At 61.9% G+C, this 55,942-nt stretch carries 55 protein-coding genes and 1 tRNA gene (2 of these 56 cut by a window edge); 31 read left to right on the top strand and 25 right to left on the bottom strand.

Translation table 11 applies throughout. From position 1 onward, the window contains the following. A protein-coding gene (locus NKI88_RS05195; protein ID WP_023695830.1) for a succinylglutamate desuccinylase/aspartoacylase family protein crosses the window boundary here: on the top strand, positions 1–785 show its 3' portion. 271 nt of this gene lie to the left of the window's left edge; only the last 785 of its 1,056 coding nucleotides appear in the window; its start codon lies beyond the left edge, outside the window; its stop codon occupies positions 783–785. Position 786: 1 nt separating this feature from the next. Here NKI88_RS05195 and NKI88_RS05190 read toward each other — a convergent pair whose 3' ends face one another. Next, the gene (locus NKI88_RS05190) at positions 787–1,557 is read right to left on the bottom strand and encodes an isocitrate lyase/PEP mutase family protein (protein WP_352654038.1); all 771 of its coding nucleotides are present in this window, start codon (positions 1,555–1,557) and stop codon (positions 787–789) included. 321 nt (positions 1,558–1,878) lie between these two features. Here NKI88_RS05190 and NKI88_RS05185 point away from each other — a divergent pair, with 321 nt between their 5' ends. Both NKI88_RS05185 and NKI88_RS05180 read left to right on the top strand, forming a co-directional pair. After that, positions 1,879–4,068: an anthranilate synthase gene (locus NKI88_RS05185; RefSeq protein WP_352654036.1), complete on the top strand. Its 2,190-nt coding sequence runs from the start codon at positions 1,879–1,881 to the stop codon at positions 4,066–4,068. A 23-nt stretch (positions 4,069–4,091) separates the two neighbouring features. Beyond that, positions 4,092–5,021 (top strand): cation diffusion facilitator family transporter, encoded by a 930-nt coding sequence (locus NKI88_RS05180; protein WP_502909428.1) that lies wholly within the window; start codon positions 4,092–4,094, stop codon positions 5,019–5,021. Between the two features lie 6 nt (positions 5,022–5,027). Here NKI88_RS05180 and NKI88_RS05175 read toward each other — a convergent pair whose 3' ends face one another. The 3 genes from NKI88_RS05175 to NKI88_RS05165 all read right to left on the bottom strand — a co-directional run bounded on the left by NKI88_RS05175 (position 5,028) and on the right by NKI88_RS05165 (position 6,831). Beyond that, the gene (locus NKI88_RS05175) at positions 5,028–5,414 is read right to left on the bottom strand and encodes a type II toxin-antitoxin system VapC family toxin (RefSeq protein ID WP_023741041.1); all 387 of its coding nucleotides are present in this window, start codon (positions 5,412–5,414) and stop codon (positions 5,028–5,030) included. Further along, entirely contained in the window at positions 5,411–5,656 is a 246-nt protein-coding gene (locus NKI88_RS05170) for an antitoxin (RefSeq protein WP_023711113.1), read from the bottom strand. Before NKI88_RS05170 ends, NKI88_RS05175 begins: the two co-directional genes overlap by 4 nt. 65 nt (positions 5,657–5,721) lie before the next feature. Beyond that, positions 5,722–6,831 carry a hypothetical protein gene (locus NKI88_RS05165; RefSeq protein WP_502909427.1) on the bottom strand — a complete coding sequence of 370 codons (1,110 nt, stop codon included), beginning with the start codon at positions 6,829–6,831 and terminating at the stop codon, positions 5,722–5,724. A gap of 82 nt (positions 6,832–6,913) precedes the next feature. Between NKI88_RS05165 and NKI88_RS05160 the strand changes: the two genes are divergently transcribed. From NKI88_RS05160 to NKI88_RS05140, 5 genes are all read left to right on the top strand, one after another. Then, on the top strand, positions 6,914–7,342 hold the full coding sequence (locus NKI88_RS05160; RefSeq protein ID WP_352654030.1) for a DsrE family protein: 429 nt from the start codon (positions 6,914–6,916) through the stop codon (positions 7,340–7,342). Between the two features lie 74 nt (positions 7,343–7,416). Then, positions 7,417–8,196: an SDR family NAD(P)-dependent oxidoreductase gene (locus NKI88_RS05155; protein WP_352654028.1), complete on the top strand. Its 780-nt coding sequence runs from the start codon at positions 7,417–7,419 to the stop codon at positions 8,194–8,196. Positions 8,197–8,275: 79 nt separating this feature from the next. Further along, positions 8,276–8,584, top strand: coding sequence for a putative quinol monooxygenase (locus NKI88_RS05150; RefSeq protein ID WP_352654026.1), 309 nt, complete (start codon positions 8,276–8,278; stop codon positions 8,582–8,584). 80 nt (positions 8,585–8,664) lie between these two features. Further along, on the top strand, positions 8,665–9,753 hold the full coding sequence (locus NKI88_RS05145; RefSeq protein ID WP_352654024.1) for an AbrB family transcriptional regulator: 1,089 nt from the start codon (positions 8,665–8,667) through the stop codon (positions 9,751–9,753). Between the two features lie 45 nt (positions 9,754–9,798). After that, positions 9,799–10,551: an SDR family NAD(P)-dependent oxidoreductase gene (locus NKI88_RS05140; protein ID WP_023734989.1), complete on the top strand. Its 753-nt coding sequence runs from the start codon at positions 9,799–9,801 to the stop codon at positions 10,549–10,551. A 53-nt stretch (positions 10,552–10,604) separates the two neighbouring features. Here NKI88_RS05140 and NKI88_RS05135 read toward each other — a convergent pair whose 3' ends face one another. Further along, on the bottom strand, positions 10,605–11,501 hold the full coding sequence (locus NKI88_RS05135; RefSeq protein WP_023669967.1) for a LysR family transcriptional regulator: 897 nt from the start codon (positions 11,499–11,501) through the stop codon (positions 10,605–10,607). A gap of 145 nt (positions 11,502–11,646) precedes the next feature. Here NKI88_RS05135 and NKI88_RS05130 point away from each other — a divergent pair, with 145 nt between their 5' ends. Then, positions 11,647–13,182: an MFS transporter gene (locus tag NKI88_RS05130; protein WP_352654022.1), complete on the top strand. Its 1,536-nt coding sequence runs from the start codon at positions 11,647–11,649 to the stop codon at positions 13,180–13,182. A 10-nt stretch (positions 13,183–13,192) separates the two neighbouring features. Here the strand turns inward: NKI88_RS05130 and NKI88_RS05125 are convergent, their stop codons facing one another. Genes NKI88_RS05125 through NKI88_RS05110 form a run of 4 tightly spaced genes read right to left on the bottom strand, consistent with a single transcriptional unit; the run spans position 13,193 to position 15,455 of the window. Then, positions 13,193–13,507, bottom strand: coding sequence for a nuclear transport factor 2 family protein (locus tag NKI88_RS05125; RefSeq protein WP_031192978.1), 315 nt, complete (start codon positions 13,505–13,507; stop codon positions 13,193–13,195). Beyond that, complete coding sequence (locus NKI88_RS05120; protein ID WP_023705945.1) at positions 13,507–14,283, bottom strand: esterase family protein; 777 nt, start codon at positions 14,281–14,283, stop codon at positions 13,507–13,509. Before NKI88_RS05120 ends, NKI88_RS05125 begins: the two co-directional genes overlap by 1 nt. A 5-nt stretch (positions 14,284–14,288) precedes the next feature. After that, the gene (locus NKI88_RS05115) at positions 14,289–15,038 is read right to left on the bottom strand and encodes an ATP-grasp domain-containing protein (protein WP_352654020.1); all 750 of its coding nucleotides are present in this window, start codon (positions 15,036–15,038) and stop codon (positions 14,289–14,291) included. A gap of 18 nt (positions 15,039–15,056) precedes the next feature. Then, complete coding sequence (locus NKI88_RS05110) at positions 15,057–15,455, bottom strand: ATP-grasp domain-containing protein (RefSeq protein ID WP_352654018.1); 399 nt, start codon at positions 15,453–15,455, stop codon at positions 15,057–15,059. Positions 15,456–15,937: 482 nt separating this feature from the next. Here NKI88_RS05110 and leuA point away from each other — a divergent pair, with 482 nt between their 5' ends. From leuA to NKI88_RS05090, 4 genes are all read left to right on the top strand, one after another. Beyond that, the gene (gene leuA, locus NKI88_RS05105) at positions 15,938–17,614 is read left to right on the top strand and encodes a 2-isopropylmalate synthase (protein ID WP_352654082.1); all 1,677 of its coding nucleotides are present in this window, start codon (positions 15,938–15,940) and stop codon (positions 17,612–17,614) included. A gap of 193 nt (positions 17,615–17,807) precedes the next feature. Further along, positions 17,808–19,577, top strand: a complete 1,770-nt coding sequence (locus NKI88_RS05100) for a tetratricopeptide repeat protein (protein ID WP_023669961.1) — start codon at positions 17,808–17,810, stop codon at positions 19,575–19,577. A gap of 103 nt (positions 19,578–19,680) precedes the next feature. Then, complete coding sequence (locus NKI88_RS05095) at positions 19,681–20,481, top strand: alpha/beta fold hydrolase (RefSeq protein WP_352654016.1); 801 nt, start codon at positions 19,681–19,683, stop codon at positions 20,479–20,481. Between the two features lie 84 nt (positions 20,482–20,565). Next, positions 20,566–21,183 carry a hypothetical protein gene (locus tag NKI88_RS05090; protein ID WP_023733389.1) on the top strand — a complete coding sequence of 206 codons (618 nt, stop codon included), beginning with the start codon at positions 20,566–20,568 and terminating at the stop codon, positions 21,181–21,183. Here the strand turns inward: NKI88_RS05090 and NKI88_RS05085 are convergent, their stop codons facing one another. Beyond that, complete coding sequence (locus tag NKI88_RS05085) at positions 21,184–22,110, bottom strand: metallophosphoesterase family protein (RefSeq protein WP_023683636.1); 927 nt, start codon at positions 22,108–22,110, stop codon at positions 21,184–21,186. It lies immediately after the preceding gene. A 71-nt stretch (positions 22,111–22,181) separates the two neighbouring features. Between NKI88_RS05085 and NKI88_RS05080 the strand changes: the two genes are divergently transcribed. Further along, entirely contained in the window at positions 22,182–22,682 is a 501-nt protein-coding gene (locus NKI88_RS05080) for an NUDIX domain-containing protein (protein WP_031195394.1), read from the top strand. A 16-nt stretch (positions 22,683–22,698) separates the two neighbouring features. Here the strand turns inward: NKI88_RS05080 and NKI88_RS05075 are convergent, their stop codons facing one another. Continuing rightward, a complete protein-coding gene (locus tag NKI88_RS05075) occupies positions 22,699–23,685 on the bottom strand; it encodes a glutathione S-transferase family protein (RefSeq protein WP_023699707.1) in 987 nt (328 codons plus the stop codon). Positions 23,686–23,956: 271 nt separating this feature from the next. Between NKI88_RS05075 and NKI88_RS05070 the strand changes: the two genes are divergently transcribed. From NKI88_RS05070 to NKI88_RS05045, 6 genes are all read left to right on the top strand, one after another. Further along, positions 23,957–24,493, top strand: a complete 537-nt coding sequence (locus NKI88_RS05070) for a GNAT family N-acetyltransferase (protein ID WP_023686191.1) — start codon at positions 23,957–23,959, stop codon at positions 24,491–24,493. A 106-nt stretch (positions 24,494–24,599) separates the two neighbouring features. After that, complete coding sequence (locus NKI88_RS05065) at positions 24,600–25,361, top strand: 3-hydroxyacyl-CoA dehydrogenase (protein ID WP_023686192.1); 762 nt, start codon at positions 24,600–24,602, stop codon at positions 25,359–25,361. A 6-nt stretch (positions 25,362–25,367) separates the two neighbouring features. After that, positions 25,368–26,534, top strand: a complete 1,167-nt coding sequence (locus NKI88_RS05060; RefSeq protein WP_023711102.1) for a CaiB/BaiF CoA transferase family protein — start codon at positions 25,368–25,370, stop codon at positions 26,532–26,534. Between the two features lie 35 nt (positions 26,535–26,569). Next, positions 26,570–27,340 carry a HugZ family pyridoxamine 5'-phosphate oxidase gene (locus NKI88_RS05055; RefSeq protein WP_081839848.1) on the top strand — a complete coding sequence of 257 codons (771 nt, stop codon included), beginning with the start codon at positions 26,570–26,572 and terminating at the stop codon, positions 27,338–27,340. A gap of 153 nt (positions 27,341–27,493) precedes the next feature. Further along, on the top strand, positions 27,494–27,832 hold the full coding sequence (locus tag NKI88_RS05050) for an ArsR/SmtB family transcription factor (RefSeq protein ID WP_023669951.1): 339 nt from the start codon (positions 27,494–27,496) through the stop codon (positions 27,830–27,832). A 71-nt stretch (positions 27,833–27,903) separates the two neighbouring features. Further along, a complete protein-coding gene (locus NKI88_RS05045; RefSeq protein ID WP_352654013.1) occupies positions 27,904–28,698 on the top strand; it encodes a TrmH family RNA methyltransferase in 795 nt (264 codons plus the stop codon). Between the two features lie 38 nt (positions 28,699–28,736). Here NKI88_RS05045 and NKI88_RS05040 read toward each other — a convergent pair whose 3' ends face one another. Together NKI88_RS05040 and NKI88_RS05035 are read right to left on the bottom strand one after the other, a co-directional pair. Next, entirely contained in the window at positions 28,737–29,897 is a 1,161-nt protein-coding gene (locus NKI88_RS05040; RefSeq protein ID WP_352654011.1) for a coiled-coil domain-containing protein, read from the bottom strand. A 155-nt stretch (positions 29,898–30,052) separates the two neighbouring features. After that, on the bottom strand, positions 30,053–30,589 hold the full coding sequence (locus NKI88_RS05035; RefSeq protein WP_245259859.1) for a DUF1134 domain-containing protein: 537 nt from the start codon (positions 30,587–30,589) through the stop codon (positions 30,053–30,055). Positions 30,590–30,977: 388 nt separating this feature from the next. On the opposite strand from NKI88_RS05035, the gene chpT reads away from it, so the two are divergent. Together chpT and NKI88_RS05025 are read left to right on the top strand one after the other, a co-directional pair. After that, positions 30,978–31,607: a histidine phosphotransferase ChpT gene (gene chpT, locus NKI88_RS05030; RefSeq protein WP_023669947.1), complete on the top strand. Its 630-nt coding sequence runs from the start codon at positions 30,978–30,980 to the stop codon at positions 31,605–31,607. 243 nt (positions 31,608–31,850) lie between these two features. Then, positions 31,851–32,219, top strand: coding sequence for a response regulator transcription factor (locus NKI88_RS05025; protein WP_023669946.1), 369 nt, complete (start codon positions 31,851–31,853; stop codon positions 32,217–32,219). Between the two features lie 85 nt (positions 32,220–32,304). Here NKI88_RS05025 and ctrA read toward each other — a convergent pair whose 3' ends face one another. Further along, a complete protein-coding gene (ctrA, locus tag NKI88_RS05020; protein WP_006203583.1) occupies positions 32,305–33,000 on the bottom strand; it encodes a response regulator transcription factor CtrA in 696 nt (231 codons plus the stop codon). A gap of 449 nt (positions 33,001–33,449) precedes the next feature. On the opposite strand from ctrA, the gene NKI88_RS05015 reads away from it, so the two are divergent. Beyond that, positions 33,450–33,827: a flagellar export protein FliJ gene (locus NKI88_RS05015; RefSeq protein ID WP_023669945.1), complete on the top strand. Its 378-nt coding sequence runs from the start codon at positions 33,450–33,452 to the stop codon at positions 33,825–33,827. 108 nt (positions 33,828–33,935) lie between these two features. Here NKI88_RS05015 and NKI88_RS05010 read toward each other — a convergent pair whose 3' ends face one another. Then, positions 33,936–34,337 (bottom strand): winged helix-turn-helix transcriptional regulator, encoded by a 402-nt coding sequence (locus NKI88_RS05010; RefSeq protein ID WP_023669944.1) that lies wholly within the window; start codon positions 34,335–34,337, stop codon positions 33,936–33,938. A gap of 183 nt (positions 34,338–34,520) precedes the next feature. On the opposite strand from NKI88_RS05010, the gene NKI88_RS05005 reads away from it, so the two are divergent. Then, a complete protein-coding gene (locus tag NKI88_RS05005) occupies positions 34,521–35,357 on the top strand; it encodes an NADP-dependent oxidoreductase (RefSeq protein ID WP_502909426.1) in 837 nt (278 codons plus the stop codon). Positions 35,358–35,421: 64 nt separating this feature from the next. Here the strand turns inward: NKI88_RS05005 and sciP are convergent, their stop codons facing one another. Continuing rightward, positions 35,422–35,697: a CtrA inhibitor SciP gene (gene sciP / locus NKI88_RS05000; RefSeq protein WP_013529904.1), complete on the bottom strand. Its 276-nt coding sequence runs from the start codon at positions 35,695–35,697 to the stop codon at positions 35,422–35,424. A 257-nt stretch (positions 35,698–35,954) separates the two neighbouring features. On the opposite strand from sciP, the gene mnmA reads away from it, so the two are divergent. Further along, positions 35,955–37,145, top strand: coding sequence for a tRNA 2-thiouridine(34) synthase MnmA (gene mnmA / locus NKI88_RS04995; protein ID WP_023683624.1), 1,191 nt, complete (start codon positions 35,955–35,957; stop codon positions 37,143–37,145). A gap of 64 nt (positions 37,146–37,209) precedes the next feature. On the opposite strand, the gene NKI88_RS04990 is transcribed toward mnmA, so the two are convergent. Next, complete coding sequence (locus NKI88_RS04990) at positions 37,210–38,169, bottom strand: Gfo/Idh/MocA family protein (RefSeq protein WP_352654009.1); 960 nt, start codon at positions 38,167–38,169, stop codon at positions 37,210–37,212. 236 nt (positions 38,170–38,405) lie between these two features. Between NKI88_RS04990 and NKI88_RS04985 the strand changes: the two genes are divergently transcribed. Further along, a tRNA-Met gene (locus tag NKI88_RS04985) sits at positions 38,406–38,482 on the top strand. A gap of 290 nt (positions 38,483–38,772) precedes the next feature. Here NKI88_RS04985 and NKI88_RS04980 read toward each other — a convergent pair. The 3 genes from NKI88_RS04980 to NKI88_RS04970 form a co-directional block, all read right to left on the bottom strand. Then, positions 38,773–39,927: a GNAT family N-acetyltransferase gene (locus NKI88_RS04980; RefSeq protein ID WP_352654007.1), complete on the bottom strand. Its 1,155-nt coding sequence runs from the start codon at positions 39,925–39,927 to the stop codon at positions 38,773–38,775. After that, positions 39,924–40,916, bottom strand: coding sequence for a sterol desaturase family protein (locus tag NKI88_RS04975; RefSeq protein WP_352654005.1), 993 nt, complete (start codon positions 40,914–40,916; stop codon positions 39,924–39,926). Before NKI88_RS04975 ends, NKI88_RS04980 begins: the two co-directional genes overlap by 4 nt. A gap of 203 nt (positions 40,917–41,119) precedes the next feature. After that, the gene (locus tag NKI88_RS04970) at positions 41,120–43,126 is read right to left on the bottom strand and encodes a heparinase II/III family protein (protein WP_352654003.1); all 2,007 of its coding nucleotides are present in this window, start codon (positions 43,124–43,126) and stop codon (positions 41,120–41,122) included. A gap of 16 nt (positions 43,127–43,142) precedes the next feature. On the opposite strand from NKI88_RS04970, the gene NKI88_RS04965 reads away from it, so the two are divergent. Then, positions 43,143–44,384 carry a glycoside hydrolase family 5 protein gene (locus NKI88_RS04965; protein ID WP_352654001.1) on the top strand — a complete coding sequence of 414 codons (1,242 nt, stop codon included), beginning with the start codon at positions 43,143–43,145 and terminating at the stop codon, positions 44,382–44,384. 223 nt (positions 44,385–44,607) lie between these two features. After that, a complete protein-coding gene (asnB, locus tag NKI88_RS04960; protein WP_352653999.1) occupies positions 44,608–46,497 on the top strand; it encodes an asparagine synthase (glutamine-hydrolyzing) in 1,890 nt (629 codons plus the stop codon). An 18-nt stretch (positions 46,498–46,515) separates the two neighbouring features. Here asnB and NKI88_RS04955 read toward each other — a convergent pair whose 3' ends face one another. Beyond that, entirely contained in the window at positions 46,516–47,634 is a 1,119-nt protein-coding gene (locus tag NKI88_RS04955; RefSeq protein WP_023737707.1) for a glycosyltransferase family 4 protein, read from the bottom strand. 167 nt (positions 47,635–47,801) lie between these two features. On the opposite strand from NKI88_RS04955, the gene NKI88_RS04950 reads away from it, so the two are divergent. Beyond that, positions 47,802–49,241: a lipopolysaccharide biosynthesis protein gene (locus NKI88_RS04950; protein ID WP_352653997.1), complete on the top strand. Its 1,440-nt coding sequence runs from the start codon at positions 47,802–47,804 to the stop codon at positions 49,239–49,241. A gap of 40 nt (positions 49,242–49,281) precedes the next feature. Here NKI88_RS04950 and NKI88_RS04945 read toward each other — a convergent pair whose 3' ends face one another. The 3 genes from NKI88_RS04945 to wecB are packed head-to-tail and all read right to left on the bottom strand — an operon-like array spanning position 49,282 to position 52,566. Then, positions 49,282–50,085 (bottom strand): WecB/TagA/CpsF family glycosyltransferase, encoded by an 804-nt coding sequence (locus NKI88_RS04945; RefSeq protein ID WP_023725122.1) that lies wholly within the window; start codon positions 50,083–50,085, stop codon positions 49,282–49,284. Beyond that, the gene (gene wecC / locus NKI88_RS04940) at positions 50,082–51,419 is read right to left on the bottom strand and encodes a UDP-N-acetyl-D-mannosamine dehydrogenase (RefSeq protein WP_023820697.1); all 1,338 of its coding nucleotides are present in this window, start codon (positions 51,417–51,419) and stop codon (positions 50,082–50,084) included. Before wecC ends, NKI88_RS04945 begins: the two co-directional genes overlap by 4 nt. After that, positions 51,412–52,566, bottom strand: coding sequence for a non-hydrolyzing UDP-N-acetylglucosamine 2-epimerase (wecB, locus tag NKI88_RS04935; protein WP_023671798.1), 1,155 nt, complete (start codon positions 52,564–52,566; stop codon positions 51,412–51,414). Before wecB ends, wecC begins: the two co-directional genes overlap by 8 nt. A 607-nt stretch (positions 52,567–53,173) precedes the next feature. Here wecB and NKI88_RS04930 point away from each other — a divergent pair. After that, positions 53,174–54,214, top strand: coding sequence for a glucosamine inositolphosphorylceramide transferase family protein (locus tag NKI88_RS04930; RefSeq protein ID WP_352653994.1), 1,041 nt, complete (start codon positions 53,174–53,176; stop codon positions 54,212–54,214). A 43-nt stretch (positions 54,215–54,257) separates the two neighbouring features. Here NKI88_RS04930 and NKI88_RS04925 read toward each other — a convergent pair whose 3' ends face one another. Further along, positions 54,258–55,409 (bottom strand): acyltransferase family protein, encoded by a 1,152-nt coding sequence (locus NKI88_RS04925; RefSeq protein ID WP_352653992.1) that lies wholly within the window; start codon positions 55,407–55,409, stop codon positions 54,258–54,260. 331 nt (positions 55,410–55,740) lie between these two features. Between NKI88_RS04925 and NKI88_RS04920 the strand changes: the two genes are divergently transcribed. Further along, positions 55,741–55,942, top strand: partial view of a VpsF family polysaccharide biosynthesis protein gene (locus NKI88_RS04920; protein ID WP_352653990.1) — the 5' end (the start) only. The gene runs 1,061 nt beyond the window's last position; 202 of the gene's 1,263 nt are visible here — the first part of the coding sequence; its start codon is at positions 55,741–55,743; its stop codon lies off the right edge, out of view.

The following is a 55,942-nucleotide window of genomic DNA, read 5'->3' as shown; positions in this document are numbered from 1 at the left end:
AGGGCCGCTTTCATCTCGGCACCCGCAACAATTTCAACCGCGGCTTTCCGTTGCTCGCAGCACCGGACGCCAAGCTTTTGCCCGACACCACGCTTGGCACCCCCGACCAGCGATTGAAGACCCGTCTGGTGCAGCTGTCGCTCGGCCACGACATCGTGCTCGACCTGCATTGCGACGACGAGGGCCTTGCCTATCTCTACGTCCACGCCAGCCTGTGGCCCGCGATGGCCGATTGCGCCGCCGCCATGGGTATCGACGCCGTGGTGTTGTGGAGCGAGGACACCGACGGCACCTTCGAGGGCGCCACGATCATGCCCTACCAGAACGTCCCCGCCAACGTGGCGAAGCTCGACCGCCGCGTTGCCACCACGGTAGAATACCGTGGCATGCTGGATGTCGACGGCGCGCTGGCAAGTTCCGATGCCGAAGGGCTTTACCGGCTGCTGGCGGCGCGCGGCGTCATCGCCGATACCGCCCTTCCCGCACCCGGCGCGTTCAAGGGCCTCGTCGCGCCGCTGGAGAACATCGACATGATGCCGGCGCCCCGGGCCGGCGCCATCCTCTACGACGTCAAGCCCGGCGACCGCGTCGCCAAGGGCGCGCGCCTCGCCACCATCGTCCACACACCGGGCGAGGCCGGCGGCCGCACCGAAGTGCTGGCGCCGCAGGACGGCGTCATCCTGACCCGCCGCTCGCGCCGCATCATCCGCGCCGGCGAGGATCTCTTGAAGCTGGTCGGCGACAAGAAGAGCGCCGACGCGAGGTCAGGCACGCTGGAGGACTGAGCTAACCCGAAATCGCCAGCCGCGCCTTGGCCTCCAGCCATTCGGCCATCTGCCGGTACGGCACCGGCCCGTGGCTGACACGGGCGACACCAAGCTCGGCCAGGCGCTGGCGCGGCGGCACATGCGCCAGCGCGATGATGTTGACCGGCAATGCCGTCGCCTTGCACAGCGCCTCGATCAGACCCTCGTCGCCGAGCCCCGGCGCAAAGAAGCCGCTCGCTCCTGCCTTTTCATAAGCGTGCGCCCGCTCGATGGCCTGGTCGAGCAGCACGCTGTCATGCACATCCGGCTTGGCCTTGAGGAAAATGTCGGTACGGGCGTTGATAAAGGCGGGAATGCCGGAAGCCTTCACCGCCGCCGCTGCCGCCTCGATGCGCATCACCTGTATGGCGATGTCGTGCAGACCGGCGCCGCCGACGATCTGGTCCTCGAAATTGAAACCGATGGCGCCGGCCTGCAGGGCACGTGTCACCGTCTGGCCGACAGTCACCGGCTCGACGCCGTAGCCGCCTTCGAGGTCCATGGTCACCGGCAGGTCGACTGCCGCCACGATGCGCTTGATGTTGTCCAGCGCCAGCTCCAGCGGAATTTTCTCGCCATCGGCATAACCAAAAGCAGCCGCGACCGGCCAGCTTCCGGTGGCCATCGCCTTGGCGCCCGCCCTCTCGACGATCTTGGCCGAGCCCGGATCCCAGGCATTGTAGAGAACGATCGGGTTGCCCTTGACATGAAGGGCATGGAACGTGCGTGCGCGCTCGATCTGCTCGGTCATTGCTGTCTTCCCGTCTTTCCGATGTTGGACGAACAGTCTAGGCAGGACCCCAAGCCTTGGCGATGTGCCATGGGCTGCAGAAGCGGCGGCCACAAACAGGCCTTTCAAACCTGTTGCGCATCCGGCTTTTCGCCGCTATGGATTTCGCCCATGAACATGCGCTCGATCAAGACCATTTGGTGGTGGGCTCGCTGACAGCGGCCTGTTCGAACGCGTGCGCGTGAAAATAGAGGGTGGCCGCAACGGAATGTCCGGGCGGCCATTTGTTTTTTCAAAGCCATTCCCGGGTCCGTTGCCCCAACAAGCCATATGGAGACGGCAATGACGATGAAGGCTCTGGAAAACGGCGCGGAAAGCTTCGTGACCGCAGGTGGTGTCACCATCACCCGCGAACGCCACGACAAGCCTTACGCCGGTGCGATCGACGCTTATGTCGATGGTTTGAACTCGCGCCGTGGTGCGGTGTTTTCCTCGAATTACGAATATCCGGGCCGCTACACACGCTGGGATACGGCCATCATCGATCCGCCGCTGGTGATTTCCGCGCGTGGCCGCGCCATGCGCATCGAGGCGCTGAATGGCCGTGGCGAAGTGCTGCTGCCGGTGATCGGCAAGACGCTGGCCGGCATTGCGGAGGTGACGATTGCTGAAACCTCGAAAAAGCTGATCCGCCTCGATGTCGCCAAACCCGGCCGCGTCTTCACCGAGGAGGAGCGCAGCCGCGTTCCCTCAGTCTTCACCGTGCTGCGCGCCATCACCGCTCTGTTCAAGACCGAGGAAGACGCCAATCTCGGCCTCTACGGCGCTTTCGGCTATGACCTCGCCTTCCAGTTCGATCCGGTCGATTACAAGCTCGAGCGCAAACAGAGCCAGCGCGACCTGGTCCTGTTCCTGCCCGACGAGATCCTGGTCGTCGACCATTATTCGACCAAGGCCTGGACCGACCGTTACGACTATTCCGGCGACGGTTTTTCGACGGAGGGCCTGCCGCGTGACGAGATCGCCGAGCCGTTCAAGACCGCCGACCGCATCCCGCCGCGCGGCGACCATGAGCCTGGCGAATACGCCAATCTGGTGCGCAAGGCGATGGATAGTTTCAAGCGCGGCGACCTGTTCGAGGTCGTGCCCGGGCAGATGTTCTACGAACGCTGCGAGACGCAGCCTTCCGAAATCTCGCGCAAGCTGAAGTCGATCAACCCGTCGCCCTATTCCTTCTTCATCAATCTCGGCGAAAACGAGTATCTGATCGGCGCCTCGCCCGAAATGTTCGTGCGCGTCAACGGCCGCCGCGTAGAGACCTGCCCGATCTCCGGCACCATCAAGCGCGGCGACGACGCCATTTCCGACAGCGAGCAGATCCTGAAGCTGCTCAATTCCAAGAAGGATGAATCCGAGCTGACCATGTGCTCGGACGTCGACCGCAACGACAAGTCCAGGGTCTGCGATCCGGGCTCGGTGCGCGTCATCGGCCGCCGCCAGATCGAGATGTATTCACGCCTGATCCACACCGTCGATCACATCGAAGGGCGCCTGCGCGAAGGCATGGATGTCTTCGACGCCTTCCTGTCGCATGCCTGGGCGGTCACCGTCACCGGCGCGCCGAAACTGTGGGCCATGCGCTTCATCGAGCAGAACGAAAAGAGCCCGCGAGCCTGGTATGCCGGCGCCATCGGCATGGTCAATTTCAACGGCGACATGAACACCGGCCTGACGCTCCGCACCATCCGCATCAAGGACGGCATTGCCGAGGTGCGAGCAGGCGCCACGTTGCTCTTCGACAGCATCCCCGAGGAAGAAGAAGCCGAAACCGAACTGAAGGCATCCGCCATGCTCTCCGCCATTCGCGACGCCAAATTGGGCAATGCCGCAGGCGCCGAACGCACCACCGCGCGCGTCGGCGACGGCGTCAACATCCTGCTCGTCGACCACGAAGACTCCTTTGTCCACACACTGGCCAACTATTTCCGCCAGACCGGTGCCAATGTCTCGACCGTGCGTTCGCCGGTGCCGGAAGAAGTCTTCGAACGGCTGAAGCCCGATCTCGTCGTGCTGTCGCCCGGACCGGGCACGCCGAAGGATTTCGACTGCGCCGCGACCATCAAGAACGCCCGCGCCCGCGACCTGCCGATCTTCGGTGTCTGCCTTGGCCTGCAGGCGCTGGCCGAGGCCTATGGCGGCGAACTCAGGCAGTTGCACGTGCCGATGCACGGCAAGCCGTCGCGCATCCGCGTCTCCAAGCCCGGAATCATCTTCTCCGGCCTGCCCAAGGAAGTGACCGTCGGCCGCTACCACTCGATCTTTGCCGATCCGGTGCGGCTGCCCGACGATTTCATCGTCACCGCCGAGACCGAGGATGGCATCATCATGGCCTTCGAACACCGCAAGGAGCCGATCGCCGCCGTCCAGTTCCATCCGGAATCGATCATGACGCTCGGCCACAATGCCGGCATGCGCATCATCGAAAACATCGTTGCGCATCTGCCGCGCAAGGCCAAGGAAAAGGCCGCTTAGAAACGATGGCGGCAACGGACAACATGGCGGCGATCGCAGCGAAGGCAGCGGCCAGGCAAAGGATCGCCAGCCTTGCCTTCTGGTCGATTGTCATCGCCTGCGTGGTGCTCGCGCTCAAGCTTGCCGCCTGGTACGTCACCGGCTCCGTTGCGCTCTATTCGGACGCATTGGAATCGATCGTCAACGTCATAGCCTCGGCCGCCGCCTATTGGGCGGTCCTGGTCAGCTACAAACCGGCCGACCAGGACCATCCGTTCGGCCACCACAAGGCCGAGTATTTTTCGGCGGTGCTGGAAGGCGTGCTGATCGTGCTCGCCGCGCTTTTGATCCTCAACGAGGTCTGGCGCTCCTGGCAGACGCCGACCCCGCTCGAACAACCCTGGGAGGGCCTGGCGATCACCGGTGTCGCCACCGTCATCAACGCCTTCTGGGCCTGGACGCTGATCCGCGCCGGGCGCAGCGCAAAATCACCGGCGCTGGTCGCCGACGGCCGGCACATCATGACCGACGTCGTGACCTCGGTCGGCGTCTTCGGCGGCCTCGTCGGCGCTATCCTGACCGGTTGGCAGATCCTCGATCCGGCGCTTGCCGTCATCGTCGCGCTCAACATCCTGTGGCAGGGCTGGCACGTCATCGGCTCGTCGATGAACGGGCTGATGGACCGCGCAGTGGACACGACCGAACACATGCACATTCGCGACATCATCTCGGCCAATTGCAAGGGCGCGCTGGAGGTTCATGACCTCAAGACCCGCATCGCCGGCCGCGCCACCTTCATCGAGTTCCACCTGGTCGTCGACGCCGACATGACGGTCGGCGCCAGCCACGTCATTTGCGACCGCATCGAGGACGCGCTGAAGGCCGAAATCCCCTCGGTGCGCGTCACCATCCATGTCGAGCCCGACGACGAGGCGAAGCTGCCGAAAGGCACCACTGCTGTGCCGTTTGCTTGAGGCGAGTTACCACGTTTCGATAGTGAGATCTTTGATCCGCTCGAATTCCCGGATATTGCGGGTTATCAGCGTGAGGTCCCGAGCACGTGCCTGCCCGCCAATCAGCGCATCGTAGGGACCAATCGGGGTTCCCAGTGCCGCAAGCCCAGCACGAATCTCACCGGCATGTCTCGCGTCGTCTCGGTCGAATTCAAGTACCGGGAACTGCAAAGCTTCGATGCGCGCCAGATTTTGGACCTTTCGCTGGCTCTTTTCAGCGCCGTAGTACAGCTCATGCAAAACGACCGCCGAGAGAGCAAAGTCTTGTGGTGCATGCCGTTTGAGCAAAGCCAGCAGACCCTCGTCGCCCGAGATGATCGCTATGACGGCATTGGTGTCGAGCAGGTAGGTCACTTAAAGAGGTCATCCAAAGCAGGTCGATCCTGACCATCCTGACGCTCCAGCGCTCCCTGGGCGAAATCGTCGTCAACCGGTCCGATGACCTGGTCGAGCCATGCCCAATCCTGCGCAAGCGGCTCCAAGATGACAGTTTGCCCATGACGACGGATCGAAACCTCGTCTGCCTCGAACCGAAACTCCTTAGGCAAGCGCACAGCTTGTGACCGGCCTGACCAGAACACCTTTGCCTTGTCCATGTGCTATCCTCAAATGAGATATAGCAAAGATATATACCATGGTAGCGTCATAGACAAGATCGAACTCAACGAGTGCAGGCCGACTGCGGCATAGCCTCCAACCGGTAGACCTTGTCATCGGACTTGGTCTTGCCATCCGCCGAGCACAGATCGACAAGCGCCAGGCTGCTATTGGGGTTGGCCAGCATCAGGGTGCCGTTGGCGCCGCGCTTGAGGAAGATTTCCTTTTGCGCGATATCGCAGGAAAAGTTGCTCATCTTCGAACTGGCCGCGCAGCGCCATTGATCCGCTTCGCCCTGGCAGGAATAGGTCTGCGTGACCTTCGTCCCGTTCTTCCTGGTGGTCACCGAAACCGCGATGTCTGCGCCGTCGGGCCAATTTGTGACATCGCCGCCTGAGGCGAAGGAGGCAAGCTCGACCGGTCCGCGGAAGACCCGGATCGACTGCGTCAGCTGGTCGGGATGAGAGCTCAGGTGCGCGGCATCGTAATTGCGTCCGAAGCAGAAAGGCTGGTCCGGCTTCAGCCGCTCGCGCAACGGCGCACCCAGCGCCGGATCGATCGGATCGATCTTGGCGAATTCGGCCTTGCAGGTTGCCGCCGGCATCGGGTCGAGGCGGAAATTGTCGTCCTCTGAGCCCAGCGCCTGCCGATCATATTCAGCCTCGCCCAGTTCGTCTTCCGATCCGGCGTCGAGATAGAGATCGGACGAAACATCGGTGAGGATCAGGCGGCCTTTGTCATCGAGTTTCAGCGAAGCCATGGTGCGGTCGCAGTCCATGCCGCAGCGGATCGGGCCCGACTTGCCGTCCTCCGACTCGTGATTGCACCAGCCGCCGGCCCATTGCGGCGTCTTGGCGCCACGCACCGTGGTAGTGAGAAAGCCATTGTAGGAGGTGTCCGCATTCGCCGTCGGCTCCTCGTTCGGATGGCTCACCGGATCATGGCCATAGAGGAAGAAAATCCGCGCCACCTTCTGCTTCGGATGCGCCTTGAGATGGGCTGCGTCATAGACACGGCCGAAACAGGCATCGGCGCCACTCGCACTGAGTTGGGGCAATTTAAGCGCATCGTCGGCCACGGCCGAACCCGCAAGTGGGCCGAGCAGCATGGCGCCAAATCCGGCGACGGCGAAATTCTTCCACTTCCTGAATGCCACTGGACCCCCTCCTCGCATCGACAGGACGTAACGTCAATTTATGCTAGTATCATGGCCGCAGCCACGCAATTTTCTATGAGCACCAGCCGAGGAGGATGCCATGCGCCGACGCGACATTTTCCGTGCCAGCCTTGCCGGCGCCGCCGGCCTGTTCGGCCTGGGCCGGGCGGCCGCCGCCGAGGACAGACCGAAGGTGGCCTATCATCTCAGCGACCTCGACAAGGTCAATTTTGTGCTCGGCAACATCAAGAACCACTATGAAGGCACCGGCGGCAATTTCGACATCGTGCTGGTCGTGCATGGTCCCGCCCTTGCCGGTTTCAAGTCGAAAGGCATATCGGCGGCGATTTCGGGACGCTTTGCCGGCCTCGTCCAGCAGGGTCTTGAGCCGCATGCTTGCGGCAACACAATGCAAAGCATGGAGATCACCCTTGCCGACCTGCTCGATGGTTTTCACGCCGCCGACAAGGGCGGCGTCGTCAAACTCGCCGAGTTGCAGCGCCAGGGCTACGCTTATCTCAGGCCATAAGCCGCCACGGACTTGAACGTGAAGGCGGTGTAAGCTTACGAAGGGAGAGCAGACATCCCGAAGGAAAAGTGCCCATGACCGCGACCGCTCTTGTCATCCCAGATCTTGCCGGCAAGGCGGTGCTGGTCACCGGCGCCTCGACCGGCATAGGTGCGGCCCTCGCGCTCGCCTATGCCGCGCAGAAATGCCGTGTCGCGCTGCATTACAATTCGAGCCGCGAGGCGGCCGAGACGCTGGCCAAGACCATCTGCGATGACGGCGGCGAGGTGTTTCTAACCCAGGGCGACTTCTCGCAGGCCGCGGATGTCGAGCGTGTCGTCGAGGAGAGCGCAGAGCATTTCGGCCGGCTCGACGGGCTGGTCAACAATGCCGGCGGCATGCTTGGCCGCGTACCTTATGCCGAGCAAACCGAGGCGCATTACGACGCGGTGATGGACCTCAACGCCCGCTCGGTGCTGACGGCGTCACGCAAGGCGATGCCATGGCTGAAGAAGCAGGGCGGCTTCATCGTCAACACCTCGTCGATCGCCGCGCGCAATGGCGCCGCCGGCGGCGCCGGGCTCTACGGCTCGGCCAAGGCCTTTGTCTCCAATGTGACGCGCGGCATGGCCAAGGAACTGATCGGCTTCGGCATCCGCGTCAACGCGGTGGCGCCGGGCACCATCGCGACACCCTTCCATGAGCGCTATTCCACCGACGAGCAGATGAAGGGCATGGTCGCCACCATTCCTCAAGGGCGTGCCGGCACGGCCGAAGACTGCGTCGGCGCCTATCTCTTCCTGTCCTCCGATCTCCTGAGTGGTTACATCACCGGCCAGGTGATCGAGGTGAACGGTGGCCAGTTGATGCCGTGAGCCGGCAATTGCATACTGCGTCTCGCAACCATGCATGTCGTGCGCACGTTTGCTGAGGTTGGAAGAAAGGGGAGAGGCAATGTACGGATTGATCGGAAAGATGCGGACGGCGCGCGGCCAGCGCGACGCGATCATGGATGTGCTGCTAGCCTCGACCGGCGCCATGCCGGGTTGCCTGAGTTATGTCATCGCCCGCGACCCGGCCGATGCCGACGCGATCTGGGTGACCGAAGTGTGGACCGACGCCGCAAGCCACAAGGCTTCGCTGCAGCTGCCGGAGGTCCAGGCAGCGATCGCCAAGGCCCGGCCGATCATCGCCGGCTTCGAATTCCAGGTCGAGACCCATCCGGCCGGCGGTTTCGGCTTACCCGCTGTCAAGAACGAGTGACATCCCAACGCGGGGTCGGGGTCGTTAATTTCTTCCGAGACAGCGTTCGCATTTTTCTCCTCCAGGTCTAAGACCCAAACATGGACTCTTCGCCAGACCAACCGGCCGTCGAACGCATGGCGGGCATGCGTCCGGTCCGACAATGGTTGGTGCTGCTGATCGTCTCGCTGCTGTTCGCCGGCGCGCTGGAATACGCCGCACTGCCGGCGGCCCTGCTGATCGGCCCGATGCTGGCGGCGATCCTTGCCGGCACCAATGGCGCCACGGTGCGCGTGCCGCGGCTGCTGTTCGCCGCTGCCCAGGCCGTGGTCGGCTGTCTGGTCGCGGCGTCGATCTCGGTCGACATCTTTTCGGTGTTCTACAAGGAATGGCTGCTGTTCCTCGTGGTGGTGTTGGCGACCCTTGCGGCGTCCAGCCTGCTTGGCTGGCTGATCAGCCGCTGGCGCATCCTGCCCGGCACCACCGCGGTCTGGGGTTCGTCGCCGGGTGCTGCCACTGCCATGGTGCTGATGGCCGGTGCCTTTGGCGCCGATCAGCGCCTCGTCGCCTTCATGCAGTATCTGCGCGTCATCTTCGTCTCGATGACGGCAGCACTCGTCGCCAAGATGTGGGTCGACACTTCGGGCATCGAGGTACCAGCCATCGTCTGGTTCCCGCCGATCGAACCGGCAGCCTTTGCCGCCACGCTCGGCGTGGCGCTGTTCGGCGGCCTGCTCGGCCGGTTGTGCCGGCTGCCGTCACCCTTCTTCCTCGGCACTTTCATCTTTGGCACCATCGTCCATCTCGGCTTCGGCGTGGCGATGCAATTGCCGCCATGGCTGCTGGCGCTCTCCTATGCGATGGTCGGCTGGTCGATAGGGCTGAATTTTACCCGGGCGATCCTGCGTCATGCCACACGGGCGCTGCCGCAGATCGTCGGTTCTATCGTCGTGCTGATCGCCTTTTGCGGCGGGCTAGCCTGGCTGATCAGCCACGTCCTTGGTATCGATCCGCTGACCGCCTATCTCGCGACCAGCCCCGGCGGCATGGACAGCGTCGCCATCATTGCCGCCGCCGCCCAGAACGTCGACATATCCTTCGTCATGGCCTTGCAGTCGGCCCGCTTCCTGGTCGTGCTCATCGCCGGGCCGAGCATAGCGCGGCTGGTGGCGAGAGCCGTCAGGGACTGAGATTCAAATATGCAGGGAAGAGGAAAAGTGCCCATGAACCGTCGTGTGAATGCCGTCGATCTCTCAGGCCGGGTCGCCGTGGTGACCGGCGGCGCGCAAGGCATCGGCCTTGCCGTCGCCCGGCGACTGCTGTCATCGGGTGCCAGCGTCGCCATCTGGGATGTGGACGAGACCGCCATGGCGAAGGCCGTTTCCGAACTCGCCCCGCTCGGCCGGGTCGAGGGTTTGCTGTGCGATCAATCGCTGATGGAGGCCGTCGACAGCGCCGCGACCGAAACCGAGCGCTCGCTTGGTCCGGTCGATCTGCTGGTAAACAATGCCGGCATCGCCGGACCGGCAGCGGCGGTGGCGGATTATGATCCTGCCGCCTGGCGCCAGATAATCGACATCGACCTCAACGGCGTCTTCTACTGCTGCAAGCGCCTGGTGCCCGGCATGATCGCGCGCAGCTACGGCCGCATCGTCAACATCGCCTCGGTCGCAGGCAAGGAAGGCAATCCGAATGCCGCCGCCTATTCCGCCGCCAAGGCCGGCGTGCTCGCGCTGACAAAATCGCTCGGTAAGGAACTGGCCGGCCACGACATCGCCGTCAATGCGCTGACCCCATCGCCGGCCCGCACCCGCATCCTCGAACAGCTCACTGAGGCCCAGGTCGCCTACATGCTGGGCAAGGTGCCGCGAGGCCGGTTCGTCGAAGTCGAAGAGGCGGCTGCGATGATCGCCTTCATGCTATCGGACGAAAATTCCTTCACCACCGGCGCAACGTTCGATCTCTCCGGCGGCCGCGCCACCTACTGAGAAGCGCCGCTGTTCCTTGCTGTCGCCGTCGCTGTCGGCCGCGAAGGACTAATTCAAGAGCCGCTCAGCGTCGCGGCAAGCCGGTCGGGAAGAAAGTCGACGAAGGCGCGAACCTTTGGCGACAAATGGCGATTGGACGGCCAAAGCAACCGGAACTGGCCGCGGCCGTCGACATGGTCGTCCAGCACCGTGCGCAGCAGGCCGTCACGCAGCGCCTCGCGGACCAAGAAATCGGGCATCGAGCTGATGCCGAGCCCGGCCATCGTGGCGCCCTTCAGCGCCTCCGTGTTGTTGCAGGTCAGCATCGAGCGGACCTGCGGCTCGGCGCTGCCGCCGATGAACGGCCAGCCTTGCAGCTTGCCGCTGTTGGGAAAGCGGAAGCGGATGCCGTAATGGTTCACGAGATCGTCCGGGCGGCTCGGGTTGCCGTGCTGCTCGATATAGGAGGGTGCCGCACACAACAGCAGCCGGAAGGGTGCAAGCGGCCGCGCCACCAGGCGCGAATCCGGCAGGTCGCCGCTGCGGATCGCGATGTCGACGCCTTCGTCGATGAGGTCGACGATGCGGTCGTTAAAGTCGATGTCGAGTTCGATTTCGGGATAGCGCGCCATGAACTCGGACAGCACCGGGAACAGCAAATGATAGGTCACGATCGGCGTCGAAACGCGCAGCCGCCCATGCGGTGTTTCGCGGCTCCGCGACAGCATCGCCTCGGCATCGTCGATGTCGTCGAGGATGCGCCGCACCCGCTCGTTGAACAGCTTGCCCTCTTCGGTCAGGCCGATGCGGCGCGTGCTGCGCTGAAGCAACCTTACGCCGAGATCCTGCTCGAGCCTGGCGACGCTCTTGCCGACGGCCGATGCCGAGATGCCGAGCGTGCGGCCCGCAGCGATGAAGCTGCCGAACTCAGCCGTGCGGGCAAAGGCCAGGAGCCCATTGAGGCGTTCCATCGCATCTCTCCATTCGAGCGTTTCAGTCCGGTATATCTGGAGATTTAAACTATTTTTCTCGAAGTGTCGCGAGCCTATCTTCCCGTTACGACCGGCGCAGCAAGCTTGCGGCAGGCCGGCGGATCCTGGTTCAGATAGGAAATCCATGACCTCGAAGACCACAAACGGCGCGGTCGCGCCATGGCTTGTCCTGTTGTCGGTATGCCTTGCCGCCATGACAATGCCCTTGACCTTCACCGGCCCGGCCGTCGCGCTTTCCCGCATTGCGGCCGACCTCGGCGGCAGCCCGATCGCGCTCAACTGGGTGACCAACGCCTTCATGCTGACCTTCGCCGCCACCTTGATGACATCAGGCGCGCTGGCCGACAATCATGGCCGCAAGCGGCTCTTCCTTGTTGGCCTCGCCACCTATGTGCTGGCATCGCTGGGATCGATGTTTGCCCCTGATATCGTCTGGTTCGATGTGCTCAGGGCTGCGCAAGGGCTCGGCAGTGCCGCCGCCTTTGCCGGCGGCGCCTCCGCTCTTGCCCAGGAATTCGATGGGCCATTGCGGCTGCGCGCCTTCTCCTTCCTCGGCACCAGTTTCGGCATCGGCCTCGCTTTTGGGCCGATCGCGTCGGGCCTGCTCATAGATGCTTTCGGCTGGCGATCGATCTTCGTCTTGGTGGCAGTGCTCGCGATTGCAGCCGCTTTGCTCGGCCTGCGCACCATCAGGGAATCGCGCGATCCGGATGCGACCGGCCTCGACTGGGCGGGAGCCGGCACCTTTACGATCGCGCTGGCATCGCTGACCTACGGCGTGCTGCAAGCGCCGCAGAGCGGCTGGACCGATCCCCTGGTGATCGGGCTTCTCGTGGCGGCCGCCCTTTGCTTTGCCGCTTTCGTCGTCGTCGAGCGGCGCGTGCGCCGGCCGATGCTCGATCTCTCGCTGTTCCGCTTTCCCCGCTTCGTCGGCGTCCAGTTCCTGGCGGCCGCTCCCGCCTATGGCTTCGTCGTCCTGCTGGTGCTGTTGCCGATCCGCTTCATCGGCATCGAGGGGATGAGCGAGATCAAGGCGGGGCAATTGATGATCTGCCTGTCGGGACCGCTGTTGATCCTGCCACTGCTCGCCGGCCAGGTAGCGCGCTGGATCGCTCCGGCAACGATCTGCGGTGTCGGCCTGCTTGTGGCCGCCGGCGGCCTTGTCTGGCTGAGCCTGATACCGCCTGTCGTCGCAGCGCTGGTGGCGCCGCTGATCCTCATCGGCGTCGGCATCGCCTTGCCCTGGGGGCTGATGGACGGACTTGCCGTCGGCGTCGTGCCGAAAGAGCGTGCCGGCATGGCGGTCGGCATCTTCAACACCACCCGCGTCGCTTGCGAAGGCGTGGCGCTGGCGATCGTCATGGCAGTCCTGTCGGGTTTCACGGCAGCCCAACTGGCGGCTCAGGGAACGGCGTCTTCCCTGGATGCAACCGCCGCCGCGCAGCTGCTGGTGACCGGCAACATCGGCGAAGCGGCAGCCCGCTTGCCGGGTGCCGGAGCCACGGTCCTGGTCCAGGCCTATGAGATCGCGTTCGACAGGCTGCTGATCGTGCTGGCGGCAATCACCATCGTCACCGCCCTTGTCGTCTTTCTCGGCTTGCGCCGTGGATCGGCGGTGGAACACGAGACCATTGCTCTGCCGGTTTGCCAGGAAGGGTAGCTGAGCCGCGTCAGGAGATGACGAGGCTCGCTATGCGGTGGCCGTCCAGCACGAAGGTCATGTCACCCTCGCCGTTGAAGCCATTGCCTTTCACGGCAATGCGGACGCGGTAGCTGCCCTCGACCTCGGCGATGCGGACAATGCGAAGATTGGACTTCACGCCGATATTGTCCGACTGGTTCCAGCGCGCGATCTGCTGGCGGCCTTGGAAGGACCGCCCCCAGTCGGTCAGGGACGCGTCGGCTGTGAACGTGTGGAGAACGGCTTCGCTATCACCCGCATTGGTGGCCTCGATAAAGCGGCGGATAGGTTCGGGTGTGGTCATCAATCGAGCCGGTGCATCAGATCATCATCCAGCCAGCGGCCGAAGAAATAGACCAGCTGCTTGTGCCACCATGGCCAGTCATGACTGACATCGCCGCCCCAATAGTCGACCCAGGCGGGAATGGATTTGTCGCGCAGGATCTGTTCCAGCCTGCGGGTCTCGACCAGCATCCGCTCTTCCCAGGCGCCCTGCCCGCAGCAGAAGATCATCCTCAGCGACTTCAGCCGGGCAAGCAGTTTTGGGTCTACGATGCCGGGCAGATAGTCGAGCGGCGAATTGTAGAAAATGTCGCCTTCCAGCACCTTGCCGAAGAAGTCGCCCGCCGAATAGACGCCCGACAGCGCGATGACGCCGCTGGCGAGTTCGGGAAAGCGAAAGACGAAGTTCGAGGAATGATAACCGCCCATCGAACAGCCGGTGAACAGCGGCTTTAATTTGCGCCCGCCATTGGCTTGCTCGGCGGTCGCCAGAAACTCCGGCAGCGCCTCCTCGCGCACATATCGGAAATAAGCCTCGTGGCGACCGATACGGTGGGCGGCGCCGGCATGCTTGTTGAAGAACGATTCCGAATCGACGCCGTCGACCGCGAACAGCTGGATGCGGCCGGTATCGATGAATTCGGCCAGCGCTCCAACCCCTCCGGAATCCTCGAATTGGTAGAACCGCCCCTGCGACGTCGGGAACACCACCACCGGCCGGCCGGCATGGCCGTAGCGCTTGTATTCCATGTCGCGGCCGAGATTGCCGGAGAAATGCTTGTGATAGGAGATGTCCATCGCGTCTAAGCCTTTTCCGCGTGGATGTAGGCGACGGCCGCGCGCAGTGCTGCTTCGTCCTTCGAGCGCATCTGGTAGGCGTAATTTCCCATAGCGCGGCTGAAAACCTTTTCTATCGGCTGATGATGGACGATCTTGTCGCGATGCGCGGCTAGCACGTCCTCATGGCTGTGCAAATAGTGGAGGTGCTGCTTGCGGCTGGCATAAGCGGTGAAATACTTGCCCTCATAAGGACCACCGGCGGCATCCTTCACCACCATGTCCGCCCAGGCCGCGTAGACGTCGATGTCGAACGTGTAGTTGATCGCATCGGTCATCCAGGCGCCGGGCGGCCGCATGTTGACCTCAAGCGCGATGACGCGGTCGTCCTTGGTTTCGAACAGCTCGATGTGGAAGAAGCGCTCGCGCACGTCGAACGCCTTGAGGATCTTGCGGCCGGCCTCTTCGATCGCCGGTCGGACCTTGGGAAAGCAGGTGTAGCTCATGTGGCGGTCCTTGTTGACCACTTCCATGATGCTCTGGTCGTACCGGTGGCTGGCCGCCAGCACCACCTCGCCGTCACGGTTGACCAGCCCATCGAACGTCACCACCAGCCCCTCGATGAACTGCTCCATGACGAAGGTCACATCCTCGGGCTTGTCGTTGAAGAACTTGTCAAGTTCCTTGGCGTTGGAAATCTTGAAGGTGTTCGAGGCGCCGGACCCGGAATCGGGCTTCACCACCACGGGATAGCCGACGCGGCGGATGAAGGTCATGGCACCGGCCCGGTCGGATCATTTGCGCTGGGCGATGGTGTCGACGCCGCTCTTGCGAAAGAATGCACGCATGCGGCTCTTGCGCTTCAAATTCTTCACGAAATCGAGCTTGGTTCCGTAGATGTTGAAGTCGGTGCGGATGTTGGCTTGCAGCTCCAGCCAATGCTCGTTGAGGGACTCGAAGCGCTCGATGCGGCCCCATTTGTGGATGAAATGACCCATCGCCCGGAACACCGGATCGTAGTCCTCCATGTCGGCGATGCGGTAATATTCCGACAGGGCCACCTTCAGCTTGCCGTCCAGCGCCTCATAAGGCGCATCGCCAATGCCCAGCACCGTGGCGCCGGCCTTCTTCAGCCGGTCGCAGAAATCGGCGCCGTTGGCGGGAAAATGCGGCGAGAAGAAAACGAAATTCACGGATGACCCCTCAGACGGCGAAGCATTGCGGCCCCGGCTACACGCAAGTCTGGCGCATTTGCCGCGCATGGGGAAGAGTGCTCGCGAGTGGTGGAATGGCAGCCCACTTGCCTGTACATGGCGGCTCCTGTATGAAACCCGCCATGAACACGCGCGTCTCCTCCGTCGCTTCCCGTCCGACCGGCTTTGCCGGCGAGACCGTGCGCGCGCTGGCATCGACCCTGCTTCTTCTCGGCCTTATCGGCGATCGCCGGGTTCGCTGAAGGAGCGCCCGGCGGTCGAACCGCCGCTTACGCGCACGCTCCTTGGCCAGTTCAGAAATTGGCAATTCACATCAAGCGAACGAAAATCTGATAAGGCGCTGCTCGCCCTGGAATCCGTCCGAAGACCGATCCGCGAGCCGCCGGGAGAACAAGACGATGAACGCACGAGAAGACATCCGCGCCGGCGAAGCCGAAAGCGTAAAACGCGCGGCCGGCCACATGCCGGGCGCGGCCCGAAAATACCAGCCCTACCCGACGGTCGGTCTCACCGACCGCACCTGGCCCAACAAGGTCATCGACAAGGCACCGGTCTGGTGCTCGGTCGATTTGCGCGACGGCAACCAGGCGCTGATCGATCCGATGGGTCATGAGCGCAAGGCGCGCATGCTCGCCCTGCTGCTCGACATGGGTTTCAAGGAGATCGAGATCGGTTTCCCCTCGGCCTCGCAGACCGATTTCGATTTCGCCCGCTGGTGCATCGAGGAAGGCAATGTGCCGGCTGATGTTTCGCTACAGGTGCTGGTGCAGTGCCGTCCCGAACTCATCACCCGCACCTTCGAATCTCTGAAGGGCGCCACCAACCCGATCGTGCATTTCTACAATTCGACCAGCGAGTTGCAGCGTCGCGTCGTCTTCGAGAAGGATGTAGGCGGTATCAAGCGCATCGCCACCGACGCGGCCAAGATGATCACCGACATGGCGGCCAAGGCCGGCGGCGGTTATCGCTTCGAATATTCGCCCGAAAGCTTTACCGGCACCGAGCTCGAAGTCGCGCTGGAGATATGCAACGCCGTCACCGAGATCGTGAAGCCGACAGCCGACAACAGACTGATCATCAACCTGCCGTCGACGGTCGAGATGTCGACGCCCAACATCTATGCCGACCGGATCGAATGGATGTGCCGCAACCTGGACGGCCGCGAGAACCTGCTGATCTCGCTGCACCCCCACAACGATCGCGGCACCGGCATCGCCACCACCGAGCTCGGCCTGATGGCGGGTGCGGACCGCGTGGAAGGCACGCTGTTCGGCAATGGCGAGCGCACCGGAAATGTCGACATCGTGACGCTGGCGCTCAACATGTACACGCAAGGCGTCGATCCCCATCTGGATTGCTCCGACATCAACCGGATGAAGGACGTCTACGAATATTCCAACCAGCTGAAGATCTCCGAGCGCCATCCCTATGTCGGCGAACTCGTCTACACCGCCTTTTCCGGCTCGCACCAGGACGCCATCAACAAGGGCATGAAGGCCTTGAAGAAGGCCAACACGCCGGTCTGGGAAGTGCCCTATCTGCCGATCGATCCGGCCGATGTCGGACGCAGCTACGAGGCGATCATCCGCATCAACTCGCAGTCGGGCAAAGGCGGCATCGCCTATGTACTGCAGGCCGATTACGGCCTCAATCTGCCGCGCAACCTGCAGATCGAGTTCAGCCAGGAGATCCAGGCGATCACCGACGCCGAAGGCAAGGAAGTGCCGGCAAAACGCATCCATGACCGCTTTATTGAAACCTATGTCGACCAGCCCGGCGCACGACTGAAGTTCCTCGACCATCACACCTACCCCGATACCGAGAAAAAGGGCCGGCGCGTGGTCGAGGCGGTGATCCTCGACAACGGCAAGGAGACGACAATCGCCGGCTCCGGCACCGGCCCGATCGACGGCTTCGTCGATGCGCTGTCGCGTCATGTTGGCGTCGACATGTCGGTGCTTGATTATTCCGAACATTCGCTCCAGCGCGGCTCGAACGCCTCGGCGATTTCCTATGTCGAGATGGAATATCCCGGCGGCAAGCTGTTCGGCGCCGGCATCAACACCAACATCGTCGCCGCCTCGCTGGAAGCCGTTGTTTCGGCCGCCAACCGGATAATCGGCCGCAAGGCCGGCTGATATTTTCCCGGGCGCCGAATGTCCGCGGCGCCCGGAAATCCCCCATTTGCCGAGGGAAATTCCGGTCTTTTGTGTCAACCACCGGCAACTATCCGGTGTGTTACGCGATCGCATAACATAAGCATGCTTGTATGGAAGTGCAGGCTCTATATGATTGCGCCTCAACCTGTGCCGACTTCGAGAGGATCGACACTTGCAGCATGCCACGCCTGCCGCCCCCGCAGTGCGCGAGACACTGGAGCGACTGCTCGCCAGCGAAACGTTCGGACGTTCCGAGCGCGCGCGCAAGTTGCTGCGCTATCTTGTTGAGCGCGAGCAGGCCGGCGAAGCCGACAGGCTCAAGGGTTTCTCCATCGCCATGGACGTCTTCGGCAAGGACGGCGATTTCGATTCGTCGACCGACGCCGTTGTCCGGGTGCAGGCAGGCCGGCTGCGCGAACTTCTCCAGCATTATTTCGCCAATGAAGGCATAGCCGAACCGGTTCGCATTGCCATTCCGCGCGGCGGCTACGTGCCGTCCTATGAGCTCAACGCCATACGCCTGCCGGTTGGGCAGGAGCCGCTTGCGGCGGCGGTAGCCGCCTTGCCCGGATCGCCCGACCAGGCGGCTCTTGACGCCGTTCCCGCTGCCGCGACAGCTTCGGGGGTTACAGAACCTGGGCCTTCGCTGGCGCGCCATCTCCAGTTCTTCTGGGTCGCCATGACGCTGGTCATTCTCATGCTGGGCGTGCTCATCCTGCGCCAGGGCAGCGGCGCATTGCTTGCCAGCAGCGATCCTACCGCGGTGGTCGAGACCGCGGGCGTAACGAGCAGCATCGCATCGCCGTCGATGGAGGCCCTGCCCCTCGTCTACATCGCGGTGAAGGCCACCGGCCCCGAGGCCGGCCGCGTCGCCGCTTCGCTGCGCGCCGGCCTTGCCGGTTTCGACACGATCGACTTCATCGGCCGCGACGCCGACAGCAAGCGCGATCCGAGCACCGACCCGACCAGCTTCGTTTTCGATGTCCTGCCGGGACCAATGGCAGGTGACGTGACGCTCGAACTGCAGAGCGTGGCGACCGGCCGCGTGCTTTTGTCCCGCAGTCTGACGGCCGCCGACAGCGCACCTGGCACCGTCGAGGATCGTATCGCCGCCATCCTCAGCTCGACCGTTCCCGCCTCCGGCCCGCTCTACAGCTACATCGAACAGAACGGCATTCAGACCGGGCTGACGAGCTGCCTGATCCTCAACGACAGATACTATCTCGACCAGAGCACCAGGACGCACGAGGCCGCCTATCGCTGCCTGGACAACCTCGCCGGCCAGGGTGCGAAATCGTCGTTGGTCTATTCGGAACTGGCCTCCCTGACCCTTGAGGCCGCCACCGATCATTACGCCTATCCGCCTGGCGCGACGGTCGAACAGGCAATGTCTTTCGCCCATCGCGCCATCCAGATGGGACCGACCAGCCCCTATGCGCACCGCGCCTATGGCTACCTCAATTCGCGCCTCGGCAACACCGAGGAATCGATCCGCTGGATGCGCAAGGCCTATGAGCTCAACCCCTACGACCTCGGCATGGCTGCCGCTTACGGCTATGGCCTGATCTTTGCCGGCAAATATGCCGAGGGAACACCCATCCTGACCCATGCCGTCGAGACGTTCAGCGGTCATCCGACATGGTGGGATTTTGGGCTTTTCGCCGGGCAATTCATGCTGGGCGACATGAACAAGGCCGCGATAGCCAGCGAGTCGCTGCGCACGACGGCGATGAAATCGCATTATCTGGCGGCGCGGCTCATTGGCGCCAAGGCTGCCGGCCGCGAACAGCTGGCAGCCAAGCTTCTGGATGAGCTGACCACCAAATTCCCGAAATTCGCCGCCGATCCGCGCGCGGCCTTCGCCGAGCGCAAATATCCCGCCGATCTGACCGACCGGCTGGTTGAGGCGCTGCGCGCCGCGGGCCTCGGCAACGCCAGCTAGTCTTTCCGGATCGCGAAAACTTTACTGGCCATCGGTCTGGACTGGGAGCAATCCAGCCTCGATTCGAATTTCCTCTCCAGTCTTGCAATAATCGCACATTTTCATGGTCTCATCCCTCTATGTTGCCGAGCGGGGCGCCGGGCCGAAGACGGTCGTCCTGCTGCATGGCTTCGGTGGTTGCCATGATATCTGGCGCGAGGTGACCGCGTCGCTAGGGCCCGATGTCAGGACCTTGGCCTACGATCTTCCGGGACACGGACTGTCTCTCGAATTTCCTGGCAGCGGCCCGGCCAAAACAGCGGCGAGAGCGGTTCTCGCCGATATCGCCGCACGCGGGATAGCAAGGGTGCATGTCGCCGGTCATTCGATGGGCGGCGCGGTCGCCTCCCTGATGGCGCTTGCCGAGCCTGAAAGGATAGGCTCGCTGACGCTTCTGGCGCCGGGCGGTGTTGGCCCCGAGATCAACGGACCGCTGTTGCGCCGCTACGCCGCGGCCGACAGACGGGAAATCCGCGCCTGCCTTGCCGCCATGTCGGGACCGCGAAGCCCGCCGCCCGAACGCATCGTTGGCGTCCTGGCGGACCTACGCCGTCGCCCCGGCCAGTTGCGCAAGCTGATTGAGATATCGGCCGTCATGACCAGGAACGAGCGGCAGGGGGTCATACCCCGCGAACAGCTGGACACCCTCGACATGCCGGTGATGGTGGTTTGGGGAACGGACGATCCGGTGCTGCCCTTTACCCAGGCTGATTGTCTGCCGGCGCATTTTCATATTCATCACGTGCTCGATGCCGGCCATATCCTGGTCGAGGAAGTGCCTGATGTGGTCGCCCAGGCCGTGCGCCGAAACATGGCACGCCGCGGCAGGCGCCTGCGTCCGACATTCGAGGCCGCGGCGAGCTAACTTACTTGCGCCCCGCATCTCGCCAGTGCATTTTGCCGCCGCCTGTGTTAACTCGCAATTAACCATATCAGCGAGGCGACGCCGATGAAGGACACTGGCGAAAACATCACCCCCATCGACACCTCCCGCAAACTGTCCGACGCCGTTCGCGATGTGAAAAATGCCTTCGCCGATCGCGACGATGTCGTGGTCGACATGCGCGAGGCGCACCGGATGCGGCTTGATCTGCTCGCCGCCGAGCTCGCCCCGGTCTTTGCCGACGTGCCCGCCGACATGGACAATTTCGACTTCGTCGTCTCCTCCGGCCTGCAGCCCCGCCTGTGGATCGACGCCGTCAGCCATGTCGCCATGGGGCGCGACCGCCGCACCTACCGCTTTCTCAGGGATACCCGCATCGGCCGCGTCGTGCTCGCCGAATCGACCGATATGAAACCGGTCGCCGATCAGGTCACGCGCTATGTGGCGGAGCGTATCGTCGAGCGTCAGCGCATGATGGAGGGCGGTGTCGAGCCGGCCGTCGCCGACCTGAAACGCGCCGCCGTGCCGGAAGCTGAGCCGCCCTTGCAAGCAGCCGTGCCCCGCAGGGGCTGGTCGACGTTCCTTTCCGGTCTCGGCTTGGTCGCCGCCGGCGCGCTTGTTGGCCTGGCGGTGGCGGCCGCGCTGTTTTGGGATCGCCTGATGGCGATGAAGATCAGCTTCTGATCAACGATCTGGAGGCCTCGGTGTCTGCGCGCCGAGTTCAATGACCTGCAGGTCCGATGGCGGCAAGGCCGGCCCGGTCAGGCCGCGCCGCGTCAGGCGAATCAGCCAATTGCCCTTCTCCCCGTCAATATCGAGCAGATTGTACTGTGCCGCCGGGTTCTTGCTGCCTGGCGACTGCCCGGCGGCGGCGACGCCGACGACCGGAATCCTGGCGCCGCGCCCGCCGATGAAGAACAGCGACGGCAGATGCGAATGGCCGTGCAGCACGAGTTCGGCGCCATGCCTATGAACGGTCTTGTGGAAGCGGGAGATGCCGAACAGGCGCTTTTGCTGGGCGACGGCGCCGCGCACCGGCGGATGATGGATCATGATCACCCGCAACAGGCCGCGTTTGTTCGTTGCGTCGAGCACTGTCGCCAGCCTTTGCGCCTGACCTTCGAGGAAGAAGCCGTTGGCCATGAACGGCGCCGTGGCGCGCGCCGTCGAAACGCCGATCAGCGCGACATTGCCGCGTACGCGCAGATAGGGAAAAGCGTTGCGGTCGATCGGCGCAGTCACGCCGTCGCCGCTCATCCACGCCGCCCAGGAGCGGCAGACCTTGTCGAAGGCGCCCGGCACATAGGCGTCGTGGTTGCCCGGCACCACCGAGACATCCTCCGGCGAACCCAGCGTCTCAAGCCAGTGCTTGGCCATCTCGATCTCGCCGTCGAGCGCCAGATTGACCAGATCGCCGGTAACGGTGAGGTGGTCGGGTGTGCTCGCCTTCATGTCGGCGACGATGGTGTCGATGACGGCATCGTGCATATGGCGGCGGCGGTTGCGCTGCCAGTTGACGTAGCCGACGACGCGCTTGGACGCGAGTTCGCGATAGGTTACACCGGGAAGCGGCCCCAGATGGACATCGGAAATATGCGCGAGCCTGAACATCCTTCCTTCATAGGCGACGCGCTCCCCGCTTTCCACTCACTGTTTCCTGCCCATCCACGGTTTCGCTAGTCATGGCTATATCGGACCCGGAGCAGGCGTTTCGCCAGACCGGCTGGGCAGGCCTCAGGGCAAGGCTGTTCCATCTCTATTTCCTGCTGCGGCGGCCGATGACGCTGGGCGTGCGCGGCCTGATCCACGATCGAGCCTCGAACACTGTCTTCCTCATCCGCCACACCTACGTTCCCGGCTGGCAATTGCCGGGCGGGGGCGTCGAAGTCGGCGAGACGCTCGGTGAGGCGCTGGTGCGCGAACTGGCCGAGGAAGGCAACATCGCGCTGACAGCCCAGCCGGTGCTGAAATCGATGCATTTCAACCGCCGCTCCAGCCGCCGCGACCATGTCGGCCTCTATCTCATCGAAACCTTCAACCAGACCGCGCCGAAACTGCCGGACCACGAGATCGCCGAAGCAGGCTTCTTTCCGCTCGACCGCTTGCCGCATGGCACGACGCCGGCGACGCTGCGGCGGCTTGCCGAGGTTTTTGAAGGCGAGCCGGTATCGCCGTACTGGTAGGCTGTCAATCCGATGCTCACGCCGCCTGCCTGAACCGCGCCCGGTCGTGCGGCGCGCCATAGTCGAGCCCAGGCCCGACCGGCACGATGCGCGTCGGGTTGATGCTCTCGTGGCTGCCGTAATAGTGCATTTTGATGTGGTGCAGGTTCACCGTGCCGGCGATACCGGGCACCTGGTAGAGGTCGCGCAGATAGTTCGAAAGGTTCGGATAGTCGGCGATGCGGCGCAGATTGCATTTGAAATGGCCGACATAGACCGGGTCGAAACGCACCAGCGTGGTGAACAGCCGCCAATCGGCCTCGGTGACACGCTCGCCAGTGAGATAGCGCTGTTTTGACAGTCGGCCCTCCAGCGTGTCGAGCGCCGCGAACAGCTCGCCGAACGCCTCTTCATAGGCCGCTTGCGTGGTGGCAAAGCCGGCGCGGTAGACGCCGTTGTTTACGGCGGGAAAGACCAGCGCATTGACCTTGTCGATCTCGCCGCGCAGGCCTGGCGGATAGGAATCGAGAGCGGCATCGCCCCACTCGTCGAAGGCCGAATTGAGCATGCGGATGATTTCGGCGGATTCGTTGGAGACGATGGTCTCTTCCTTCTTGTCCCACAGCACCGGCACCGAAACCCGGCCCGAATAGGCTGGATCGGCCTTGGTGTAGATTTGGTGCAGGAAGTCGAGGCCGTAGAGCGTGTCGCCGGTGGCGCCATCCTCGGCCAAAAACGTCCAGCCCTCAGCACCGAGGAAATGATGCACGACTGAAACCGGGATGATGTCTTCTAGCTTCTTCAGCGCGCGAAAGATCAGCGTGCGGTGCGCCCACGGACAGGCGAGCGAGACATAAAGATGGTAGCGTCCGGGCTCGGCCTTGAAGCCGCGCGTACGACCTTGCGCCGGCGCGCCGTCGCGCGTGATCCAGTCACGCCACTGCGTCTCGGCGCGGATGAACCTGCCGCTGCTATCGACATTGGCCGGACGGTCCTGCCATTTGCCTTCGACCAGCAATCCCATACGAAATCTCCTTGCGTGCCTTGGCCAATGTAGTCGCAAGGCGGCAATGCCGAAGCCGTCATCTGCTGAACAGAGCGTCACTCGTATGAAACGCCGGATGAAAACAGCCGATTGCAGCCGCCGGAAATTGATGCTAGCGGACACTCCGCATGTTCGATCTTGGCTTGATCCGGTTTGACCGACGACGAAAGGGCGCCCGCGCTTAGAAAGCGCTGACTGGCGAACGCTGCCGCTTGCAGCAACCTTTCCTCTTTATCGGACCGCGAAGACCATGAGCCTTGCCGACGTGAAATACCTGCCGGAAACTCCGGCGCATGATCCCGAAATCGAAGCCATCAACGACGAAGCCTTTGGCCCCGGCCGTTTCGTGCTGGCCGCCTACAAGATTCGCGAGACCGGCGGCCACGAGCGCTCGCTATCCTTTGTCGCCATGGATGGCGACATCGTCGTTGCTTCGGTGCGCATGACCCGCATCGCCGCCGGCGCCGGACGCGCGCTGATGCTCGGGCCGCTCGCCGTGCGGCCCGCCTTCAAGAATCTCGGTATCGGCCGCCGGCTCGTGGCGATCGCGCTGGAGGCGGCCGCCAAGGCCGGCGCGCCGGCGGTGATCCTTGTCGGCGACGAGCCTTATTACGGCCCGCTCGGCTTCAGAAAGATCCCCCGCGGCCAGATCTCCATGCCGCGCCCGGTCGACCTCGACCGGCTGCTGTCGCACGAGATCGTGCCCGGTGCCGTGGCGCGGCTCTCCGGCGAGGTCGGCCATGCCAGCCTTGCCAGGATCGCGGAGCAGGCACCAGTGATGGCCTGAGCTCCAGGATCGGTTGCGGCACCGGTCGCGATGGATCCCCATTGGTCAGGTTGCACCATGGCGGCGACCTCCGTAGCATGACCCGGAGCAGCACGGAGCATGCAGCATGAACCCGAACGGCCAGATTGCGATCGTAACCGGCGGCGGCTCCGGCCTCGGCGAGGCAACCGCCCGCGCGCTGGCCGACAAGGGCGCGCGCGTCGCCATTTTCGATATCGGCATCGACCGGGCATCGAAGGTGGCGGGCGACATTGGCGGCGCCGCCATCCAGTGCGATGTGAGCAGCGCCGACAGCGGTGCGGCCGCGGTCGCCGAGGTGGAAAAGAGACTTGGGCCAGCGCGCATCCTGGTCAATTGCGCGGGCATTGCCATCGGCGTGAAGACGATCGGCAAGGATGGTCCACATCCGCTCGACCAGTACCGCAAGGTGATCGAGATCAATTTGATCGGCACCTTCAACATGATCCGCCTCGTCGCCGACCGTGCCGCCCAACTCGAACCGCTGCAGGGCGGCGAGCGCGGCGTCATCGTCAACACCGCGTCGGTGGCCGCTTATGATGGCCAGATCGGCCAGGCCGCCTATGCCGCATCCAAGGGCGGCGTCGTCGGCATGACGCTGCCGGTTGCCCGCGACCTGGCGCGCTCCGGCATTCGCGTCTGCACCATCGCGCCCGGCATCTTCAAGACGCCAATGATGGCCGGCATGCCGCAGGAGGTGCAGGATTCGCTCGGCGCGGCCGTGCCCTTCCCGTCCCGCCTCGGCGAGCCGTCCGAATATGCCGCGCTCGCCCTGCATATCGTCGAAAACCAGATGCTGAACGGCGAAACCATCCGCCTCGATGGGGCAATCCGCATGGCGCCGAAATAGACGGCCATGGCGGCCGGCGCAGTGAAGACCGGTCCGCTGGCCGGCCTGAAAGTCATCGAGATGGCTGGGCTCGGCCCGGTGCCTCTGGCCGGGCTGATGCTGTCGGAGATGGGCGCCGAGGTGCTGCGCATCGAGCGCACCGGTTCGGACCAACCCCTGCTGCCGCTCTCCGATGCGTACAATCTCGACCGTCACGGCCGCTCCATCCTGCGCGTCGACCTCAAGCAGGCCAAAGGAACGGAACTGCTGCTGCGCCTTGCCGAAAAGGCCGATCTGTTTGTCGAAGGCTTTCGCCCCGGTGTGATGGAGCGGCTTGGTCTCGGCCCGGATGCTGCATTGGCGCGCAATCCGGCGCTGATTTACGGCCGCATGACCGGCTTCGGCCAGGACGGGCCGCTCGCAGGTCGTGCCGGCCACGACATCACCTACCTCGCCTATTCGGGTGTGTTGCATGCCATCGGCCGGGAGGAAGGTCGGCCGGTGCCGCCGCTGAATCTGATCGCCGACAATGGCGGCGGCGCCATGATGCTGATCGCCGGGGTGCTTGCAGCGCTGTTCGAGCGCTCGCGCTCCGGCAAAGGCCAGGTGATCGACGCGGCGATGGTCGAGGGCGCTTCGATGCTGGCGGCCCCCATACACGCCTTCATGTCGGCAGGTCTGTGGAGCGACCGGCGCGGCGCCAACCTGCTCGATTCCGGTGCGCCCTTCTACGACACCTATGAGACGGCGGACGCACGCCACGTTGCGGTCGGCTGCCTTGAGCCGTGCTTCTTCGCCGCATTCGCAAGGCTGCTGCCGCTCGGCGAGGATTTTGTCCGCGGCCAATACGACAAGGCGTTGTGGCCGGACATGCGCGCGGCCATTGCCGACCGGTTCCGGCAGAAGACACGCGACGACTGGGACGCGCTGTTTGCCGCAAGCGATGCCTGCGTGGCGCCGGTTCTGTCGCTGGCCGAAGCCAGGGATCATCCGCACAACCGGGCGCGTCACGCATTTGTGAAGGCCGGTGCGCTCGAGCGCCCCGCGCCCGCGCCACGCTTCTCGGCCTCGCAGCCGGCGCTTGCCGGCATGTCTGAAGATGACGATCAGCTGCCCCAGACTGTGCTGGCGCGCTTCGGCTTTTCGACAGCCGAGATCAAAGCGCTTGTCAAAGCCGGCATGATTGGGCAGTAACTGGATTTAGAAAATCAACTTACCTGGTGAGCATTTTGGACCAGCCGAAGAAGGACGTCATTCGCGCGACGGACGCCGAGGCGATCAGGCTGGCCGCAACGCTGATCCGCAGCGCCCGTTTCGGCGCCCTCGCGGTGATCGAGCCGTCGACCGGCGCACCGCTGGCCTCCAGGGTCGGAGTCGCCACCGACATCGATGGCACGCCTCTGATCCTTGTCTCGGCGCTGTCAGCCCATACCGGCGCCATCCTTGCCGAGCCGCGCTGCTCGCTGCTTGTCGGCGAACCCGGCAAGGGCGATCCGCTGGCGCATCCCAGGATAACGCTGGTCTGCCGGGCGCAGCCGCTGGAACGCGGGTCGAGCGCGCATGCCCGCGCCGAGCGGCGCTATCTCAACCGCAATCCCAAGGCAAAGCTCTATGCCGAGCTCGGCGATTTCTCGATCTTTCGCCTCGAGCCGGAGCGCGCCAGCCTGAATGGCGGCTTCGGCAAGGCCTACCTGCTCGACCGTGCCGATCTCATCACCGAGGGGTTGATCGTCGACGAGCTGGCCGCCAGCGAACAATCCGCTCTCGACCACATGAATGCCGACCATCTCGACGCCATCGCCGTCTATGCCCATCATTTCGCCAGGGTTGAAGGTGATGGTTGGACCATGACCGGCTTCGATGCCGAGGGCATGGACCTGGCGTCGGGCGACACCGTTTGCAGGGTCTATTTTCCGCAGCCATTGAAGACCGCGCGCGACCTGCGGCCGGTTCTGGTCGACATGGCCAAAGCCGGTCGTGCGCCAGCTACGCAAGGATAATCGTCATGAATCAAAAGCACGTCTTGAGATTTGGGCGAAATGATCTACGATTCAGGCGACGCTGAATCAGCAGCGTGATCCATAGCTGAATTATAGCAGCCAACGCTATTTGCCCCCATAGCGTTTGGATGAGCAGGAAAACATGGGGCATCGATGGTCTCGACCAAACTAATCGCCAATGCCGAATCGGCGGCGACATTTCTGACCCTTATGGGCAACGAAAAGCGGCTCTTGATCATGAGCTATCTGGCCGACGGTGAAATGTCGGTCGGCGCCATCGCCGAAAAGGTGATGCTCAGCCAGTCCGCTTTGTCGCAACATCTGGCCAAGCTCAGGGCGCTCGATCTTGTCGAGACCCGCCGCGACCGGCAGATGATCTACTATTCCTGCAAGTCCGAAGCGGTGCGCGAACTGTTGCGCATGCTGGACGGCATTTTCGGGATAGGCGACTTGTCCCAGATGGCAACGCGTCTGCGCCGCGCCGGGACTTGACCTGCAGGGCTTGACTGGCGGCTCCGATCGCTCCTTACCTCGCTGACGATTTTTCGCCGGCCGAGGTATTGATGGATCCGATCCAGATCGACGACGCGCGCGATCCGCGGGTCGCCGCCTATCTCGACATCCGCGAGCGCGATCTCACCGGCCGCCATGGCCGGTTCGTTGCCGAAGGCAAGGTGGTGCTGGACGTCCTGCTGTCAGCCGGACGCTTTGCTGCGGAGTCGGTCTTGGTCCTCGAAAACCGGCTGGCCGGGCTCGACGACATCCTGCGCAAGGCCCCTGCCGACCTGCCGGTCTACGTTGCGGCAAGCGCCGTCATGGACAGGATCGCCGGCTTCCACATGCATCGCGGTATATTGGCGATCGGCAGCAAGGGCACGCCGGAGCCCGCCGAGGCCTTGCTCGACACCTTGCCTGCCGAAGCGTTGATCGTCGTTCTCATCGGCATCGCCAACCATGACAATATCGGATCGATCTTCCGCAATGCCGCCGCCTTCGGCGCCGATGCCGTCTTCGTCGACGCCACCTGTTGCGACCCACTGTATCGCAAGGCGATCCGCGTCTCCGTCGGCGCCGCGTTGAAGGTGCCCTTTGCGTCCTTCGGCGACACTGAAGCTTTCATCGCGAAGCTCGGCGAGTTGGGCTTCGGCCAGGTCGCTTTGTCGCCGCGTGGTGAGGCTGACATTCGCGATGCCGCGCGACCGAAACGACTGGCGCTCTATCTCGGTACCGAAGGCGAGGGCCTCCCGGAGAGCCTGCTTGCCCGCCTGCGGACGGTGCGGATCGCGATGTCGGAAGGGTTCGACAGCCTGAATGTTGCTGCCGCGTCAGCCATTGCGCTGCACCATTTTTCGCCCTGATAGGCGTAGTCAGGCAATTCCAAGCCGGGGCTTGAAACTCAGCTCGGCAAATCTGCCTTCTGCAACGCCCGCACGCGATCGGCCAGGCTGGTGGTTCCTGACCGCGTTTCCTGCGGCGCCGCCAGCGCCTTGGCGATCGGTGAATCGGGTCCTTCGAGCTTGGCCGTCAAATGGACGACCTCAGCCGCCAGATTGTTCATCTGTTCGCGCAAGGCAGAACCGGCATCATTGCCATTGCCGGGGCCATTCCCGGGCTTCGCGGATCCAGAACCGCCAAGCTCCGCCTTCATCCGCTTGTTTTCGCGGGCCAGCGTCGTCAGCCTGGCTTCCAGCCGCTCTCGGTCGCCTTCGAGCTTGGCGAGGGTCTTGTCGATGTCCTCGTTCCTGGCGCGGGCACTGTCTTGCGCACCAACCTGGCCAGCAGCCGCGGCGGCTCCCGTAGCGTCGCCCTTCAGCCGTTCGCGAAGGCGGGCCAGTTCTTTTTCGCGACGATCGAGCTTGTCCTCGCGATCGGCAAGCGTGGCGAGCAGGCGCTCGAGCTTTCTGTCGAGGTCGGCGGTTCTTTTCTTTTCGACCTTCAAGGCATCGCGCGTGGCCTTGGCTTCGGTGACGACTTCCTGATGGCGCTTGTCGGCCTCCTTGCGCTGGCCGCGCAGCACTGAAATGTCGTTGGCGAGTTTTTCCAGCTCGGATTCGCGTGCCACGAGTTCAATCTGACGATTGCTGGAGGAGAAGGACGCGTCGTCGTACATATGTTCGAGCTTTTCCAGCTCGAGCGCGCGCTTCTCCATCATGCGCTCTGTTTGTGCAAGCCTGTCCGACAGCTGTCGTATCTGCTGCTCGCGATGCAGCAGCAATTCGTTTTTTTCCCCGAGCTCCGAAAGCGCCTGCTTCTTGTCCTTGCGCTCGACCGCCAGGCCTTTCAGCGCCTCGCGGCCCCGATTGATTTCGACGAGTTGCTCATTCGCCTGCTCACGCAGCGTCTTGATGCTGATTTCGAGCCGGCGCGTCGTCATGGCGAACTCGGCCCGCAAGCTGTCCTTGTCGGCCTGGATCTCGGCCAGCGTTCGCGGCACCGACGCCTCGACACGCTTGCGTGTCAGCGCGACCGCCCGCCGCCAGATGGCCGGCGCGACCAGCAGCGCCAGAAAGCCTGCGCACAGAAAGCCGAGGGCGAAGAACAGGATCGACTGAACCAAGGTGACTACCCGTTACGGGCGGGCCGCTATCCGGCAACCGCCAAGTCTGGACTTTGCCATGTTCGCATGACGCAAATCCAGCGCTGCGGCAAGGGTTTGCCGCAGCTGCACCGGGTCAGAATCTGTTGATCGGGTCGAAGTGTGGTCGGAATCGCTCAGAAAGGATTCCAGGTCGGCCTCTGCGTCAGCTTCAGATAGCCGAGATTGACGCCAAGCCGCGCGCCGACGCCGGTGCGGATCGGCACCAGCAGCACCCTGTTGTTCTGCAGCACGTTGAAGCCGACGCCGGCCACGACATAGGCCGAACCGGCAACGCCGCCGAACCGATTGTAGAGATTGCTGACGTCGTCGAGGTTATAGACGAGCATCATCACCCGCGATCCCTCGCCGCCGAAATCCCAACCGAGCGAAGGCCCTTGCCAGAACACCTTATGGTCGCCGGCATTCTTGGTGTAGAGCGTACCTTCGCCATAGGTCAGGCCCCCGATCAGCGCGCCGGATCCCTCTTCGCCGAGCAGATAGCCATTGGGCAGGCCGTAGGAGGCAAAAATCTTCTCGACGACGGTTGCGAGACCGCCCGACGTCGCGCCGAAGAACTTGTGACCGGAATCGACGATCTCCTGAGCGGTGTATTCCTGTGCCCGCGACGCAGAGGTTGAGAAAGCGAGAGCGCCCATGAGGGCAATCGCCATGAAGAAGACGCGGACAAACGTCCGGTCGTAGAATCGGGAAACCATGCTTCCAATCTCCGTCAGGGAGCACTTTCGCCGACGCCTCGCACCCGTCCGGCTCTTTAGGCGGCCGTTAAGGATGACTGTTACGGGCAAACTATGCCGTAATCCTTTTTCAACCATTAACCTCCCACATGAACATGGCGGTTCGAAGGCTGTTTCTGACTGTCTGCACGGGCTCCCATCCTGTGCAAAGATGCCGTTTTTCTCACAAGAATTGTGGATTGTTGCTGCACGGTCGGGCGCTGTGTATTCAGAATGCCTGGGGAGAGAGCGTGATTCGGGTGGTGAGCGTGGCTGTCGGCCGCGCGGCCACCAGGATGTGAATTTTAGCAGGGATTTTTCGCCGATGGCTGAGCTTTTCTCTCTCTCCGCACCCGATCTCGCAGCCTTGTTGTGCAGCCGAGTCTGCCACGACATCATTTCGCCGGTCGGCGCCATCAACAACGGCCTTGAACTCCTGGACGAGGGCGGCGCCGACGAAGACGCCATGAAACTGATCCGGCAGAGCGCCAGAAACGCTTCGGCCCGCCTGCAATTCGCTCGCATCGCCTTCGGCGCCGCCGGTTCGGCCGGCATGATGATCGACACCGGCGATGCCGAGTCCGTCGCCATCGCCTTCCTGAAGAACGAGAAGCCGGAATTGATCTGGAACGGGGTTCGCGCCCTGCTGCCCAAGAACAAGGTAAAGTTGCTGCTCAATTTGCTGCTCGTCGCCAATGCTGCCATCCCGCGCGGTGGCAGATTGGTGGTCACGCTGGAAAACCTCGACACCGAGCCGCGCTTTGCGCTTGCCGCAAGCGGCCCGATGCTGCGCGTGCCGCCGAAATTCCTCGAGCTCCATTCCGGCAACAAGCCCGAGGAGCCTATCGACGCCCATACCGTCCAGCCCTACTACACGCTGCTGCTGGCGCGTGAGGCCAACATGACGATCTCGATTCATGCGACCGCCGAAGAGATCGTGCTGTCCGCGGCTTGAGCGAAGCCGTTCGGCAGGACGCCGAGCATCAAGAACAATCAAGTATCTTTTCCCGCTGATATTTGCGGCAATTCAGAACAGGCAAGTTTCAGCGCCGGCAACGCCCCTGCCGAATGGGGCTGCAAACGACATGTTTGTAAAAACTTTACCTAACGGCTTTTCTGCTTCTTTACCAGATCGGCCTAGTGTGCATCCCGATACCCGGATGCCGCCGGTTCGCCCCATGGCAAAGAGGACCCGGAAATGAAGCGCTGCATGTTTGTCGACGATTCGAGCGTCATCAGAAAGGTTGCAAAACGGATTCTTGGCGGCTCCGACATGGTGGTGATCGAAGCGGCAACTGGACTTGATGCTGTCGAGATGTGCGCTGCCGAGATGCCTGATGTGATTGTCGTCGACGGCGCCCTGCCGGACATGCAAGCGGTCGACGTCATTCGCCAGGTTCGCGCCATGGAGAGCACGATCAAACCGCAGATTCTGATCTCACTGGTCGAGGTCGATGTTGCCTCGATCATGAAGGCAAAGCGCGCCGGCGCCCAGGGTTATCTGTTGAAGCCGTTCAACCGGCCGCAACTGCTCGAACGTTTTCGTACCTTGAAGGTTGCCGCCTGACTCGGCACGTCCTCGGCCAAGAAGGACAGCAAAAAACCCGGCCTGAGCCGGGTTTTTTGCGTTGATTCAATTGGATGATGTTCGCTCAGGCGCTGACGCGGATGTCTTCCGGCTCGCGCAGCACATAGCCGCGACCCCAGACCGTCTCGATGTAGTTCTGGCCACCGGATGCTGCGTCGAGCTTCTTGCGCAGCTTGCAAATGAAGACGTCGATGATCTTCAGTTCCGGTTCGTCCATGCCGCCATAAAGGTGGTTGAGGAACATTTCCTTGGTCAGCGTGGTGCCCTTGCGCAGCGAGAGCAACTCCAGCATCTGGTATTCCTTGCCGGTCAGATGCACGCGCTGGCCGCCGACTTCGACGGTCTTGGCGTCGAGATTGACCACCAGATCGCCGGTGGTGATGACCGACTGGGCATGGCCCTTGGAACGGCGCACGATGGCATGAATGCGGGCGACCAGCTCGTCCTTGTGGAACGGCTTGGTCATATAGTCGTCGGCGCCGAAGCCCAGGCCGCGCACCTTGTCCTCTATGCCGGCCATGCCGGACAGGATCAGGATCGGCGTCTTCACCTTGGACAGGCGAAGTGTCCGCAAGACTTCGTAGCCGGACATATCGGGAAGGTTGAGGTCGAGAAGAATGATATCGTAATCATAAAGTTTACCGAGATCGACACCTTCTTCGCCGAGGTCGGTCGTGTAAACATTAAAACTTTCAGATTTGAGCATCAGCTCGATGCTCTGAGCGGTTGCACTGTCGTCTTCTATCAGCAGAACGCGCATTTCATTCCCCTTTTCTGCCGCCGGACCATGTCACGACCCATCCGGGACCGGAGCAGTGATTGCCTGAACAGAGGCTGCCATCGAATGGTTAACAAAACCTAATTCCGCACCAAGGACGGTACCAGATTTTTTAACCCCTTTCTACACCCTCTTGAATCTAATGATGAATCACAGAACCAAATCGCTAATGCTACACATTAATAAGTCGGACTAAGTGACTCTAGGGACTCGCTGGCCGGCTTCCGTATCGGGAGCCGGAATTTTTACCCGGCCTTAAGTCCTCGCCCTTATGATTAACAATGCGCGTAAACGAATGGTTACCGCCGGCAAAAAACTTTAGGGATTTGTTTCCCATAGTTCGGGGAATGCCGGTGGATACGGGCGGCGCCAGGCCCTGGCGGGCGGATTGGACGATATGTGCAGGTGTGCGTTTCCGGGAGTACCGAATCATGAAGTCACGTGAAAACCTCGTTCGGCTGAAGCAATTTCAGGTGAATGAGAAGCGGCGGCAGCTGCTGCAGCTCGACATGATGATCGCCGAGTTCGAGCGCATGGCCGTTGAACTGGAGCTTCAGATCACCGCCGAGGAGAAGAAGGCCGGCATCACCGACATCAATCATTTTGCCTATCCGACCTTCGCCAAGGCGGCGCGTCTGCGCCGTGATAACCTCAGAAACTCTCAAAGCGACCTCGCCCAGCAGCGAAGCGCTGCCGAATCATTACTCGGCGAAGCTGAAGCGGAGCTTTCCAAGGCCGAGATGCTGGAATCGCGCGACACCAAGATCCGCGACGCGGAACTCGGCGGTCGCAGCGCCATGATCGGCTGACGGCAGGGTTTTAACCCGACCGGCGCCGCCTGACGCCGCGCTTTGCTTTGCGTGTAGCGCGCCAAAAGGCTCCGGCGCTGCTGATCCGGCCGTAAGGCGGCCGCAGCTTCAGGCCCGTGTCAAATCCCCGTCCTGGTTCGCCGCCGCCCTCGCCCGCGCTTGCTTGATGTCAGGCACATGCTCTTCCGACCAGGAGCGTATCTGGGTGAGCAGCCCCGCCAGGTTCTGGCCAAGTTCGGTCAATTCATATTCGACCCGCGGCGGGATCACCGGAAAGATTTCGCGCCGCACAAGCCCGTCGCGCTCGAGGACGCGCAGCGTCTGCGTCAGCATTTTAGGCGTGATGCCTTCGAGCTTACGCGCCAGTTCGCCGTTGCGCATCCGGCCACGGCGCAGCGCACAAACCGTCAGATAGACCCATTTGCTGGCCAGCATCTCGAGCACGGCGTGCGAAGGACACGTCCGCTGGAAGGCGTCATAGCCGGAGCCGCAATCATTATCACTATCCATTAGGTGCCTATATATGGAAAAGGTACATACTGGACAAGGGAATATTACTATCCAAATGATAGTGGCACGGAAACCCCAGCAGGAGCCTCCCATGCGTGCCGTGTCCAGAATTCAGTCGGCGGACCCGACGTCCTCGTCATCGCCGATCGCCCCGCGCCCTCGCCCAAGTCAGGCGAAGTGCTCGTGCGCGTGCATGCCGCCGGCATCAATCCGGTCGATGGCTCGGTGCGCGCCGGTTACTATCCTTTGCTGGGCGAACCGCCCTTCACTTTGGGCTGGGATATTTCAGGCACGGTCGAGGCGGTGGGCCCAGGCGTCGATGGCGGCCTCAAGGTCGGTGACGCCGTGTTCGGCATGCCGCATTTTCCCAAGCAGGCCGCAGCCTATGCGGAACTCGCTGTCACCCCGGCTGATGAAATCGCACCGAAGCCGCAAGGCATCGATCACTTTCATGCAGGCGCGCTGCCGCTGGCCGGCCTGACCGCCTGGCAAGGCCTTGTCCGCCATGGCGGCCTGAAGCGCGGCCAGCGCGTGCTGATCCATGCCGCGGCCGGCGGCGTCGGGCATCTGGCGGTGCAGATCGCCAAGGCGCACGGCGCTTATGTCATCGCCACCGCCAGCCCGAAGAAACTCGATTTCGTCCGCTCGCTCGGCGCCGATGAAGTGGTCGACTACACCAAGCGAGATTTCACCGCCGAGGTCAGCGACGTCGACCTGGTGCTGGAGCCGATGGGCGGCGACCATGCCGACCAATCGCTGACAGTCCTGAAGGACGGTGGCGCCCTGGTGTCGCTGCTCAATGTCCACGACACCACCCGAGCCAAGGCTGCTGCGCGTGGGATCCGCGTCGAGCGCATGTCCGTCGTGCCCGACCGTGAAGGCCTCGTCGAACTTGGCAAACTGGTCGATGCGGGAAAGCTTGCGGTCCATGTGGCAAAGGCGTTTCCGCTCGAACAGGCGGGCGCCGCGCACGCTTTTCTCGCCACTAGGCCGATCGGCAAGGTGGTGCTGACGGTCTGAAGCAGGCATTACCGACAGGCAAAAGGGCGCGGTTACCGCGCCCTTTTCTGTTGTGGTCCTGGCTCTAGTGCCGGTATTGCTGGATGCGCGTCGTACGCAGCCCGGCAAGGCCGTATTCGTCGATCGACGCTTGCCAGGACAGGAATTCCTCGGTGGTCAGCTTGTAGCGCTGGCATGCCTCGTCGAGGCTCAAAAGCCCGCCGCGCACCGCAGCAACCACTTCCGCCTTGCGCCGGATAACCCAGCGACGTGTATTCGTCGGCGGAAGATCGGCAATCGTAAGAGGGCTGCCGTCAGGCCCAATAACATATTTGACTCGCGGTCTAACAAGATCGGTCATCGTACTCTCTACTAAAAACTCAAAGACCCAATCCCCACCACATTACCGCCACAGCTTTAAAAATTGCCTAAGCGAACCCTAATGAGTAGGTAAGGATCATGAACGCCGCGTTAGTCTTTTTATCGGCATTTGAGGCAACGGCGGGCAGGCGCGCAATTTTCCCGCAAAATCGGCACCGCCGCAAAGCTAGCGCCGCTGGTGTGGTTGACCTATATTCGCGCCACTGCCATTGAAGCGCCGCGCAGAACGAAAGAACCATGAACAGCCTCGACCTTCCCGCCAGCCCGCAAAACACCCGCATCGTCGTCGCCATGTCGGGCGGTGTGGATTCGTCTGTCGTTGCCGGCCTTTTGAAGCGCGAAGGCTATGATGTCGTCGGCGTCACGCTGCAGCTCTACGACCATGGCGCCGCAACGCACCGGGCCGGGTCGTGCTGCGCCGGCCAGGACATTGACGATGCCCGCCGCGTTTCCGAGACACTGGGCATTCCGCATTACGTGCTCGACTATGAGGAGCGCTTCCGTAAGGCGGTCATCGACCCGTTTGCCGAAAGCTACGTCGCCGGCGAAACGCCCATTCCGTGCGTCTCTTGCAATCAGACGGTGAAGTTCGCCGACCTTTTGGCCACCGCCAAGGACCTTGGCGCCGATGCGCTCGCCACCGGCCACTATATCCGCTCCGGGGCCAATGGCGCCCACCGCGCGCTATTCCGGCCCGTCGATGCCGACCGCGACCAGAGCTATTTCCTGTTTGCCACCACGCAGGCGCAGATCGACTATCTGCGCTTTCCGCTGGGTGGGCTGTCCAAGCCTGCGGTGCGGGCCATCGCCGAAGAAATGGGGCTGACCGTTGCCGCCAAGCAGGACAGTCAGGACATCTGCTTCGTGCCCCAGGGCAAATATTCCGACATCATCGCCAAGCTGAAGCCAGCTGCCGCCAACCCAGGCGACATCGTCCATATCGACGGCCGCGTGCTCGGTCGCCATGACGGCATCCTGCGCTATACGATCGGCCAGCGCCGCGGCATCGGCATCGCCTCGGGCGAGCCGCTTTACGTCGTCCATCTCGACGCCGACCGGGCCCGTGTCATCGTCGGCCCGCGCGAGGCGCTGGAGACCCACAAGATCTATCTGCGCAACATGAACTGGCTGGGCGATCGCGCGCTGTCCGACATTCCGGCCGCCGGCATGGAGCTGTTCGCCAAGGTCCGCTCGACGCGGCCGCCGCGCCCGGCCGTGCTGCATCACCGCGCCGGCAGCACCTTTGTCGAACTGGTCGACGGCGAGTCCGGCATCGCGCCCGGACAGGCCTGCGTGCTCTATTCCGACGACGGCAACGAAGCCCGCGTCTTCGGCGGCGGCTTCATCGAGCGCTCCGAGCGCGGCGCCGAGGCCGAAGCCATGCTCAGCCGGCTCGCAGCCAGGCCGGCGCAGATTCCCGCAGAGTAAACACTACCCTCTCGGAGACAGTTTTAGTTTCGATCTGCCTTAAAAGCAGAGTTTCGAAACGGTCTCAGGACTTTGTGTGCGTGACTGTACCCGCCGTCAGGATGCGCAGCACCCTGATGGCTTCCTCGCCGCTGGTGCGCGGCTCGGCCCGCGTCTCGATACACTGGATAAAGTGCTTGAGCTCGCGCGTCAGCGGCATCCCCTGGCCGACCGCGACATAGGACGGCTCGTTGGTGGTGAAGGCCCACTGGCCGCTGTCCTGCCACACCGCGTGGCGGTAGACGGCCAGCTTGCGCTCCCAGGGCTCGACATCGTCGAACACCGCCATTGCCTTGGTGCCGACCACGGTCAGCCGCCGCTCGCGATAGGGATTGAGCCGCGAGGTGAAGAGATGGCTGCGCAGCCCGTTGGGAAAACGCATGTGCAGATGCGCGAAATCGCTGAGATTGTCGAGGAGTGCCGCCCCCTCGCCCCTGACCTCGATCGGCTCGGTGCCGGTGATGGCCAGGATCATCGACAGATCGTGCGGCGCCAGATCCCACAGTGCGTCGTTCTCGGTGTGGAATTTGCCGAGGCCGAGCCGGTGCGAGTGGATGTAGCGGACCTCGCCGAGCTCGCCATTGTCGATCAGCGCCTTCAGCGTCTCGAAGGCGGGATGGAAGCGCAAGACATGGCCGACCATGAACACGCGGCCATTGTCCTTGGCCGCCTGCACGGCGCGCTCGGCGTCGGGCACGGTCAACGCAATCGGCTTTTCCACCAGCACGTCCTTGCCGGCCTCAGCGGCGCGCACGGCAAGATCGGCATGGAATTGCGGCGGCAGCGCCATGACGATGGCGTCGATATCGTCACGCACGAACAGCTGGTCGGGCTCGATCGCCAGGCAGTCCTGCTCGCTGGCAAAGCCTTCGGCCCGCGCCCGATTGGCATCGGAAACCGCATGCAGCGCGCCGAGCGCCTTGAGGGTGCGGATGTGGTTGCTGCCCCAGTATCCGCAACCGAGGACTGCAATGCGCGGCTTCATCAGCTTCAAACTCTAATTTCTTGGCCGAGACATAGCGGCGTGCCCCGTCGAACTCAACCCCGGTGGCTTACCGGAGATGCCAGCCCGGCAAAGCTTTTACCGGCGACAATATGCCGGCGCCCCTCGCGCATCGATGCTTGACAGGCTCGCCCTCCCAACCTTATATCCGCGCGACCTTGGCGAACGCTTCGAAATGCCTTTTGATTTAAGGCGGATTTCGGGCCTTTCGCCGCCCTGGCGGGGTAGCTCAGTTGGTTAGAGCACGGGAATCATAATCCTGGGGTCGGGGGTTCAAGTCCCTCTCCCGCTACCAGCCTACCTAAGGTGTTGAATCACAGTAAAACGCGGACCTATGGTAGGCGCCCTGTCCGAAAAAATCTTCAATGATTTTCAGGACCTAGCCTGCTGCCATTGTGACGCCAACGAACGTGTTGCGACGCTTCGCAGACAACAAACTGCGCCTCGAGAGACTTGATTGCGAGAATTGGCTGAAATCTCGACCTGCGGACCCATTCGGTCTCGATTCCGAGGCGCAATCGACGCGGATTTTCGAATGGCGCGCCCGTGTCGCTCGGCGGCTTGTGCCCGAGTTATCCAGCTAAATTAAGCAGTCTCATCGGGCGGGCGCTCTGGATTCGCCGACGCCAATCCGCGTGAGCGTACGCGGATCGTCTGACAGATACGATCAGCGAGAGAAGCGAGCGCGCCCTGCACAGTGCGTGCCCCAAGAACGGATTGGAGGGTAACGGCCTGTGTTGCAAACCTATGTTTGAAGGCCTCTCCGCCACAGAGGAAATCGACCAATCCCAAGCCGTGATCAAACGACCACTGTATATACTCCGTAATCAGGACCGCACCCGGCGACGCTCGGCTAAAATCAGGGTCGTAGGTGGTAACGAATGCCATCATGACGTTGTGTTGGACGATGTTGATGGAAACCGCGACCATCGCACCATTGCATTCAAGTACGAAAATGCGCAGCACACCGGCGCGTGACAGCGCGTCGACCAGAGCGGCAAGAACCGGCTCGCCCTCTTCGAAAAGGTCGGATTCACGCGTGTGCTTTTCCAGCCATCTGCGCTTCAGCGCCGATAGTCGCTCCAGCAATGGCTGCAGCGGCTCGTCGGCCGACAGGAGGCGGAATTTCACTTCGCCTGTTTCTTCCAGTATCTTGATGCCGCGCCGATAGTTCTGGCGCATCTTTTTCGGCTGGTCCGCCAGCCACGCTGCTCCGCTGGCCCACTGTCCAGCGACGCGATAACTGACTTCCTCCCGGTGATTGGCGCGAAGCTTGACGCCGCTGGAAGAGGCCGGTGTAAAAATCCTGCGGGCTGCCGCATCCGGAGACAGACGATTGATAAAAGCAAGATCGAAGCCACCTGCCGAACAGATCCGGTTCCAGAGGTTCTGGAGGGCCGATAGGGAGCATTCCGGCGCGACAAGAATATCACCATAGTCCGTATAGCTATTGGCGGCCCATTCGAGGAGCCGAAGTCCTTTTCGTCTGCCGATCGCCAGGGGAATGACAGCGACCAGCCTGTCATCGCTCCATGCCAGGCCGATCCGCAGCGAGCGCCGGTCGCGGTCACGCACGGTGCTCCACCATGCCGAAACCCAGGCATGGCTCTGAAAGATCAGTGCATGGGTACGATGCCATAGGTCTACCCATTCGGCTTCGATGGCGGCCAGGCGATCCGTCGAACTGACGATTTCCAGTCGCTCCGCACCAACAGCGTCAATCGAAGCCATTTTGTTCATGGTTGGAGACGGTCCTGCGGCTGCGCGACATCGATGCGCTTTTGAAAAAGTCGCATGATATGGTTTGCCATTTTCTTGAGCGGCAGCACGTAAAGTCCGAAAAGCGACTGATAGTCGCGTACGTCGCGATCTATCAGTCCAAACTTGAGGTCTTCGTCCGGATCCGGGATGAACTGCGTTCCGAATATGCGATCCCAGAATGAAAAAAGCAGCCCGAAATTCTTGTCGTAGTGGCGAGGGTCGACGCTGTGATGCACCTGGTGCCAGTGCGGACACAAGATGACGCCGTTCAATCGGCCGAAGGAAATCTTCAGATGCGTGTGGCGAACAAAGTCCATCATGAGAATGTTGCGAATGACATAGACGTTGATGCCAAATATGGCGATCTCGGCCGGATTAAGCGCAATCAGGCTCCACAAGCCGAAACTGATCCCCGGTATGACGCCGTCCCAGATCCGGTTCATCAAATCGTCCAGGGGGTGAACCCGGTCCTTGGTGATCCCAACCATCACTTCGGCCGAATGATGCACCTTGTGCAATTCCCACAGGAACGGAAAACGGTGCTGGGCAACGTGATAGAGGTAGTAGGAGATATCGTAAGCAACGAGCATGGTTACGGTGAAGAGGATGATCGTCACTGGACCGGCGGGGCCGGGTATCAGCGGTTGCGAGATGCTGAAGAGCCAGCCGACTGCCTGGTTTGTTGCATATCCCGTGGCGGCAACGAAGGTGACACCGGCGGGAATGAGCAGGAAGGGCATCACCAGCCTTTTCGTGATCCAGAACAATGCGTCCGCTCGCGCGGATGGGTGCATGATGACTTCCGCGGGAAAGGCGAAGTCGAAAAAGTCCCGGAAGGATTTCTGTTCGACCGTTCGCCAGTAGGCGACCACCGCGCTCCCCAGCGCCGTGAGCAACAGGAGACCGAGTGTCAGCAGATTGATGTGTGAGAGTTTTTCCACGATCACTCTGGCGAATTCCGAAAACATCGATGCAGTGGCTCCTAGGTGGTGAAATGGCGATCCGGCTCGTCGCGAAGCACATATTGCCAGGCCCATCATATGCTGCCCGCAACTGTGTATCGGGATGCGACTGGCAGAACAATCATGGCCAAATTAGCAGATCAACGGTGTCAAAACCGCTAAATATCTGAACGTAATTAATGTCGAACGCTGCGCCTGCAACCTGCCCGTTATCGGGTCTGCGGCGGACTTGGCGCGAGCCGGATGACTACTCCCTTTTCGCCTACTTGGCCACGCCATGCGAGGCGTTCGGCTGGCTGCCTTGCACCAAAACGCGGCGAAACCCAGCCGCCCTGGCCCGGTGTGTCGCCGCCGGAACGGATGTGGATCGCTGCGTCTGGAAAGTGGATAGTCATCAAAGGTTCAGCGCCGCGCAATACCGTGACAATGTTTCCATCCCTGTTGGCGTGGAGGTCGGCGGCGAGTTGGAAGACGATCTCAGCGACGCGGCTGCCGCCGAGCAGTTGGTCGGTCACGAGGATGCCGTCGCCATCGCGTGTCACGGCGCGTTGATGCACAACGCCGAAGCGGCCTTTGTACCCGTCATGTCGGGCACACAGCCTCCAGTGCGGCCCCGGCTCGCTCTCCACCAATGTCGCAACCGCCTTGTGCGACCAGTTGAACGCCCCGGAGATGATGCTTTGGCTTTTACCCTCTAGGTTCAGAGTGTTGTGCGCCGGCGTCGAGCGGAACCAGTCGCGCCAGCCTCCCCCCGAACCATAGAGCCATGTGCCGGGGTCGACCAGCACCGGATCGCCGTCAATGCACAGGGTGAGCGACAGCGCGTCGGCATGACCGTGCGCCGCTATCGAAAGGTAGCCCAGCGGGCCGTGGTCGTATGTCAGATGGACGTTGCGACCATTCATCTCGCCGCGCCAGACGGAGAGCCCGCCTTGCGTGAACGTATGCAATCCATCCGGCACCGGCGCCGGCCGCGGTGGCGCGCCGAAGAAAAGCGCGCGAAAATCGCCGGGCTCCGGTGCCCTGCCCGGCATCCGTAGAAAACCATGGATGGCGGCCGCGACCGATCCGACATAATCGGTTTCGCCCCCCAGCGTGATCACGCGGCCTTCATCATTGTCGCCGAAGCCGCTGGCTTTCGGCGGGAGCCAGCGTGCGAAATTGGCGAAAGCGGCCAAACGCGCTTCGACGGGCTGGGGAAAAGGCAGTCCGGCCTGGCGCGCCGCCGCAGCGCACAGCAGGAAAAGCTCGGCACTGAAGGCGGCGTAGGTCGGGGTCTGCTCGGCCCCGGCGCCATCGGCCAGGATCTGTTTGAGCACCTCAGCCAGGAGCGACTCGCGAGCCACCTCGGCCCCGAAAGCCAGACCGATCAGATATTCGCCAGCCAGTTCCGCGACGAGATGGTTGTTGGCGGACGAAAAACGGGAGGGAAACCGCGGCAGCCAATAGGCGCTTGCCGCCAGTATTTCACCGACTTTTTCTCGCGTCGCCGCGCCAAGCCGGTCGCCGACGAGGTCGAGCGTGACAATCAGGCTGATGGCTCGTAGCGCGACCTCGATGCCCGAGGCCCAGCCAACGCCCCGAAATGGTGGGTTGGCGAAATGCCAGCTCTCGATCGCCGCCTCGATGGCCGCACGGGATTGATCATCGCCGGTGAGAAGCAGATGGGCAGCCAGTGGCGGCAGTTGCTGCAGCCGGTTGATTTCCCAAACATATTTTACATCGCCACGGCCGGTGGCATGGCGAAAATCGATATCGAAAGTATGGGTCTTGGGGCCCGGCCAAAGCCGGCCGGTCACCGGATCAAGGCGCCAGAGCTCGGGTGGAAAGAGAGTATAGGGGTCTCGCTGTGGCCAGGTCTGCCCAAGTGCTGAAAACTGGCCTCGAAAAGTGTTTTGCGCAGCCGCCTCGATAGCTTGCCGCTGGGCTGGTGTCGCAGCGGCCGGCACAGCATTCCGCAATCCGTGCAGCACCGGGTGCAACTGCGGCGACGCATAGCGCTGCCAGCCGTTGTCGCGGCGGCGCGAAACGGTCCTCCGGCGCTGCTCGTCCAACCGATGCAATATCTCGGCCAACTCCATGCTGCGCAATCGGTTGAAATACCACCCGACCCTCATCCGCGCTCCGCCAAGATTTTGATCCTCATACACCATCCCGTCGAAAAAGCGTGTGGCGGCATCCTCTTTTCCGTTCCCGCGGTTAATATCTTCGGCCATGACGCGGAGTTTTGCGATGAGAAAAGTTGTCTACGTCATAGCGTGCGCGCTTGGCATGGCTATGTCAGCCGAGGCGGCGCCGATCCCGCTTGAGCGCGGCGTCGGCGTCCATGAATGGCTCAACTGGTCGCCGGTGGAGAAAGATGGTTCCTACAAATGGCCGCCCTATCGCAGCGAGAAGGAATGGCTTGCGGGCGGCAGGCCGCTCACCGATTGGCCGGACGGCGACCAGTTTGATCGCATTCGATCTATGGGCTTCGACTTTGTCCGGCTGAGTGTCGACCCTGGCCCTCTGCTTGCCAGCGGGGGCGCCAAACGACAACAGGCGCTGGACATGCTTGCCGCTGCGGTGCAGCGGGTCGTTTCAAGCGGGCTCAAGGTGGTTTTCGATCTGCATGGCGTCAGCCAGGTTCCGGCTTACAGCATGGAAATGATCTATGGCGGGGCCGACAGCGAGGGTGTTGCCCGCTATCGCAAAATGGTAGTGGCGGTGGCTGCCATGCTGATCAAAATTGGCGCCGACAAGGTCGCCCTCGAGCCCTATAACGAGCCCGCCTACTACCCTTGCGATTCAAGCGGCAGCGATGACTGGCAGCGGATCATGGCAGGCACGGTTCGCGATATTCGCGCCGTCAGCAGCGAACTCACCATCGTCGCGACCGGCGCCTGCGGCGGGAGCATCGCCGGACTGGTCAACCTGGACCCCAACTTCGACGACCCCAACGTCTATTACAGCTTCCACATGTATGATCCGCACAGCTTCACGCACCAGCGGGCCGATGACAAGAACGCTTTCTCCTCCGGCCTTCCCTGGCCTGCCGACGCCAGCACGCCCGAAGTGGTCGCCGAAACCCTCAAGGCGCAGATGGACGCCGCCGGCTTGAGCCAGATCGAAGAGGTGATGAACATGGCCTCGGCGCGTGAAACGATCGCCCGATACTTTGAGCAGAATTGGGGGCAGAGCCAGCTCGAAGCGGGTTTCCGTCAGGCGGTCGACTGGGCTGAAGCCCATGGCATAGCGAGCCGACGCCTGTTCGTGGGCGAATTCGGCGTTATCCTGATGTCTGCGGATGGCCGCATGGGAGCTTTCGATGCTGATCGCCTGCGCTATCTCATCGCAGTGCGCAGAGAGGCGGAACGCTTCGCGATGCCGTGGTCGGCCTGGGAATTCTCCAATCCTTACGGAATGAGTGTTATCCAACCCAAGGGGCCTGCGATCCCGGACCGGGAGATGTTGCGGGCACTGGGCCTGCCATAACTCGTCATCGGGTCAGGATCGGTTCGAGCGGTCTGCCTGGTTGCTGGCGATCAATCGCGTGGAAACCCAAGGACTGTCGTCTCCAGTTGCAGCCGAGAGGGCCTGATCGAACCAAATCAGGCTCAGTTTTAAAATCACTCCACCGAGCAGCTATTTAATATATTCGCTGTAGATTGGTGTCCTCGATCATACGCAAACAAGGGAAAGAGGGCCAAGGGAAAGAATGTGCGGAATTGCCGGCTGGATTGGGCGCAGGGTCGAGAAGCCACAAGATCGGGCCGTCGGGATGTCGAATGCCTTGCAGCATCGTGGTCCCGATGCCGAAGGCATCGAACTCCTGGACCTGAATACAGGCGAGGACCAGTTGGCATTGGTGCATCGCCGCCTGGCGATTATTGACTTAAACGCCGATTCAAATCAGCCGATGCAGACCGAGGACGGACGGCTCCGGATTATTTTCAACGGCGAAATATACAACTACATCGAGCTGCGTGAGGAGTTGATCGGTCTCGGTCACCGTTTTCGCACACGCTCCGACACGGAAGTGCTGCTCAGGGCTTATGACCAGTGGCGCCTGGCCATGTTCGACCGATTGAGCGGGATGTTCGCTTTTGCGCTGTGGGACGCTCAACGGCGCGAATTGATCCTCGCTCGCGACCCCTTTGGAAAAAAACCCCTTTACCTCATGCAAGGCAGAAATTTGCTGTCGTTTGCCTCGGAGATCAGCGCGTTGTTGTCTGCGCAGCCAGATGGCCAGCAGCTCGATCTGGATGGAGTGCGCGAGTATCTGACCTGGCGGTACGTGCCTGGACCGCGGACGCTTTTCAAACAGATCCGCAAGCTCAACCCGGGAAGCTACGCTGTGTGGTCGCAAGGGGAAGTAACGGAAACGCGCTATTATGCGCCCCCGGATCAGACCGATCTGACAGCGGATATCGATCCAGGAAGCGCCAAGCGACGATTTCTGGAATTGCTCGACCGTTCTGTCGAGATCAGGATGCGCAGTGATGCGCCGTTTGGCGCCTTTCTGTCCGGGGGGCTCGACTCGTCGGCAATCGTTGCCCTGATGACCAGGCACAGCGACAACCCCATTCGTACGTTTTCGGTCGGTTTCAGCGAACAGGCTTACAGCGAGCTTCCATTCGCCCGGCGCGTCGCCGATCATTTCAAGACCGATCATTGCGAAATCGTCATCCAGGCGGATGACCTGATGAATCATCTGCCTAAGATGGTCCGCCATCGGGGGGCACCTGTTTCACAAAGTACGGACATTCCAATTTACCTGATGTCGGTTCGAGCCTCGCGGGACGTCAAGATGGTGCTTACGGGCGAAGGGGCGGACGAGATTCTCGGCGGCTACCCCAAACATCGCGCAGAGTCTCTGGCGGGTGTCTACCGGTCACTTGTTCCAGCGTCGCTTCACAACAATCTCCTCGCCCCTTTGATGCGCGCATTGCCCGGCGCATCGGCCAAGTTCGACATATTTGCCCGAAGCGCGGGTGAACGGGACTTTGCCACCCGGATGATCTCCTGGTTTGGAGCCATGACGGCGCGGGAACGCGATTCGCTCCTCGGTGGATTGGCCACTTGCGGCCATGACCGCAATGATTTCCCGTTCTCTTCGAGTGTGACGGAATCTCATCTGCGCCGTGTGTTGTTTTTTGATCAGACATCGTGGTTGCCCGACAACCTCTTGGAACGGGGCGACCGAGTGATGATGGCCGGTTCAATCGAGGGGCGAATGCCATTCCTCGATCGCGATCTGGTTTCCTTCGTCAGCCAACTGCCCGATCGTTACAGGCTGGGCCTCCTGCACAGCAAACAGATCCTGCGCGACTGCATGGCCGGCATGGTTCCCGACGAGGTCCTCAACCGCCCAAAGATCGGCTTCAAGGTGCCCGTCGCCGAATGGTTCCGCGGGCCGATGAGCGATTATGTACGGGACCATCTGTGTTCGTCCCATTCGGTCATCCGTAGCTATTTGAGCGCCAAGAAGCTGGACCAGATTGTCAGGGAGCACGCCGAGCGCGCCGCGGACCACGAAAAACTGATATGGGCGCTTTTGAACCTGGAGATATTCCACCGCGAATTCGCGCTTGGCCCGCCGCAGTGACGACAATGAAGGACAGCGTCAGCGCTTGACCGATCGCGCCTCGGACGCGACCGATCTCCAGACATCGCAGATCGCGTCGACAAACGGTGCAAGCTCAAGCCTTTCCCGGTGCACCGCCATGGCGGCGGCGCCAAGCCGCGCGCGCAGCGCCGTATCCTCGACCAGCCGAGTTAACGCCTCGGTCAACGCCGCCACATCGCCGGGCGGCACCAACAGACCGGATTGTTCATGGGTGATGATGTCCTCGACCGCGCCCACCGGGGTGGCCACGACAGCCAGGCCGGCCGCCATGCCTTCGATCACCGACATTGGCAGATTTTCGGCGAACGAGGGGAGCACCAGAATATCGGCCGAAGCGATCAGTGATGCGACCTCGTCAGGTCCCACCCAGCCCGGAAAAGCAACACGGTCGGCAATCCCTAGAGCGACCGACCTCGCTCGTGCCGGCTCGACCTCACCATCGCCGGCGATCGTGGCACGCCAACCCCTGAGATGTTTCATCCGCTCCAGCGCCTCGCCCAACTGCGGCACGCCCTTTCGCTCGCCGATGCGGCCGAGGAACAGGATGTGCACGTGATCGCCTCCGCCGACATGCGCCAGGGAAGGAACTGCCGTGGCGTTGGGAACGATGACAATATTGCCGCCACTCGCCGGTGCCCGGCTGGCGACGAAATCGCGCCAAAGCCCCCCCAGGACAATCACCCGGCCGGCATGCTCGAACAGAGCCCTGATACGGCGGCTCATGAAACTATGATCATCTTTCCAGAATGTCTGATACTGCGCCCCATGCAGATGAAGGACATACGGTATCGACAACAGCCTGGCGCAGGCGGCGATAATCATCTTGCGATAGGTGCTGCCGGAGACCGATATATTGATGTGAATGACGTCGGCGCGTCTGTCGAGGCGGGCCGCAACCATCCGCGCGCAAAAACCAAGCATGTAGAAGATCGAAAGCCCGACATGTCCCGGGCCACGGCTGGAAAGAAAGCGCAGATCGATGTCGGCGATCTCTTGCCGTTCGAACTCCTGCTTCAGCGCCCCCATGATCCGGTCGATGCCGCCTTGTCCCGAAACGCCCGAGGGCGTTGCGACCAGGACATGTATTTTTCTATTGTGGGCGAGACGCTGCAACATGACACCGTTTGGATTGCGGATGCCGGGTGACCGTAAAGCAAAGGTTCCAAAAAAGGTTTACGACAAATCTTTTGGTTCAAACTGTATCCGTTCACCCTTTGCCGTCATCATGCTGGAATTCCTGTCGGTCAACGGTTAATCGACGGCAAATTTTCCGGGACAACCCTTTGCTGCTCCGTTCCACGCTCATCTATGGCCCAGCTATTCTGCTGACGCGGGTTTCCGCTCTGCTCCTGCTGGTCGTCATGACGCGGTTGATCGACCAGACCGAGTATGGCCTGCTGACCCTGGTGGTCACCGTGGGCGAAATGACGGATGTTGCCGTTACCAACTGGCTGCGCATTGCCTTGCTGCGGCTTGGTGGAAAAGGCGACGTCAGCCGTGGCAGCCTGATGCTTGCCGGACAGGTATTGCTTGCCACCACGGTGCTGGCCCTGATCATATCCGTGATCGCCTCGGCGGTGATCGTGCCGGAGCGCTGGATCGAATTTGCAATCGCCGTCTGCAGCTATCTGATTGCCGGCTCCATCAGCCGGTTCGCGTTGACGGTGCTGCAAATGCAGCAGCGTCATTCCCTCTATTCGATGCTTGAATATCTGCGCGGCCTGCTGCAACTCGCCTTGCCGATCGCCGCCATCCTTATCTTCCAACGCTCTTTTCTGACGGTATCGCTCGGCTCGAGCCTCGCCGTGCTGATTGCCGGCATCGTGGCGTGCGTGGTGGCATCCGGGCGCGTTATTGGCGGCCCGCCGCGCTTCACCCACAAGGAGTTTTTTGCCCTCGGCGTGCCCCTGGTCATCATGGCGCTGGTCGGTTTCGGTCTCAACAGCGCTGAACGCGTCTTCCTCAAGCTCTACTACGATGCCGGCGCGGTGGCCGTCTTCGCAGCCGCCTACGCATTGGCTCGGCAGCCGATCGATATGGTCGCCAACGCAATCAACATGGGCGCATTTCCAGAAGTGGTCAGCCGCTTCGACGAAGAGGGATCCGAGGCGTCCGGGCGGTTGTTGTCGCAACTCATGGCCTTGATGATACGCCTTTGCCTGCCGGTCGCAGCAATGCTTATCGCGCTCAGCGGCGACATCACGCGACTCCTGCTGCCCGCGGAATATCATGGTCGCTTCGACCTGCTGTTCCCGATCATCGCCTTCAGCGTTCTTTGTGCCAATCTCACAAGCTTCGTTTATGGCGTCGTGGTGCACGCACATAAGCGGCCGTGGTTGCTGATCATCGCCAATTCCTTCGGCTCGGTGGCAACGATTTCACTGTCTTTTCTGTTGATTCCCACCATGGCGGAGGTTGGCGCGGCGTTGGCGTTGGCGGGCGGATCGCTGGCAGGTCTTGCAGCCTGCATCGTCATCGCCGAGAGGCTCACGCCGGTGCCGGTGCCCTGGCGCGACATCGCTGTCTCAATCATAATTTCTATCTGCACCGGATTGGCCGCCAGCCTCGCCAGCACTGCGCTGGGCTATATGCCGGCGATCTTTCCGCTCGCGGCGGGCGGCGTCGCCGGCGCTGCGGCTTTCCTGGGACTGACCTGGTTGTTTCACCCCGCGGCCGTGACGCAGTTCATCGGCAAGCTAAGGGCACGGGTCCGGATCGCATAAATCCCGCGCTATGAGGCATGCTTGTCTGAAAGTCGCGAGCTTACGGATTGACGTTTCGGCGTCCCCGGCGAGACCAGAACTCACGCCACAGCAGCAGTGCATAGGCGGTGTTGGTATCGTAGTAGCGGCGCCACAAGCGTCGCGGCTCCTGCGCCACGCGGAACAGCCACTCCAGGCCGGCCGCCTGAACCAGTTTCGGTGCCCGGGCGACCTTTCCACCATAGACGTCGAAGCTGCCGCCCACGCCCATGACGAAACTCGGAGCGAGTACGTCGCGATAGCGCTTGAGAAAGCGCTCCTTGCTCGGCGTCGGCATCGCCACAAACAGGCAGTCGGCACCTGAAGCGTTGATGGCCTCGACGATCGCGGCCTCTTCCTCCGCCTTGAAATACCCATTGCGCCGGCCGGCAATGGCCAGGCTCGGATGATCTCTGGCAAGTCGGCTTTCAACTGCGTCGAGAATGTGCTGTTCAGCGCCCAAAAGGTAGGGGCGATAGCCACGCTTGGCGCACAGCGCAAGCAGGTTGATCATGACGTCGACGCCGGTCACACGCTCCGGCAACTCGACGCCGCAGAGCCGCGCGCCCCAAAGCACGCCTTTGCCGTCGACATTGACCATATCCGCCCCGACGACATCCTCGCGCAGTTCGGCATTCTTGCGCATGTTCACAAGCTTGGCGACGTTCACGACAACATGGTGAAGCGGTCGCCGCGTCGCCATCGCCTCGTCTGCGATGGCCAGCGTCTCGGCCATGGTCAGCGCATGGATGGTCGCACCGAGAAACTCGCGGCGGCGTGATGCCAATAGAGAGTGTTGCGCCCATGCCGGGTCATGCGAGTTCATGCCGCTTCTCCGGTGCGAGCGAGAGACTGCGAGCGTTCCATTTCGGATTTCTTGCCTTCGATGCGGGCGTCGGGCTTGCGCGCCTTGCGCCAGGTCCACAGGCCCCGTGTGTCGACGAGCTTCTTGTCCTTGAGCGCTTCGGGATCGATCAGATTGAATTGTCTATGGTCGACCAGCAGGACGACGATATCGGATTGGTCAATAGCGGAAAGTGCATCGGTGAACATGACGCCGCTGCCCTCGAGCTCGTGTGGCAACTGACGCGCATTGGGCTCGGCAGCGACGATCTTGATATTGGGAATCTTGGACAGAAGCTTAACAACCTCGACAGCCGGGCTCTCGCGCATATCGTCGATATTGGGTTTGAAGCTGAGGCCAAGACAGGCGATCGTCTGCTTGCGGGTCGGGTCGAGCAATGCCTCGATGTCCCTGACCACCGACAAGGGTCGCTCGGAATTGATGCGCCGTGCCGAACTGATCAGCCGCGTATTGTTCGGTGCGGCGTCGATGATAAAATACGGATCGATCGCAATGCAGTGGCCGCCCACGCCCGGGCTCGGCTGCAGGATGTTCACGCGAGGATGCCGGTTGGCGAGATCGATTACCTCCCAGACGTTGAGCGATAGATCCTGGCACACCGCCGCAAGCTCATTGGCGAAGGCGATATTGACATCGCGGAACGCATTTTCGGTCAGCTTAACCAGTTCCGCGCTTTCGGCCTGGGTTATGAACAGGTCGCCGGCGACGAAGCTTGAATAGAGTGCCGCTGTCCGCTCCGAAGACTTTCGGGACAGTCCGCCGATCGAGCGATCATTGTTGATCAGCTCGGTCAGCACCTTTCCCGGCAGCACGCGCTCGGGAGAGTAGGCGACCAGGACGTCAGCTTCCTCGCCATGCGCAACGGGAAATTTGAGATCGGGTCGCAGTTCCGCGAGCAGCGCTGTCATGACGCGCGTCGTGCCGACCGGCGATGTTGATTCCAGCACCACCAGGTCGTCCCGTTTTAGCACCGGAGCGATGCTTCGCGCTGCCGCAAGCACGTAGCTGACATCCGGCTTGCGGTCCGGGGTGATCGGAGTTGGAACGGCAATAATATAGGCATCGGCCGGCTGAGGCGTGCTGAATGCCTTGAGCTTGCCATTGGCGACGACTTTCTGGATCAAACCATCCAGGTCCGGTTCGATGATGTGGATTTCGCCGCGGTTGACCTTCGCGACCACCGCCTCATTGATATCGACACCGATGACTTCGAGTCCGCGGCTGGCAAAAATGGCGCAGGTCGGCAGGCCGATATAGCCCATGCCGATAACGGAAACGGTTTTGATTTCAGCCATGATTCAGCAATTCCTCAACGATCCGGGTCGCAGCTTGGCCATCGCCGTATGGGTTGTGCCTCTCCGCCATGCCGCGATAGACGCTCTCATCATCGAGCAGGCTATTGGCATTGGCCAGAATTTTTTCGATATCGGTACCGACCAGCCGGGCAGTACCAGCGGCGATCCCTTCGGGTCGCTCCGTGTTTTCCCGCATCACCAGCACCGGCTTGCCGAGTGAAGGCGCCTCTTCCTGCACGCCGCCGCTGTCGGTCAACACCAGGTAGCTCTGTTTCTGCAGGTACAGGAACGGCAAATAGTCCTGCGGGTCGATCAGGTGGATGTTCGGCACCGTCCCGATTTCGGCGTCGACCACGGAGCGCACATTCGGGTTGGGATGGACCGGGTAGATGATCTGCACATCCCTGCGCGCCGACAATGCCTTCAGCGCGGTGCAGATCCTCTGGATGCCGCCATCGAAATTCTCACGGCGATGACCGGTGACGAGGATCATTTTCTTGGTCGGATCGATGAAGGGGAAACGAGCGGCGAGCTTGGCGTTCATCAGCTTGTCGGCATCGATCTCGCTGGAGAAATGCAGCAGCGTGTCGATCACGGTATTGCCGGTTACGAAGATGGTGTTCGCAGCCTTTCCTTCGGCGATGAGATTGTCGCGCGCCTCGGTGGTCGGCGCAAAATGCCAGGTGGCGATGTTGCCGGCAATCTTGCGGTTCAGTTCCTCCGGAAAGGGAGAGTTGATGTTGTGGCTGCGCAATCCCGCCTCGATATGGGCAACCGGAATCCGCTTGTAGAAGGCAGCTAGAGCCGCGGTCATCGCGGTGGTTGTGTCGCCCTGGACGATGACGATGTCCGGCTTCGCCTTCTCCAGCACCCCCGCCATTCCGAGGAGCACGCGCGAGGTCACGTCGAACAACGTCTGACCTGGCTGCATGATGTTGAGATCGTAGTGCACCGGCAGGCCCGTCAATTCAATGACCTGATCGACCATCTCGCGATGCTGGCCCGTCACACATATTTCCGTGGTAAAGCCTGGATGGGCGAGCGCGGCGCGCGCCACCGGAAAACATTTGAGCGCCTCCGGCCTCGTGCCGAACACGATCAGCAGTTTTCGCCTTGAGGGCAATCTCGGATGTGAAACGGCGTTCATGGTTGACCCTGGTCACCGAAAGCGTGGGCGCCCGGCTGACATTGCTTTCAGCCTAACAATAGCGCCCTGAACCGCCTTCGTATTCAAAAAAATTAACGTATGATTAACGCTAGAGTCCGCAGCCCCCCTTGGGCAACCCTTGCCAGGAACTGTGGGGAAAGATACCAGAGCAAGCCATTTTTTGCTTTAACGAGAATAACTTGGGTTGACTAATATTTTAATCATCGGCCACACCGTCGGATCCCGGCGCTGGGAAAATGAGCTTTTTATGCGGTTGGATGCGGCAGGTTACGTGGTCTCGAGTTGCCACGCGCCGGCGGCGGCGCCAACCGCTCGGGGGCTGGACACTGTCTTGGCGATCGAGAGCCGGCGTTTCGGTCCCTCGCTGGCGGGCCGGTCCGAGCCGTTGCCGCCCATCGATCGCGGCCCTCCGGACCTCGTCATAGATCTCACTGCCAGCGCAACGGGGCAAGACGCGCCAGTCCTGAGGCTCGAATTTTGCGGTCGCAACAGCTTTCCAGCCGGCGTTGCCGCAATGTTGGCGAGCGGACAATTGCCTGAACTTGGCGCTCGCCTCGATGGCGTTGTCGTGGCCCAGGCTAGACCGATGCTGGCAGACAGGCTCTGGCTATCTCGAAGCTGCAACGACCTGCTCGCCGGCGCCATGTCGCTGATCATGCAAACCGTCGCCCGCTTCTTTGCGGGCAAGCTTGTGCCGGTAAGCGACAACCCGGTGCCGATCCTGAAGAACGACAGTTTTGTTCGACACTATGTGCCCTTTTTTGGCAGGGCTTTGATCGATCGCGCCGTGCAAAAAATCAGGCGGGGACGACGCCCCTTCTATTGGCAGGTTGCCTATCGGGTGATCGACGGACCAGGCATCGCCGAAACCGGGCAACTCGACGGCAAACCGTTCACAGTCCTGCCGGACGATGGCCAACGCTTCTATGCCGACCCGTTCGTCTTCGAGGCCGACCGCCGCCATCATCTGTTTGTCGAGGAATTCCCCTACGCGACGAGTCGCGGCGTGATTTCCGTCGCCGAGCTCGGTGACGATGGCACTTTCGGTGTTCCAAGGGTTGTATTGGAGGAAGCGCACCACCTGTCGTATCCGCAGGTGTTCGCACACGATGGCGAGATTTTCATGATCCCCGAAAGTGGTTCGGCTCGCGAACTTGTGCTCTATCGCGCCGCGCAGTTTCCCGACCGCTGGGTCCGCGACACGGTGCTGATGGCGGACAGGGATTTCAACGACGCGACGCTGCTCGAATCCGACGGTCGCTTCTGGCTGGTTGGAACGGAGCGGTTCGGCTACGGCAGCGCGTCGGACACGATGGCGGTCTATTGCGCACCCTCGCTGCGCGGGCCATGGGTCGCCCATCCGCTCAATCCCATTGCCATCGATCATTCGGCCACCCGGCCGGGCGGCGCCTTTATCCGCCACGACGATGCCCTGGTGCTGCCGGTGCAGAACGGATCGAGGGCCTATGGCGGTGGTCTGGGGCTGATGCGGCTTGAGCGACTCGACGCGTCCGATGTCCGTTTTGCCTCGCCCCGGCCGATCGGCGCGGGTCCGGCATGGGCACGCACGGGCATTCATACGCTTAACCGCGCCGGCAATGTCGAGGTCGTGGACAGCGCGGGCTGACTGAAGCGCTGAAAGCCGTGAGCGTCCCGTTTGCGTGGCCTGCTTATTTGTTCTCCGTGGCAATATGAGGAAGCGGTGTGTTTCTCGTCTTCCTTCTGCCGTTCAGGGTCTGAAGAATCGGCTTCTCGATCATCTCGTAAATCACCAGACTGACGAGGCAGGCTGCCACGATGCTGACCACCGACACCAACAATACCGTTGTCGGATGCTCGAATCCGACGGTGCGTCTGGCCAGGTACGCCACAGCGCCGATCACGAAGATATGCGACAGATAAAGCGCGTAGGAAGCGTCGCCCAACTGCTCAAGAAGGCTCCAGTGCTTGAGTTTCGGCTCCAGAATGAGGCTGAGATGAAGCAGGCCCGCCGCCCACATTGCTTGTCCCGCGAAGCTGATCTGACCCAAGAGCGGCGTACCGTCATCGACGAATGAAAGCACCACGCCTGCAGCGGTCATTACGCCGAATATCCAGGCATGGCGTATGTCGGAAGTGAAATCACCGTCCAAATAGCGCCGCCCTATCCACATGCCGATTACGAATGCCACCGGAGAAGGGTTGAGATAGAACTGGATAACAGGGTTGGTGGGAGCCAGCCACAGCCCGGCTATCCACATCGCAATGAAAAAGACCGTCAGCACAAATACGCGCGAGGTCACGGACAGGAATGCGAACACTGCAAAAGCGATATAGAAAAATACCTCGTAATTGAGCGTCCAGCCGAGTGAGAGGATTGGACTGGCGCTATCCCGTCCAGGCGCTTCGTGAACAATGAAGAGGAGCGACTGAAGATAGTGGGGCCATGTAAAGACGGTCTTCTGGAAGAGACTTGGCGCGAGCGCCGCCAGAACCGCGGCGAGGCTGGTGAAAAGCCAGTAAAGGGGGATGATCCGGATTGCTCGGCGTTTCAGGAAGGTGGCAGCGGAAAACGGACCATCTCCCGTAATATGGACCATTATGAAACCGCTGATGACAAAGAACAGAACGACGCCCAGGCGGCCCGCCGTCACAATAATCAGATTGTCCACGCCAATCTGATAGGAAAAGGCGTGTGCGAACAGAACCAGCAAGGCGGCGCAGGCGCGAAGATACTGAATCGAATAGAATTTCTTCACCTTGATCTCCTGCGCTTTGCCGGCGCCTGATGGCATTGTGCCGTCCACGGGCAGCGCGTCGGGCGCCGTGCAAAGCATCGCCATCAATACGACCGGCCAATTAAGTGCGGGTTACCGAGTTCACGAAATAGCGTAAATCCGGCTGCCGATGCATGTCGCGCAAGTGCATTGCGTGCATTCGTTCCCACGCGGCGCACTTTGGTGAGATTTCAATGAGCGGTGTCCGGCTTTTCGGCAAAGCTGACATGTGGCGACCCATGCCCGGCATCGCCACTGTTAAGATCGGGTTATCCATATTCCTTTACGTTCGTGCAGGAAAATGTACCCGGGGGCGCGTTCGTCCCCTGCCATCTCAATCGCAAGCCGCAACGCTGGTCGGATAATCGTGAGTGTCACCCCCACAGAGCAACAGTTCGTGACCGCGCAGGCCAGCCGCCAAGACGCCCTCACACTCCTGTTCTTTCTCCTCGCGGCCTTCGCTTTCCTGCTCCGCTCGACCATCTCTCCGCAGTTGATGAATATGGTGATGTCCTATTCGACGGAGGGGGGGTCCTTTCCCGAAAAGCTGCATGTCGGGACCTATGCGATCTTTCTGCTGCTTGTCGTCATCGCCACGA

It is taken from the genome of Mesorhizobium sp. M0317, from assembly GCF_040321555.1.
Lineage (GTDB): Bacteria > Pseudomonadota > Alphaproteobacteria > Rhizobiales > Rhizobiaceae > Mesorhizobium.
Note: the sequence above shows the minus strand (reverse complement) of the source record. Positions and strands in the feature narration are given on the sequence as shown.

Excerpts from the sequence above, each read along its gene's own strand:
- NKI88_RS04955 (WP_023737707.1), bottom strand. The coding sequence starts at position 47,634 with ATGTTGCAGCGTCTCGCCCACAATAGAAAAATACATGTCCTGGTCGCA.
- NKI88_RS05065 (WP_023686192.1), top strand. The coding sequence starts at position 24,600 with ATGAACCCGAACGGCCAGATTGCGATCGTAACCGGCGGCGGCTCCGGC.
- NKI88_RS04930 (WP_352653994.1), top strand. The coding sequence starts at position 53,174 with ATGCTGGCAGACAGGCTCTGGCTATCTCGAAGCTGCAACGACCTGCTC.
- NKI88_RS05170 (WP_023711113.1), bottom strand. The coding sequence starts at position 5,656 with ATGGACAAGGCAAAGGTGTTCTGGTCAGGCCGGTCACAAGCTGTGCGC.
- NKI88_RS04925 (WP_352653992.1), bottom strand. The coding sequence starts at position 55,409 with ATGGCGATGCTTTGCACGGCGCCCGACGCGCTGCCCGTGGACGGCACA.
- NKI88_RS05075 (WP_023699707.1), bottom strand. The coding sequence starts at position 23,685 with ATGGGATTGCTGGTCGAAGGCAAATGGCAGGACCGTCCGGCCAATGTC.
- NKI88_RS05095 (WP_352654016.1), top strand. The coding sequence starts at position 19,681 with ATGGTCTCATCCCTCTATGTTGCCGAGCGGGGCGCCGGGCCGAAGACG.
- NKI88_RS05150 (WP_352654026.1), top strand. The coding sequence starts at position 8,276 with ATGTACGGATTGATCGGAAAGATGCGGACGGCGCGCGGCCAGCGCGAC.
- NKI88_RS04945 (WP_023725122.1), bottom strand. The coding sequence starts at position 50,085 with ATGAACTCGCATGACCCGGCATGGGCGCAACACTCTCTATTGGCATCA.
- sciP (WP_013529904.1), bottom strand. The coding sequence starts at position 35,697 with ATGACCGATCTTGTTAGACCGCGAGTCAAATATGTTATTGGGCCTGAC.
- wecC (WP_023820697.1), bottom strand. The coding sequence starts at position 51,419 with ATGGCTGAAATCAAAACCGTTTCCGTTATCGGCATGGGCTATATCGGC.
- leuA (WP_352654082.1), top strand. The coding sequence starts at position 15,938 with ATGCCGGGCGCGGCCCGAAAATACCAGCCCTACCCGACGGTCGGTCTC.
- NKI88_RS05155 (WP_352654028.1), top strand. The coding sequence starts at position 7,417 with ATGACCGCGACCGCTCTTGTCATCCCAGATCTTGCCGGCAAGGCGGTG.
- NKI88_RS05120 (WP_023705945.1), bottom strand. The coding sequence starts at position 14,283 with ATGGACATCTCCTATCACAAGCATTTCTCCGGCAATCTCGGCCGCGAC.
- NKI88_RS05010 (WP_023669944.1), bottom strand. The coding sequence starts at position 34,337 with ATGGATAGTGATAATGATTGCGGCTCCGGCTATGACGCCTTCCAGCGG.
- ctrA (WP_006203583.1), bottom strand. The coding sequence starts at position 33,000 with ATGCGCGTTCTGCTGATAGAAGACGACAGTGCAACCGCTCAGAGCATC.
- NKI88_RS05180 (WP_502909428.1), top strand. The coding sequence starts at position 4,092 with ATGGCGGCGATCGCAGCGAAGGCAGCGGCCAGGCAAAGGATCGCCAGC.
- NKI88_RS04965 (WP_352654001.1), top strand. The coding sequence starts at position 43,143 with ATGAGAAAAGTTGTCTACGTCATAGCGTGCGCGCTTGGCATGGCTATG.
- NKI88_RS05115 (WP_352654020.1), bottom strand. The coding sequence starts at position 15,038 with ATGACCTTCATCCGCCGCGTCGGCTATCCCGTGGTGGTGAAGCCCGAT.
- NKI88_RS05185 (WP_352654036.1), top strand. The coding sequence starts at position 1,879 with ATGACGATGAAGGCTCTGGAAAACGGCGCGGAAAGCTTCGTGACCGCA.
- NKI88_RS05025 (WP_023669946.1), top strand. The coding sequence starts at position 31,851 with ATGAAGCGCTGCATGTTTGTCGACGATTCGAGCGTCATCAGAAAGGTT.
- NKI88_RS05015 (WP_023669945.1), top strand. The coding sequence starts at position 33,450 with ATGAAGTCACGTGAAAACCTCGTTCGGCTGAAGCAATTTCAGGTGAAT.
- NKI88_RS05165 (WP_502909427.1), bottom strand. The coding sequence starts at position 6,831 with ATGCGAGGAGGGGGTCCAGTGGCATTCAGGAAGTGGAAGAATTTCGCC.
- NKI88_RS05125 (WP_031192978.1), bottom strand. The coding sequence starts at position 13,507 with ATGACCACACCCGAACCTATCCGCCGCTTTATCGAGGCCACCAATGCG.
- NKI88_RS05070 (WP_023686191.1), top strand. The coding sequence starts at position 23,957 with ATGAGCCTTGCCGACGTGAAATACCTGCCGGAAACTCCGGCGCATGAT.
- NKI88_RS05045 (WP_352654013.1), top strand. The coding sequence starts at position 27,904 with ATGGATCCGATCCAGATCGACGACGCGCGCGATCCGCGGGTCGCCGCC.
- NKI88_RS05130 (WP_352654022.1), top strand. The coding sequence starts at position 11,647 with ATGACCTCGAAGACCACAAACGGCGCGGTCGCGCCATGGCTTGTCCTG.
- NKI88_RS04970 (WP_352654003.1), bottom strand. The coding sequence starts at position 43,126 with ATGGCCGAAGATATTAACCGCGGGAACGGAAAAGAGGATGCCGCCACA.
- NKI88_RS04975 (WP_352654005.1), bottom strand. The coding sequence starts at position 40,916 with ATGTTTTCGGAATTCGCCAGAGTGATCGTGGAAAAACTCTCACACATC.
- NKI88_RS05085 (WP_023683636.1), bottom strand. The coding sequence starts at position 22,110 with ATGTTCAGGCTCGCGCATATTTCCGATGTCCATCTGGGGCCGCTTCCC.
- NKI88_RS05080 (WP_031195394.1), top strand. The coding sequence starts at position 22,182 with ATGGCTATATCGGACCCGGAGCAGGCGTTTCGCCAGACCGGCTGGGCA.
- NKI88_RS05090 (WP_023733389.1), top strand. The coding sequence starts at position 20,566 with ATGAAGGACACTGGCGAAAACATCACCCCCATCGACACCTCCCGCAAA.
- wecB (WP_023671798.1), bottom strand. The coding sequence starts at position 52,566 with ATGAACGCCGTTTCACATCCGAGATTGCCCTCAAGGCGAAAACTGCTG.
- NKI88_RS05135 (WP_023669967.1), bottom strand. The coding sequence starts at position 11,501 with ATGGAACGCCTCAATGGGCTCCTGGCCTTTGCCCGCACGGCTGAGTTC.
- NKI88_RS05160 (WP_352654030.1), top strand. The coding sequence starts at position 6,914 with ATGCGCCGACGCGACATTTTCCGTGCCAGCCTTGCCGGCGCCGCCGGC.
- asnB (WP_352653999.1), top strand. The coding sequence starts at position 44,608 with ATGTGCGGAATTGCCGGCTGGATTGGGCGCAGGGTCGAGAAGCCACAA.
- NKI88_RS05035 (WP_245259859.1), bottom strand. The coding sequence starts at position 30,589 with ATGGCGATTGCCCTCATGGGCGCTCTCGCTTTCTCAACCTCTGCGTCG.
- NKI88_RS05060 (WP_023711102.1), top strand. The coding sequence starts at position 25,368 with ATGGCGGCCGGCGCAGTGAAGACCGGTCCGCTGGCCGGCCTGAAAGTC.
- NKI88_RS05190 (WP_352654038.1), bottom strand. The coding sequence starts at position 1,557 with ATGACCGAGCAGATCGAGCGCGCACGCACGTTCCATGCCCTTCATGTC.
- NKI88_RS04980 (WP_352654007.1), bottom strand. The coding sequence starts at position 39,927 with ATGAACAAAATGGCTTCGATTGACGCTGTTGGTGCGGAGCGACTGGAA.
- chpT (WP_023669947.1), top strand. The coding sequence starts at position 30,978 with ATGGCTGAGCTTTTCTCTCTCTCCGCACCCGATCTCGCAGCCTTGTTG.
- NKI88_RS05050 (WP_023669951.1), top strand. The coding sequence starts at position 27,494 with ATGGTCTCGACCAAACTAATCGCCAATGCCGAATCGGCGGCGACATTT.
- NKI88_RS04990 (WP_352654009.1), bottom strand. The coding sequence starts at position 38,169 with ATGAAGCCGCGCATTGCAGTCCTCGGTTGCGGATACTGGGGCAGCAAC.
- mnmA (WP_023683624.1), top strand. The coding sequence starts at position 35,955 with ATGAACAGCCTCGACCTTCCCGCCAGCCCGCAAAACACCCGCATCGTC.
- NKI88_RS05145 (WP_352654024.1), top strand. The coding sequence starts at position 8,665 with ATGGACTCTTCGCCAGACCAACCGGCCGTCGAACGCATGGCGGGCATG.